Genomic DNA, 57,671 nt, shown 5'->3' on the forward strand with positions numbered 1-57,671 from the left:
AGTCCGGGCCCCGGTGGGCCTTCCCCGCGTGGTGGGTGACGCGGACCCCGATCACCCCCTCGGCGGGCGACCGGCACTCCACGGTCAGGAGCGCCGAGTTCAGGGTGTCGCCGCGGGTCGCGACCCGCTTGACGGAGGCGTAGGCGGTGAAGCGGTCGGCTTCGGCGCGCAGATCGCGGACTTCGGTGGCGTACGAGGCGTGGACGCCCTCGCGCATCAACCAGAAGCCGTCGGTGAACTTCATGCGGGTCCTTGGGGGTGGGGTGAGGTGAGGTGAGGGCTGCGCCGAGGGAGGAGGGGCTGCACCAAGGCAGGAGGGGGGCTGCACCGAGCCCCAATAGTTATCCCAGAAAACAAAACGGTGGACCAGTCCCGTAGAAAGCGTTTGCGCGAAGCATTGACGAAACACGAACGCCCCCATAGCTTCATGCCCGTTGCACTTCGTACGTCATATATGAGACGCGATACACGAGATCTGAGAGTGCTCCATGGCCTTCGCCCCCAGCCCCATCCCGTCCCGCACCCAGTACGTCCTGGAAGCGATCAAGCACGACATCCTCACCGGAGGGCTCAGACCCGGCCAGGCGCTCGTGGAGACCGAACTCGCCGCGCGCTTCGGGGTGTCGAAGACCCCGGTGCGCGAGGCGCTCAAGACCCTGGCGGGCAGCGGGCTCGTGGTGATGAGCCAGTACAAGGGCGTCACGGTCCGGATGGTCGACGCGGACATGGCCCGCTCGGTCTACGACGTGCGCCTGCTCCTGGAGCCCGAGGCGGTCCGCCGCGCCGTCGCCTCCGCCGCCCCGCTCGACGCGGCGCACGAGGCGCTGCGCCGGGCCGCCGGGGCCGAGGACCCGGCCGAACGGTCCCTGGCGAACCGGGACTTCCACCGCGCGCTCTATCTGCCCTGCGGCAATCCGCTGCTCGGCCGGATGCTCGACGAGGTCCGCGACCAGGCCGCCCTGGTCTCCACGGTCGCCTGGGCAGCCGTCCCCTCCTGGGAGCGCGAGGCCGCGGAGCACGAGGAGATCCTGCGGCTCGCCGCCGCGGGCGATGCCGCGGGAGCCGGCCTGGCCGTACACGACCACATCGCCTCGTTCGTCGAGCGCGCCTTTCCCCACTCCCGCCTGAACAGCGAGTGAGCACCGAGTGAGCATGGATTTCGAGACCCTGAGGGCCGCCCTCGCCGATGTGGTGGCCATCCCCGTCACCCCGTTCGCCGAGGACGGTTCGGTCGACACCGCCGCGCACCGGACGCTGCTGCGCCGGCTGCTCGACGGCGGCGTACGCACCCTCACGCCGAACGGCAACACCGGCGAGTTCTACGCCCTCACCCCCGAGGAGCGCCGCTCCCTCACCGAGGCGACCGTCGAGGAGGCCGGGGACCGCGCCGTGATCCTGGTCGGCGTCGGCCACGACGTGCCGACGGCCGTCGAGGCCGCCCGGCACGCCCGCGCCACCGGGGCCCACATGCTGATGGTGCACCAGCCCGTGCACCCGTACGTCTCCGAGAGCGGCTGGGTCGACTACCACCGGGCCATCGCCGAGGCCGTGCCGGAGCTCGGTGTCGTCCCGTACCTCCGCAACCCGCTCCTCAGCGGTGCCCGGCTCGCCGAACTCGGCGCCGCCTGCCCCAACGTGATCGGCGTGAAGTACGCCGTCCCGGACGCCTCCCGGTTCGCCGGCTTCGCCCGGGACGCGGGCCTCGACCGCTTCGTGTGGGTGGCGGGGCTCGCCGAGCCCTACGCCCCCTCCTACTTCGCGAGCGGCGCGACCGGCTTCACCTCCGGTCTCGTCAACGTCTCCCCCGCGCTCTCCCTGGAGATGCTGCACGCGCTGCGGGCCGGCGACTACCCGACCGCGATGAAGGTCTGGGAGCGGATCCGCCGCTTCGAGGAGCTGCGCGCGGCGAACGGCAGCGCCGACAACGTGACGGTGGTCAAGGAGGCCCTCGCCTCCCTCGGCCTGTGCCGCCGCGACATCCGCCCGCCGAGCCGGGAACTCCCGGAGAGCGAGCGGGCCGAGGTCGCGACGATAGCCGCCGGGTGGCCGATGTGACGAGGAAGCACGAGGAGCTGCGCAGTCACCAGTGGTACGGGACGGACGGGCTGCGCTCGTTCAGCCACCGCGCCCGCACCCGCCAGCTCGGCTATCTGCCCGAGGAGCACCTCGGCAAGCCGGTCATCGCGATCCTCAACACCTGGTCCGACATCAACCCCTGCCACGTCCATCTCCGCGACCGCGCGCAGGCGGTGAAGCGGGGGGTGTGGCAGGCGGGCGGCTTCCCGCTGGAGTTCCCGGTCTCCACCCTCTCGGAGACCTTCCAGAAGCCGACGCCGATGCTCTACCGCAATCTTCTCGCCCTGGAGACGGAGGAGTTGCTCCGCTCGTACCCGGTGGACGGGGCGGTCCTGATGGGCGGCTGCGACAAGACGACGCCGGCGCTGCTGATGGGCGCGGCCTCCGTCGACCTGCCGACCGTCTTCGTCCCGGCCGGTCCGATGCTGCCCGGCCACTGGCGCGGCGAGACCCTCGGCTCCGGTACGGACATGTGGAAGTACTGGGACGAGAAGCGGGCCGGACGGATCGGCGACTGCGAGATGGCCGAGCTGGAGAGCGGCCTGGCCCGCTCGCCCGGCCACTGCATGACCATGGGGACGGCCTCCACGCTCACCGCCGCCGCGGAGACCCTGGGCGTGACCGTGCCGGGCGCCTCCTCGGTGCCGGCGGTGGACTCGGGCCACGACCGGATGGCCGCGGCCTCGGGGCTGCGGATCGTGGAGCTCGTACGGGAGGACCTGCGGCTGTCACGGCTGCTGACCCGGGAGGCGTACGAGGACGCCGTCGCCGCCGTCCTGGCGCTCGGCGGCTCGACCAACGCGGTGATCCATCTGATCGCGATGGCCGGGCGCTCCGGGGTGAAGCTCACGCTCGACGACTTCGACCGGATCGCGCGGACCGTCCCGGTCCTCGCGAACCTCCGGCCGGGCGGCCGGTACCTCATGGAGGACTTCCACTTCGCGGGCGGGATGCCGGGCTTCCTCTCGCGGCTCACCGACGTGCTGCACCTGGACCGGCCGACGGTCTCGCACGCCACCCTGCGCGAGCAGCTCGCCGGCGCCCTCGTCCACGACGACGACGTGATCCGGGACCGGTCTAGGCCGCTGGCGGCCGAGGGCGGGGTCGCGGTGCTGCGGGGCAACCTCTGCCCGGACGGCGCGGTCATCAAGCACATCGCGGCCGATCCGCGGCTGCTGAAGCACACCGGTCCCGCGGTCGTCTTCGACGACTACCGGACCATGCAGCGGACCATCGACGACCCGGCGCTCGGCATCACCGCCGACCACGTCCTCATGCTGCGCGGCGCGGGCCCCAAGGGCGGTCCGGGCATGCCGGAGTACGGGATGCTGCCGATCCCCGCGTACCTCCTGGAGCAGGGGGTGAAGGACATGGTCCGGATCTCCGACGCCCGGATGAGCGGGACGAGTTACGGGGCCTGTGTGCTGCACGTGGCGCCCGAGTCCCATGTCGGCGGACCCCTTGCCCTGGTCCGTACGGGCGATACGATCACCCTCGACGTCGCGGCACGCTCCCTCCACCTGCACGTCACGGACGAGGAGCTGGACCGCCGCAGGGCCGAGTGGACCCCTCCTCCGGCCCGGTACGAGCGCGGCTACGGCGCGCTCTACATGGAGCAGATCTCCCAGGCCGACACCGGCTGCGACTTCGCGTTCCTGGCCAGGCCGGGAACCACCCCCGATCCGTACGCGGGCTGAGCCCGCCCGCGGGGGCCAACCGTCCGCAGCACCGCCCGAAGCACCGTCCGAAACCCACCCGAAACCCGCCCTCGCCCCACCTGTCCGAAATCTCGAACGTCGTTCGCGAAGCGCTTCACCGAGAACGGAGCCGCCGTCATGGCCTCAGCTGTGACCTCACCGCCCCAGGCCGAAACGGCACGGAGGCGCCGCCGCACGGGAGCGGCCCCCCGCCGACTGCCGTATCTCCTGATCGCCCCCGCCGGACTGCTGATGCTGGGCTTCATCGCCTACCCGGTGCTCAGCGTCTTCTACTACAGCCTCCAGCACTACAACCCCACCAAGCCCTGGCGGAACGGCTTCGCCGGCCTGGACAACTTCACCCGGATCTTCACCGACGACCCGCACTTCTGGGGGACTTTGTCCTTCAGCCTGAAGTGGGTCGTGGTCGAGGTGACCCTCCAGCTGCTCTTCGGCCTCGCCCTCGCCCTGATCGTGAACCAGACCTTCGTGGGCCGTGCCCTGGGCCGGGCCCTCGTCTTCTCGCCATGGGCCGTCTCGGGTGTGCTGACCTCCGCGATCTGGGTGCTGCTGTACAACTCCCAGACCGGCATCACGCGTTACCTCGCGGACCTGGGCCTCGGCGAGTACGGCACGTCCCTGCTCTCCGACACCGCGACCGTCTTCCCCGCGGCGATCGTCGCCGACCTCTGGCGCGGGGTGCCCTTCTTCGCCATCCTCATCCTGGCCGACCTCCAGTCCGTACCGAAGGACCTGTACGAGGCGGCCGAGGTCGACGGGGCGGGCCGGATCCGCCAGTTCCTGCACATCACGCTGCCCCACATCCGGGACGCGATCGTGCTGTCCACACTGCTGCGCGCGGTGTGGGAGTTCAACAACGTCGACCTGCTCTACACGCTGACCGGCGGCGGCCCCGCGGGCGAGACGACCACCCTCCCGCTGTACATCGCCCACACCAGCGTCGACGCCCACAACTTCGGATACGCCTCCGCCCTCACCACGGTGGCGTTCGTGATCCTTCTCTTCTGCTCGATGGTCTATCTGCGCCTGAGCAAGTTCGGAGGCGACGGCAAGTGACAGCCGAGTCCACCCTGACCGCCGCCCCCGCCCCCGGGGCCGCGCAGGCACCCCCGCCCCCCGACCGGACCCCGCCGGCCGCCGGCCGCAAACGCCGCCCGGCCTGGGACGAGGTCCCCCGCTGGCAGATCTACCTGCCCCTCGGGATCTACCTGATCTTCACCCTGGTCCCCTTCTACTGGATCCTGCTGTTCGCGGTGCGGCCGGCCGGTTCCACCTCGCTCCTGCCGTGGCCGATGACCACCCAGCACTTCGAGAAGGTGTGGACGGAGCGCAGCTTCGGCGTCTTCTTCCAGAACAGCCTGCTCATCGGCGTCGCGGTGCTCGTCATGACCACGGTCGTCGCGCTGGCCGGGGGGTACGCACTCGCCCGCTTCGACTTCCGGATCAAGAAGGGCTTCATGCTGGCCCTGCTCTGCTCGCAGTTCGTGCCGGGCGCCCTGCTGCTCGTCCCGCTCTTCCAGATCTTCGCCGAGCTGCGGATGATCAACTCCCTCGGCTCGGTCATCATCGCCGAGACCGTCTTCCAGCTCCCGCTGTCGATGATCCTCATCAGCGGCTTCATCAGGAACGTGCCGTACTCCCTGGAGGAGGCCGCCTGGGTCGACGGCTGCAACCGCTTCAGCGCCTTCCGGATCGTCGTCCTCCCCCTGCTGCGGCCCGGCCTCGTCGCCGTCGGCTCCTTCGCCTTCGTCCACGCCTGGAACCACTTCCTCTTCGCCCTGATGTTCCTGAGCAGCCAGGACAAGCAGACGATCCCGGTCGGTCTCAACACCCTCATGGGCGCCGACAGCGTCGACCTCGGCGCGCTCGCGGCGGGCGGGGTCATCGCCGCCGTCCCCGTCGTCATCGTCTTCGCCTTCATCCAGAAGTGGCTGGTCACCGGCTTCAGCGCCGGGGCGGTGAAGGGATGAGCCGCGAAGCGACGAGCAAGCACGAAACACACAAGGAAGACATGAACATCGTCACCACCCGAGCCCCGTTGCCGGTTGTTCTCGCCGGTGCCCGCGGCCACGGCCGCAGCCACCTCCTCAACATCCGGCGTCTCGAAGAGCGCGGGCTCGTCCGCCTCGCCGGGGTCTGCGAGTTGCGCCCGCTGGACGCGGCCGAGCTCGACGGCATCGGGGACCCGGAGCAGTCCGCCGACTTCGAGGCGCTGCTCGCCTCCACCGGCGCCCGGATCGCCGTGCTCAGCACGCCGATCCAGACCCACACCGACATGACGCTCGCCGCCGCCCGGCACGGCGCGCACATCCTCCTGGAGAAGCCGCCCGCCCCGTCGTTCGCGGAGTTCCGCAGGATGGCCGACGGGGTCGAGGCGGCCGGGGTGGCCTGTCAGATCGGCTTCCAGTCGCTCGGCTCGCACGCGGTGCCCGCGATCCGCCGGATGGTCGAGGAGGGCGCGATCGGCGAGCTTCTGGGTGTCGGCGCCGCCGGTGCCTGGGTCCGTGACGAGGCCTACTTCCGGCGCGCGCCGTGGGCGGGTCACCGGCGGCTCGGCGGCGTCGACGTCGTCGACGGGGCGCTCACCAACCCCCTGGCGCACGCGGTCGCCACGGCGCTCGCGCTGTCCGGCTCCCCCCGGGCCGAGGACGTCGAGCACATCGAGGCGGAGCTGCTCCATGCCCACGCCATCGAGTCCGACGACACGTCCTGCGTACGGGTCCTGACGGCGGCCGGCACCCCGGTGACGGTGGCGGCGACGCTCTGCGCCGAGAAGTCCTCGGAGCCGTACGTCGTCGTCCACGGCAGCCAGGGCCGCATCACCTTCTGGTACCGGCAGGACCGGGTCCTCGTGCAGCGGGCCGGACACGGCCCGGTCGAGACCGAGTACGGGCGGACCGACCTCCTGGAGAACCTCGTCGCCCATGTGACGGACGGCGAGCCACTGTGGGTGCCCCCGGCGGAGACCGGCGCGTTCATGCGGGTCGTCGAGGCGGTCCGTACGGCTCCGGACCCGCGCGGGATACCCGCCGCGCACTGGCACACCGAGCCCGGCGAGAGCGCGCCGCGCCGGGTCGTCGACGGGATCGACACGCTGGTCGACGCGAGCGCCGACGAACTGCGGCTCTTCTCCGAACTCGGCGCCGCCTGGGCGCCGTCGACCCGGGTGGAGGCCCGATGACCACCGAGCCGCCGACCCTCCTGCGCTGCGCGGGCCGCACCGTCGCCCGCTACACCACCCGGCCCCCGCTGGCCCTCGACCACGCGCCCCGGCCGTATCTGCACCCCGTGACGACGCTCGCCGGGCGGGTGGTGACCGAGACCGTGCCCGAGGACCATCCGCACCACCTGGGGGCGGGCGTCGCCGTCGCCGACGTCGCGGGCCACAACTTCTGGGGCGGGCGCACCTTCGTACGCGACCGCGGCTCGGTCGAGCTCGACAACCACGGCGTGCAGCGGCACGACGGGTTCAAGCTGTGCGACCCGGACGGCTTCGTCGAGGAGCTGACCTGGTGGGCGGCGGGCGAGCGGCTCCTTCGCGAGCACCGGACCGTGGCGGCCACCGCCCTCACGGGCTCCGCGTGGGCGCTCGACCTCACCTTCTCCCTCGCCAACGTGTCGGGGCGGGACCTGTCGATCGGCAGCCCCGCCACGAACGGACGGCCGGGCGCGGCGTACGGCGGGTTCTTCTGGCGCGCGCCCAAGGAGGCGGCCGCACCCGTGGTGTTCGGGGCGGACTCCGACGGCGAGGAGTCGGCGCACGGCGCCCGCTCCGACTGGGTGGCGCTCGCGGGCGAGGGCTGGACCCTGGTCTTCGCCGGGGCGACGGAGACGACCCGCCGCGACCCGTGGTTCGTGCGGGCCGCCGAGTACCCGGGCGTGGGTTCGTCCCTCGCCCACGACGGCCGGCTGCCGGTGGCCGCCGGGGAGACGTTCGTCCGGCGGGTGGTCACCGTCGTCGCCGACGGCCGGCTCGACCGGCCCGGCGCCGCCGCCCTGGTCCGCAAGGCGGTGGCCTCGTGAGCGGAGCCCGTACGGCGGCCCCGCCGGCCGCCACCGGCGACCTGGGCGACGGTACGTACCGCAATCCGGTCCTCGCGGCCGACTGGTCGGACCCCGACGTCGTCCGGGTCGGCGAGGACTACTACCTGACGGCGTCCAGCTTCGGCCGCGCCCCCGGGCTTCCGCTGCTGCACTCCCGGGACCTGGTCAACTGGACCCTCGTGGGCCACGCCCTGGAGCGGCTCGAACCGGCCGCCGCGTTCACGGCGCCCCGGCACGACCGCGGGGTCTGGGCGCCTTCCCTGCGCCGGCACGACGGCCGGTTCTGGATCTTCTGGGGCGACCCCGACCACGGCATCTTCCAGGTCAACTCCCCTTCGGTGCGCGGGCCGTGGACCGCTCCGCACCTGGTGAAGTCGGGGCTCGGGCTCATCGACGCCTGTCCGCTGTGGGACGAGGAGTCCGGCGAGGCGTACCTCGTCCACGGGTGGGCGAAATCCCGCGCCGGGTTCAACAACCGGCTCACCGGGCACCGGATGAGCCCCGACGGCACGAAGGTCCTCGACGAGGGCAGGGTCCTCGTGGACGCCGACCTGATCCCGGGCTGGTTCACCCTGGAGGGCCCGAAGCTGTACCGGCACGACGGCTGGTTCTGGATCCTCGCCCCGGCCGGGGGCGTGGCCACCGGCTGGCAGGGCGCCTTCCGGTCACGCTCGTTCCACGGCCCGTACGAGGAGCGGACCGTCCTCGCGCAGGGCGACACCGACGTGAACGGCCCCCACCAGGGCGGCTGGGTGCGCACCCAGCGCGGTGAGGACTGGTTCCTGCACTTCCAGCAGTCGGGCGCGCACGGCCGGCTCGTCCACCTCCAGCCGATGCGCTGGGGCGCGGACGGCTGGCCGGTGCTCGGCGACGGAGGCGCGCCCGTCCGCGTCCACCGCAAGCCGGACCTGCCGGAACAGCCGCCCTCGCGGCCCGCGGTCGACGACACCTTCCCCGGCGGGCGGTTCGGCCGCCAGTGGCAGTGGACCGCCAACCCGGACGAGGGCTGGGCAACCCAGCACGCGGGCGACGGCCTGCGCCTCGGCTGTGTCCGTACGGAGCGGCTCGACGATCTGCGGAGCGTGCCGCACGTCCTCACCCAGCGGCTGCCGGCCGGGGCGTGCACGGTCGAGGTGGGGCTGCGGCTCGACGGCGAGGCGGCCGGGGCCCGCGCGGGGCTCGTGGTCCTCGGCGACGCGTACGCCTGGATCGGTCTGGAACGCGCCCCGGACGGCACGGTCCGGCTGACGCACCGCTTCGCCCCGGCCAACGCCGACCGCGAGCGGGACGCCGCCCACTCCCGGCCGGTGGCCGGGGACCGGGTCCTGCTGCGGATCGACGTCACGGCGGACGCACGCTGCCGGTTCTCGTACTCCTCCGACGACACCGAGGGCCCGGTCCGCCTCGGGCCGGAGTTCGCCGCCACGCCCTGGCGCTGGGTCGGTGCGCTGCTCGGTCTGTTCGCGGGCGCGCCGGAAGGCACGGGACACGCCGGGACGGCCGTGTTCTCCGCGTTCCGCGTCACCGCCTGAACACCACTGACTCCCCCACATCCCCACCCCCTCCCCATCCCCGCAAGACCCCGAGAGAAGAGAGCCGACGATGACCATCTTCCCCGGCGGACGGCGCAGAGCCGCCCTCGCCCTCGCCCTGTCCGGCGTCCTCGCCCTGACCGCCACCGCCTGCGGTGACGACGGCAGCGGCGGAGGCGGCGACAAGGGTACGGAGGGATCGGGCACAGGCAAGATCACCTTCTGGGACAACAACGGCGGCGTCCGCACCGATGTCTGGAAGGAGATCATCGCGGACTTCGAGAAGGCGAACCCGGACATCGACGTCGAGTACGTCGGCGTGGCCTCCAAGGAGGTGCAGTCCAAGTACGACACCGCCATCCAGGGCGGCGGCCTGCCGGACGTCGGCGGTGTCGGCGCGGCCATGCTCGCCGGGATCGCCGCGCAGAACGCCCTGGAGCCGCTGGACGCCCGGGTCGAGGACAGCGCGCTCAAGGGCAAGCTGAACACCGGGATGGTCGACAGCGTCAAGGCCGCCGGCGGCCAGGACAAGCTGTTCACGGTCCCCACCTCCGCCAGCAACGGCGTCCTCTACTACCGCACCGACCTGTTCAAGGCGGCCGGTCTGGCCGAGCCCACCACCTGGTCGGCGTTCTACGCGGCGGCCGAGAAGCTCACCGCCAAGGACAAGAACCGTTTCGGCTACACGATCCGCGGCGGCGCCGGCTCCGTCGCGCAGGCCCTCGACGCGATGTACGGCCAGAGCGGCATCACCGACTTCTGGAACGGCGACAAGACCACCGTCAACGACCCCAAGAACGTGGCGGCCCTGGAGAAGTACGCGGGCCTGTTCAAGAAGACCACCCCGGCGGCCGACGTCAACAACGACTTCACCAAGATGGTCGCCCAGTGGGACAGCGGCGAGATCGGCATGCTGAACCACAACCTGGGCTCGTACCAGGACCATGTGAAGGCGCTCGGCACGGAGAAGTTCCGGGGCATCCCGAACCCGACCCTCGACGACGGCACCCGTGTGCAGGTCTCCAACCCGGTCGACGGCCTCGGCCTCTTCTCGTCGAGCAAGAACAAGGCCGCCGCCTGGAAGTTCATCGAGTTCGCGGCCTCGCACGAGTCCAACAGCAAGTGGAACAAGTCGGCCGGGGCGATCCCCGCCAACACGGAGGCCGCGAAGGACGCGTGGATCCAGGAGGCCGAGCCGACCAAGCTCGCCGCCGACGTCCTCTTCAGCGGCAAGGCCTCGATCGTGCAGCTGCCGTACTACCTGCCCGACTGGAACACCATCTCCAAGGCCGACAACGAGGCCGCCTTCCAGAAGGTCCTGCTCGGGAAGGCCACGGCCAAGGAGTTCCTCGACACCCTCGCCGAGCAGCTGAACGCGGCCCAGGCCGAGTGGAAGCAGCAGAAGCAGTGACCGTCGGCCGACGCGCGGTGGTCACGGCCGGGGCGGGCCTCGCGCTCGCCCTGGCCGGGGCGCCCGCCGCCCGCGCCCAGGGATCCCCCACCCGAGGACACCCTCCCCAAGGACACCCCCGTATGCGCACCGTCTTCCTCGCGGGCGACTCCACGGCCGCCCAGAAGTACGCCGACGCCGCGCCCGAGACCGGCTGGGGCATGGCGCTCCCCTTCTTCCTGCACAAGGGCCTGACCGTCGCCAACCACGCGGTCAACGGACGCAGCACCAAGAGCTTCCTCGACGAGGGCCGGCTCGACGCGATCCTGACGGCGATACGCCCCGGCGACCTGCTCCTGGTCCAGTTCGGCCACAACGACCAGAAGACCGCCGACCCCACCCGCTACACCGAACCGTGGACCACCTACCAGGACAATCTGCGGGTCTTCGTCGAGGGAGCGCGGACCCGGGGCGCCCTCCCGGTGCTCGCCACCTCCGTCGAGCGGCGGAGGTTCGCCGCCGACGGCACGGCCCTGCGCACGCACGGCGCGTACCCGGCGGCCATGCGGGAGACCGCCCTGGAGGCGGACGTCCCGCTGCTCGACGTCGAGGCGCTGTCCCTGGCGCTGTGGCAGCGGCTCGGCCCCGAGGCCACGAAGACGTACTTCAACTGGACCGCGACCGAGCAGGACAACACCCACTTCAACCCGCCGGGCGCGGTCGAGGTGGCCCGGCTCGTCGCCGCCGAGCTGCTCCGCACGCACGTCCTCACGCCGCGCGAGACGCGCCGCCTGGACGACGGCATCGACGAGATACCCACCGACCGGATCACCTGGCCCGTTTCCGAGCCCGTTCTTGAGGAGAGCTGACCGTGAACAGACGCAAGAAGCTGGGAGTCGTGGCCGCCACCGCGCTGGCCCTGACGGTCACCGCGCCCGCCGCCGGCGCCCACTCCGGCCACCGCCCCGCCGCCGACCCGGCGAGGGCGACCCTGCCGGCCGGCGACGGCTGGGCGTCCGAGGGCGCCGGCACCACCGGCGGATCCGCCGCCGACGCCTCCCGGGTCGTCACCGTCACCACCTGGGAGGAGTTCCGGGCCGCGCTCGAAGCGCCTGGCACCGAGCCCCGGATCGTCAAGGTCGTGGGCACGCTGAACGCGACCGCCGACGGCTGCGCCGCGTTCGAGGCCCCCGGCTACGACTTCGCCCGCTACCTCGCCGACTACGACCCGGCGGTCTGGGGGTACGAGAACGGGGTCAGCGGCCCCCAGGAGGAGCTGCGGGCCGCCTCCGCCACGGCACAGGGGCAGGCCATCAAGGTCAAGGTGCCCGCGAACACCACGATCGTGGGCGTCGGGCGGCACGCGGGGATCACCGGCGGCAGCCTCCAGGTCCAGGGCGTCGACAACGTCATCGTCCGGAACCTGACCCTGGAGAGCCCCCTCGACTGCTTCCCGCAGTGGGACCCGACGGACGGCGCGACCGGGGCGTGGAACTCCGAGTACGACAGCCTCGTCGTGTACGGCTCCACCCACGTCTGGATCGACCACAACACCTTCACCGACGGGGCCCACCCGGACAGTTCGCTGCCCTCGTACTACGGGGAGGTCTACCAGCAGCACGACGGCGAGCTGGACGTCGTGCGCGGCGCGGACCTCGTCACGGCCTCCTGGAACGTCTTCACCGACCACGACAAGACCCTGATGATCGGCAACAGCGACAGCGCGGGCGCCACCGACCGGGGCAAGCTGCGCGTCACCCTCCACCACAACCTCTTCGACAAGGTCGTGGAGCGGGCGCCCCGGGTGCGCTTCGGGCAGGTCGACGCGTACAACAACCACTTCGTGGTCGCCGGCCCGTCCTACGTGTACAGCCTGGGCATCGGCCAGGAGTCCCAGCTCGTCGCCGAGAAGAACGCGTTCACGCTCGCCTCCGACGTGCCCGCCGGGCAGATCCTGAAGAAGTGGAAGGACGCGCCGGTCACGACCTCCGGCAACTACGTCAACGGCCGTCCCGTCGACCTGCTCGCCGTCCACAACGAGCAGTTCCCCGGGGAGGCCCTGCGCGCGGACGCGGGCTGGACGCCGGTCCTGCGCACTCGTGTGGACCACCCGCTGGCCGTCCCGGTCCTCGTCGCCCTCCACTCGGGCGCCGGCCGCGCGCGCTGAGCCCCCCGGCAGGAGGCCGGGGGACGCCTCGCCCGGCCTCCCTTCCCTCTCTCCCTGAACGCTCTCCCCGAAGGCTCTCCCCACCCGCTCTGCCCACCCGCTCTCCCCACCAGCGAAGGAGCACCCGCATGCCCTCGCACCACCCCGGCGCCGATGCCCTCGGCCGCCGTACCCTTCTCACCGCAGGTGTCGGCGCTGCTCTTGCCCTATCGCTGCCCGCAGGCACGGCGGCGGCAGCACCGAACGGACCCTTCGGACGCTTCGGTTCGCCGTCCGCCCGGCTCACCGAGCGGACGCTGTACGTGCACCCTGGCGGCCTCGGCGACCACACCACCGTCCAGGCCGCGGTCACCGCCGCGAGCGGCACCGGCTGGACGCTGGTGCTCGCCCCCGGGACGTACCGGGAGACGGTCACGGTGAGTGCCGCCCGTACGGGCATGACCTGGATCGGCGCGAGCGGCGACCCCCGGGACGTGGTCGTCGTGTACGACAACGCGGCCGGCACGCCCCGCCCCGAGGGCGGCACCTACGGCACGAGCGGTTCGGCGACCACGACGGTCCAGGCCGACGGCTTCACCGCCCAGGGGGTCACCTTCGCCAACGACTTCCTCCGCACCGACCTCCCCGGGAACCCCGGCACCCAGGCCGTCGCGCTGAAGGTGCAGGGCGACCGCTCGGCCTTCTTCCACTGCCGCTTCCTCGGCCACCAGGACACCCTGTACGCGGACTCGATGTCCCTGCCGTCCTTCGCCCGCCAGTACTTCGCGCACTGCTACGTCGAGGGTGACGTCGACTTCGCCTTTGGCCGCGCGACGGCGGTGTTCGAGCACTGCCACTTCCGTACGCTGGTCCGCACCGATCTGGCGGGCGCCCCGTACGGCTTCGTGTTCGCCCCGTCGACGGCGGGCGCCAACCCGTACGGCTTCCTGGCCTCCCGCTGCCGGATCACCAGCGAGGCGCCCGACGGCTTCTACAAGCTGGCCAGGCCCTGGGTGCCGAGCTCGGACCTGACCGCCTGGCCGTCGCTCGTGGTCCGGGAGAGCGTCCTCGGATCCGGGATCGACGCCGTCGCCCCGTACGCCAACATGCGCGACGCCCATCCGTGGCAGGCGCAGCGCTTCGCCGAGTACCGCAACACCGGCCGGGGCGCGGCGGTCACCGTCCCGGAGAACCGTCCCCAGCTCGCGGCGGCGCAGGCCGCGACGGCGACCCGGGAGACATATCTCGGCGACTGGCTCCCCCGGAGGCCCTGCTCCTGACGAGGGGCGGCCGGTTCACGGGCGCAGGACGGGAAAGTCCGCCTCCGCCCACAGCGCACGGTCAGCGGTGGGCCGGTCGTCGGCGGGATCGTCGTCGGTGGTCCAGGTGTGGGCCTGAGCGGCGGAGCCGTCGACCGACGGCCATCCCGGGTCTCCGGTGGTGGCGAAGTCGGCCCACGCGCGCACCATGCGGCGCGACAGTCCGTGGTCCGCGGAGGTGGGGGCGCCGCCGATGAGGAAGGCCACGCAGTCGCTGTCGATGTTGCCGAAGGCGAAGGGGACGTCCGCGCAGTGCCACGCCCGTACGACCCCGTCCGGGCCGGTGCGCCGACGGTCGAAGCGCGACAGGAACGCCCGGCCGCCGGCGCGGGCGTGCACCTCGGCGAGTCGGTTGCTGTACTCCCCGAACAGGAGGTCGCCGAAGACGGCGAGGTAGACGTCGAGCACCGGGGCCTGGGGCATCGTGGCGCGATATCCGGCCACCAGGCTGTCGGGGAGTCCGAAGTCCTCGGCGAAGCGGGCCAGTTGCTCCTCGGTGGTGACCTTCGCACTGCTGCCGACGGCGTCGAGCAGCCAGTACTCCTCCGTGGTGTGGCAGACCAGCAGGTCCACGCCCCGGGCCGCACCGGCGGCCAGCCCGGTGAGGGGGTCGGTGGGCAGGACGTCGCCGTCGAGGACGGGGGCGTAGAGCGAGGGGTCGTAGTGGCGGGACCCGGAGGCGGGGTCCCGCCGGTAGTCGTCGACGACCTGGTCGGAGGCGATGACCAGGGCCTGCGGGGTCGCGGAGGCGAGGCCTTCCGCCGTGGCGGGGCAGCCCGCCGCCGCGGCGACCTCACGGGTGGTCCCGGCGGCGATGTCGAGGGTGTAGTGCGGGCTGGCCGCGCTGTGCGCGATGGCGCGGTGGAAGAGGCCGCGGGCGCGGTCCATCACCATCAGGCAGGCGACGGAAGCGGCGCCGGAGGACTGGCCGGCGACCGTGACGTTCCCGGGATCGCCGCCGAACGCGGCGATGTTCTCACGGACCCAGCGCAAGGCAGCGACCTGGTCGAGCAGGCCCCGGTTGTCCGGGTGGGGCGTCGCTCCGGTGGCGGCGGGGACGTGGCCGAACCCCTCGAAACCGACTCGGTAGTTGAGCGTGACCACGACCAGACCGGCACGGGCGAGCGCGGTGCCGTCGAAGTCGGGCTGGGCCGAGGATCCGAAGGTGTAGGCACCGCCGTGGATCCAGACCAGGACGGGCAGACGACCGCCGTCCGGGACCGGGGTCCAGATGTTGACGGTGAGGATGTCCTCGTCGCCGGGCGACCACACGGGCGAGCCGGGCAGCTCCGCCGACTGCGGGGCGACGGGGCCGAACTCCGTGCAGTCCCGCACTCCGGACCACGCGGGAGCCGGGAGCGGCTCCCGGAAGCGGTTGGCGCCGAACGGCGGGGCGGCGTAAGGGATGCCGAGCACGGCGACGACCTCGGCGGAGGCCCGGAAGCCCCGCACCGCACCGTGAGACGTATCGAAGATGACCATGGTCGCAGCTTGGCATCAGGGGCCTCGGCGGCACCAACACCAAGATCATGACGATTCACACACCCTTGATGTCAATGAGAGTCGGCACCGCCTCAGGGCACCTGCGGTCAGGGCAGCAGGTCGACGCAGTCGATCGCGGTGCCCGGGCTCAGGAAGCCCGTGCCGGAGGAGCCGCTGACGACGTTCAGCCGGAGCACGTTGTACTGGCTCGGGTCGGTCTTCCAGGCGCTCGCGGGGACGACGTACGTGAAGGTGTGGTTGTTGCCGCGGTACGAGCCGTTGGTGAGGGAGCGGGTCGCGGGCTGCGTCGGCGGCGAAGGGATCGCGGAGACCCAGTCGTTGACGGTGACCTGGGGCCGTCCGTTGAGGAAGGCCGTGGTGACGCCGATCCGGAGGGTGTGCGCGGCGGCGGCCTGGGCGGCGGTGAGCCTGAAGTACACGAGGACGCCGTCGTTCACACCCTTCCAGAGGTAGCAGGGGAAGGAGGCGGCGACGTCGTCACCGCCTCCGCCGAGCACGACGTTCCCCGTCCAGGACGCGGCCCGTACGTCGGCGGGGTGGGCGTACGTCATGAGGGCGGCGTTCTTGAACGCGCCGGGCGTGCCGTCCCAGTCGCCGATCCGCCAGAGGGCGGGGGCGGTGGCCGGGTCGTTGGTGAGGGTGAGGGTGTGGAGGGCGGTGGCGGCGCCGGCCGTGACGGTCACCGTGCCGGTGTGGACGGCCAGTTCGCCCTTGTAGACGGTGAGGGTGTACGTGCCGGGGAGCATCCCCCGGCAGGAGAAGGCGCCGGTGCCGGCGGTGGCGCGGGTCCAGTACTGGGCGTCGGCGTTGGCGAAGCCGACGGTGTACGGGTGGTCCGCGTCCATGCCCGCGAGGCCGACGCCCGCGACCCGGCCGCGGCCCGCCGCGCCGACCCAGCCGGGGATGCCGAGGCCGTCGACCCAGGACGTGTCGTGGTGCGCGGCGAAGAGCGCCGGGGCGGGCGTCCCGCCGTCGGTGAAGGCGAGCAGATAGGGGCCCTGGAGGCCGAAGCGCATCGCCTCCGTCTGGGACTGGTTGTAGTGGAGGATCTCGTACAGGCCGACGCCGAGTTCGTTGGAGTGGCGGAGGAGCGAGCGGTAGAACGGGCCGCCCGAGGCCTTCTCGTGGTTGGAGCGGATCATCCAGAGGCCGACCGAGCCGGTGGTGTAGCCGATGTGGTCGTAGTCCATGACGCGGACGCCGGAGTAGTGCTTGGAGCGGGTGTGACCGTCGGCGCGCTGCCAGACGTCCCCGGCCTCGATGACGGTGTCCGCGCCCTCGACCCAGGAGTCGGGGCCCTCGTTCGGGAAGATCCCGGGCTTGAGGCGGGCGATGAAGCGGGTGGCGGTGAAGGACGTGTCGGCCTTGTCGGTCCACAGGTAGACGTTGTTGAGGCCGGAGCGGGCCGCGATGTAGTGGCGGAGCGTGCCGTGGACGACGGTGACGAGGACGGTGGAGCCGGTCCGGGCGAGGGTGACGGTGGAGGCGCCGAGGCCGGACTCGACGTGCGAGTGCTTGCCGCCGTACCCCTCGTACTCCGTGCCCTTGTAGACGAGGGACGTGAGGTCGCCGGTCGCCTTCGCGACCTTGAACACGAGTCCGGCGCCGGTGTCGACGACGTACTGCGTGCCGTCGTCGCTCCAGCCGAATCCGGCCGCGGCGGCGGTGCCGGGCGCGAGGCCCGCGGAGGCGGCGGCGGCCGTGCCGGCGACGGCGGCGCCGAGGAGGGTGCGGCGGCGGAGCGGGGGCGGGGCGGGGGTGGTGTCGGCGACATCTGTGGCGTCTGTGGCGTCGTACGAGCGCATCGGCGTGCGGCTCCTTCGGTACGGGGGGGGGACGGGGCGGCTCCCGGTTGTCCGTAGGTCGCCGCCGGCCGCGGAAGGGTTGCCCCCGTACGGGGCGGAACGTCAGATGTCAGCCGAGCCGCGCCGTCCTGCTCACCGGCAGGCGGGCGCAGCGGCGGCAAGCCCGGGCGGTGGTCGCCACGACCGCGTGCGAGGCGGCCGTGAGGGCTCCCGCGAAGGCGAGCAGCGGCCAGTTCGTGGCGAGGGCCGAGGCGACGGCGAGCGCGAGTGTCGTGACGGCCATGGCGATGCCGGCGGTGGTCCCGGTCCAGGCGACGAAGAGCGGCAGCCGGGGCGGGGTGGGTAGCCGGCGGGCGAGGGTGCCGGTGACGGCCAGGGCCGCGGCGGAGAGCAGCGTGGCGGCGATCGCGACACCGGCCAGGTGCGCGGCGAGCAGCTGAGCGCCGGCCTGGTCGGGGGCGGAGGTCCCGGCCAGGTACCAGCAGGCGATGAGGAAGGGGGCGGTGAGCGCGACGGCCCTGGCGGTGTGCCGGGCCTGGGCGAGGGTCAGCTCGCGCTGGCAGCTCGGTACGAGCTCCTCGACGGTCCCGAACTCCCGCACCGCCGCGCGGATCGCGTCCGGATACGGGCTGCCCTGCTCGGCATGGGAGTCCGCGGTGTCGGCGAGTCCGCCGCGGATCTCCTCGATCAGCCGGGTCTTGGCGCGGGCCGGGCCGTGCAGGGCTGCGGTCAGCTCGGCGACGTACCCGTCCAGGGGATCGGCCGTGGGGGCGGTCACGTGGCGAGCCCGGGCTGCGGGGTGGTCGGGTTCAGGACCGAGCCGATCGCGGCGGTGAACTCGCTCCACGCCGTCCGCTCGCCCGCCAGGGTCTGCCGGCCCGCCTCGGTGAGCTCGTAGGCGCGCCGGCGCCGCTCGCCGGACGACTGCCAGCTGCTGCTCAGGAGTCCGAGCCGCTCCAGCCGCTGCAGCGCCGGATAGATCGTGCCCGTACGCAGTTCGAGCACGCCGCCGCTGCGGTGCTGGACCGCGGCGATGATCGCGTACCCGTGCAGCGGGCCCTGTTCGAGCACCGCGAGCAGCAGTCCGTCCAGGTGTCCTCGTACCGCATCCGCCTTCATAAGTAGGCAGCCTACCCAAAAGATCGGTAGGCAGTGTATGTATTGGCAGCCAACATATTGGCAGTCGATGGACCGAGTACTGACGCGGAGGCATGCGCCGTGACCGAATTCCTGTTGTCCGTCCACGTCCTGGTGGCGATCGTCACCGTCGGATCGATCACCGTGGCCGCCTCGATGTTCCCCCGCGTCGCGCTCCGGGCCTGCGGCGGCGGGAAGCAGGACGCCCCGTCCGAAGGGAACGAGGAGACAGGCGGGGCCGGGGGGACCGGGACGGCCGTGGTGCTCCACCGCGTCTGCGCCGGGTACGCCGTCGCCGGTGTCGTCGTCCCCGTCTTCGGGATCGCGACCGGCGCCCAGCTCGGCGTCCTGACCGATGCCTGGCTGATCGTGTCGCTCGTGCTGACCACGATCGCCGCGGCCCTTCTCGGCCTGGCCGTCCTGCCCGGCCAGCGGCGCCTGCTCGCCCTGGCGGAGGGCGCGGCCTCCGAGGCGGAGGCGCGACCCGTGGCGTCCCGGCTGACCATGCTCACCGGGGTGTTCAACGTCCTCTGGGCGGTCGTCGTCGTCCTGATGATCGTCCGCCCCGGCTCGACGACGGGCGCGTGACGCCCGGCGGCGGACGTCATCCGAGGGCCCGCAGGCGCCGCTTCCCGTACGCGAGGCGCAGGAGGAACGCCGGGCCACCCGGCGCACCGGCCGCCCGACCCCAGGGCCCCGGGTAACCGTCCACCCGGATACCCTGGCCGGTCACTTCGCGCGGGCCGCCGCTCCGAAGCCGCCCCGGAGGGTGGCCCGGCCGCCGCCGTCGCCGCCCGTCAGGACGACGGTGTACGTGTCGGCCGAGGCGTCCCGTACCCCCTCGGCGTGGTTGTACTGGACCGCGAAGACGTGGCGGCCCGGCGGGACCGTACGGCCCGGTCTGAGGGTCCACCGGTAGACCAGGGCGCCCGGCTCCTCGGTGACCGTGACGGTGAAGTCCTCGGCGGGGCGCGTGCGCCAGTGGCCCGTGCTCACGACGCCGGCCGTGCGGGCGACCCGCACGTCGACGACGAGGCCCGACACCGGCGTCTCCGTCGTCACGGCGAGATCGGCCTGCGCCCACCAGCGGTTGCTGCCGGGGTCCATGGTGCCGGCCGCCGCGGCCACCGGCCCCGGCGCGGGCAGCTCCGACGCGGGTGCGGCCGGGCCCCGGTCCAGCGTGGTCACGGCGAGTCCGCCGACGCCGACCACCCCGGCGACGGCCACCGCGACGGCCGCGGCCACCGGCCAGCGCCTGCCGGTCCACGGGACGGCCGCGCGGGCGCGCCGGGACGCCTGCGGCGGCGCGGCGAGGCCGCGTTCCACCCGGGCGAGCATGCGGGCGTGGTCCGGCTGGTGGGCGAGCCCGGCCTCCCGCAGCTCGCGGCGCAGCTGTTCCTCGTGCATCAACGCCTCCCCGCGACGAGTTCGGTGGCGGCCCGATCGCCCAGGAGGCGCTGGAGCTCGGCCATCCCCTTGGCGGTCTGGCTCTTGACCGTACCGACCGAGATCCCCAGGGCGAGTGCGGTGTCGCGCTCGGAGAGGTCGAAGGCGTGGCGCAGCACGACGCAGGCGCGCTTGCGGAAGGGCAGGGCGCGCAGCGCCGTCCGGACGTCGACGACGGCCGGGACGTCGGGGTCCTCGACGTGGTCGGGGCGCCGGTCCCAGAAGGCGGCGATCCGGCGCCGCTCGCGCACGGTGCCCCGGATGCGGGTGCGGACGAGGTTGGCGACGACGCCCCGGGCGTAGGCGGCGGGGTGGTCGGCGGCGCGGACCCGGTCCCAGCGGTGCCAGAGGGCCAGCATGGCATCGGCGGCGAGGTCGTCGGCGGCGTCGGTCTCGCCGGTCAGCAGGTGCGCGAGGCGGGCGAGTTCGGCGTAGTGACGCGCGAAGAAGGCCCGGAACTCCGTCGCGCTGTCGTCGGCCTCAGCGTCCACCGCGACCACGACGGCCCTCGGTGGATGCGCCGGCCGCCGTGGCTGCGGCGGGCTCTGCGGGTTCGGCGTCGGTGGATGCGGTGGACATGGCGGGGTCCTCGGATCCACCGGACACCCCGGACACCCCGGCCGGCACGGCGCCTGCCGCCGGACCCGGACCCGTACCCACCCGACCGGCGCCCGCCGCTCGGCCCGTGCTCGCGCGCTCGGTCAGGCGGGGCGCGATCAGTTCCGTACCGCGTGCGGGCTCTCCCCCGAGGCGGGCGACGAGCCGTTCCACGGCGAGTCGCCCCATCTCCTGGGCGGGTACGGAGACGGCGGTGAGCGGGACCGAGGCGTGGACAGCCACCTGGTCGGGGCAGATGGCGACGACGGAGACGTCCTCGGGGACCGCACGCCCCTGGTGGCGCAGCACCGCGAGCAGCGGTTCGACGGCGGCCTCGTTCTGGACGACGAGGGCCGTGGTCCCGGGGCGTTCCTCGAAGACGCGGGTCACGGCGGCGGCGACGGCCGCGTAGGTGCCCTCGACCGGCCGGTGGAGCAGGCCGACGCCGTACGCGTCGGCGGCGGCGCGCAGCCCGGTGAGCGTACGCGCGGCGAAGCCGGTGCCCCGCGCGTAGACGGCGGGCGGCTCGCCGAGGACGGCGATCCGGGTGTGGCCTAGGCCCGCGAGGTGCTGGACGCAGCGCGCTCCGGCCGCCGCGAAGTCGAGGTCGACGCAGTCGAGCCCGGCCGAGTCGGCGGCATCGGCGGCATCGCCCGACGCAGAGGTCGCGGCGGTCTCGGCCGGGAGGCCGATGAGGACCGCGGGCCGTTCGGCCGCCAGGAGGCAGGGCAGCCGGGGGTCGTCGAGCTCGACGTCCATGACGATCATGGCGTCGGCGATGGCGCTGCCCTCCACCCGGCGGACGGCCTCGGGGCCCTCCTCGCCGGTGAGCAGCAGCACGTCGTAGCCGTGGGAGCGGGCCGTCGTGGTGACGGCCATCGCGATCTCCATCATCACCGGCACGTAGAGCCCGGTGCGGAGCGGCATCATCAGGGCGAGGATGTCGGTCCGGCTGCTGGCGAGCGCGCGGGCGCCGGCGTGCGGCCGGTAGCCGAGGGCGTCGATGCTGTGCTGGATCCGCTCGCGCGTGGGGGCGGATATGGAGCGTTTGCCGCTGAGCACGTAGCTAACGGTGCTGGCCGACACCCCGGCGTGGCGGGCGACATCGGCGAGGGTGACCACGTACGCGCTCCTGGGCAGTCTCGATGTGGACCCCGACCCTAAGCGGCCGCTCGTCGAGCTGTCCAGGTCTGGGTGGAAGAGTCCAAGGGTCCGGCGGTCGCGCGGGGTTGTGCGCGGACCACCGGCGCGGTGGGATGAACTCCGAGCAGAAAGGGCTTTCTGCACCACTGGGCTCTCCTTCCCCTCCCTCACTCCGTCAGGAGGACCATGTCCGCCCTGCCTTGGTACGAAGACGTCTCCCCCGGCCGCGGCACGCTGCCGCCCCGCGCCTGGTACGCCGCTTCCGACGCCGCCACCCTGTCCCTGAACGGTTCCTGGGGCTTCCGCCTCTCCCCCACCGCCGGCACCGAGGACGACTCCTTCGCCGCCCCCGGCTTCGACGCGAGCGCCTGGGGCGCGATCACGGTCCCGGGCCACTGGGTGCTCCAGGGCAAGGAGCGGGAGTACGGCGGACCCGCCTACACCAACGTCCAGTACCCCTTCCCCGTCGACCCGCCCCGCGTCCCCACCGAGAACCCGACCGGAGACCATCTGCGCCGCTTCGACCTGCCCGACGCCTGGCCGGCGGACGGCGGGACCGTCCTCCGCTTCGACGGGGTCGAGTCCTGCGCCCGGGTCTGGCTCAACGGCACGGAGCTCGGCGAGTTCAAGGGTTCGCGCCTGGCCCACGAGTTTGCCGTGGGACACCTCCTGAAGGCACGGGACAACGTCCTCGCGCTCCGCGTCCACCAGTGGTCCTCCGGCTCCTATCTGGAGGACCAGGACCAGTGGTGGCTGCCGGGCGTCTTCCGTGACGTCACCCTGCTGCACCGGCCGGAGGGCGCCCCCGGCGACTTCTTCACACACGCCTCGTACGACCACACCACCGGCGCGGGCACCCTGCGCGTCGCGTGCGACGTGCCCGGCCGGGTCACCGTGCCCGAGCTCGGACTCGACCTCGCCACCGGGGAGTCGGCGACGCTGCCGGTCGAGCCGTGGAGCGCCGAGACGCCCCGGCTGTACGAGGGCGAGCTGGCGGCCGGCGGCGAGCGGATCCCGCTGCGGATCGGCTTCCGGACCGTCGCCGTCGAGAACGGGGTGATGACGGTGAACGGCCGCCGGATCCTCTTCCGCGGGGTGAACCGGCACGAGTTCCACCCGGAGCACGGCCGGACCCTGGACCTCGCGACCATGCGCGAGGACGTGGAGCTGATGAAGCGGCACAACATCAACGCCGTCCGCACCTCCCACTACCCGCCGCACCCGGCCTTCCTCGACCTCTGCGACACGTACGGGCTGTGGGTGATCGACGAGGGCGACCTGGAGACCCACGGATTCGAGGACCTCGCCTGGCGGGGCAACCCGGTCGACGACGAGCGCTGGACCCCGGCCCTGCTGGACCGGGCGGCCCGGCTCGTCGAGCGGGACAAGAACCACCCCTCGGTGGTCATCTGGTCGCTCGGCAACGAATGCGGCACCGGCGCCGGCCTCACCGCCATGGCCCGGTGGATCCGCGACCGCGACCCCTCCCGGCTCGTCCACTACGAGGGCGACCGCTCCTGCGCGGACACCGACGTCTACTCGCGGATGTACCCGCCGCACGCCGAGGTCGACGCGATCGGCCGCCGGGCCGACGAGGGCCCGGAGGCCAGGCGCCGACTCCCCTTCATCCTCTGCGAGTACGCGCACGCCATGGGCAACGGACCCGGCGGACTCTCCGAGTACCAGCGGCTGTTCGAGACGTACGAGCGCTGCCAGGGCGGCTTCGTCTGGGAGTGGATCGACCACGGCCTCGTCCACCCGGTGTACGGCCACGGCTACGGCGGCGACTTCGGAGAAGAGGTGCACGACGGGAACTTCGTCTGCGACGGGCTGCTCTTCCCCGACCGGACGCCGTCGCCGGGGCTCCTGGAGTACAAGAAGGTGATCGAGCCGGTCGGGATCGCGCCCGACGCTCCGGGCTCGGTCCTGGTGACCAACGGCCACGACGTCGCCGATCTCACGCATCTCGCCTTCACCTGGTCCTTCCTGGCCGACGGCGAGACCCTCGCCACCGGTCCGCTCGACGTCCCGCCGCTCGCCGCCAAAGAGAGCGCGCGGGTGACGCTGCCGACCGCGCCCGCGCATCCGGCGGGAGCGGAAACCCTGTGGACCGTACGGGCGTTGCTCGCGCACGACGCGGCCTGGGCGCCCGCCGGGCACGAGGTGGCCTGGGGCCAGATCCCGGCATCCGCCCCGACCCCCGCGCCTCGCGGGGCGACCGGCGCGCGGCCCGTCCGCACGGCCGGCCGGATCACCCTCGGCCCCGCGGTCTTCGACGCCCGCACCGGCGAACCCCTCACCCTCGGCTCCCTCCCCGTCACCGGTCTGCGCCTCGACGTCTGGCGGGCACCGACGGACAACGACGAGGGCGCGCCCTGGCAGCCCGACGAGCGCCACGGACCGCTCTGGCGCGATCTCGGCCTGCACCGGATGCGCCACCGCATCGACGAAGTCGCCCTGGACGACGACTCCTTGACCGTGCGGACGCGGGTGGCGCCCGCCGCCCGGGACATCGGCCTGCGCACGACGTACCGCTGGACCTCGGACGGCACCGCGCTGCGGCTCGGCGTCGAGGCCGTCCCCGAGGGCGAGTGGCGGGTCCCGCTCCCCCGGCTCGGCGTCCGGCTCGGCCTGCCGGCCGCCCTGGACCGGGCCGTCTGGTACGGCGCCGGGCCCGGCGAGGCGTACCCCGACACCCGGGCCGCCGCTCGGCTCGGCCGCTGGGAGGCCGCGGTGGACGCCCTCCGGACCCCGTACCTGCGACCGCAGGAGAACGGGGCCCGGATCGACACCCGATGGCTGGAGCTGACCTCCGTGAGCGGGAGGGAGGGCGTACGGGTGGAAGGCCAGCCGGCCTTCTCGTTCACGGCCCGCCCCTGGACCACCGAGCAGCTGGACGCCGCCGCCCACCGCACCGATCTGGTGCCGGGCGACACGCTCTGGCTGCACCTGGACCACGCCCAGCACGGCATCGGTTCCCAGTCCTGCGGACCGGGTGTCCTGCCCGCGCACCGGCTGGACGCGGCCCCGGCCGCGTTCGCCCTGACGTTCACGCCGGTGGACGTCGTCTAGTGGATGTCGTCTGGTGAACGTCGTCTAACGGAGCAGCCGGTCCGGGACGATGTCCCGGGCCCGCAGCTCCTCGGCGACGAGGGCCGCGTACTCCGTGGCCCCGCGCACCGAGGTGTGGGTGTTGTCCCGCTTCTCGGTCGTCAGGTAGAGCGCCTTGGAGGCCTCGGGCCCCAGCTGTTCGACCCGCGCCTTCGTGAGGGCGGTGAGGTCAATCAGCGGGGTGCCGAGGGCGGCCGCGAGGGCGCGGATCTCGGCCGGGTGGTCCACGCCGAGGCCGTTGACGAGCAGGGCGGTGCCGTTGTCCAGGGTGCCGTCGGTGTTGAACCAGCGGCGGACGATCGGGGTGACGAGGACGGGTTCGCCGCCCCGGGCCCGGACCCGCTCGACGAGGCTCGTCAGGTTGGCACGGTAGGTGGCCGCGTCCGTCTGCTTGTCGTTGTGGGCGAGCTGGATCAGGACGGGATCTCCGGGACGGAGCGCGGCCTCGACCGTGTCGAAGAGCGCCGGGTTCGCCAGGAAGGTGACGGTGCTCTCGCCGGAGTCGGCGTGGTTGGCGACCGCGATCCCGCGCGTGAGGTGGGCGGGGAGCTGCTGTCCCCAGCCGGTGTACGGGTCGCCCGGCTGGTCGCAGACGGTCGAGTCCCCGACGAGGAAGAGCCGGCGGGCTGCCGGGGCGGGGGTCACCCGAAGCCCGGTGACGCGGGGCGCGGAGCCGCCGAGGACCAGGTCGAGGCCGGGGCTGCCGGTCGGTCCCGTGGGCTCGCCCTCCGGGTCGCGGACGTCCACGGTGAACGAGCGCCGGACGGTCTCCCCAGCCCCGGTGGCGGTCTCGGCGAGCAGGGCGCGCCTGGTCTCGCCGGTGACGGCGGTGGAGCCGGCCTCGTCCCCGCCGAGGGTGACGGTGACGTGGTACATGCCGGGGGCGACGTCGAAGTGGCAGGCGAGGCCGCCGGCGGTGGCGGCGCAGTGGTCGAGGCCCTGGCCGTACGGGCCGTCGGCGTGGGCGGCGGGGGCCGCGGCGAGCGACCCGAGGAGGGTCGCGGCGGCGGCGAGAAGCGCGGTCCTTCGCATGGTCCTGTTCCTCTCGTTCCTCTCGGTTCTCACGTCGGTGCTCACGCGGGGAGGTGGTCGCCGACCAGGGCGAGGTTCTGGATGGCGGCCAGGCCGTACAGGGCGGTCGTGTTGGTGCTGATCCACAGGTGCTCGTAGCCGGGTTCGAGGGCGGCGGCGCCCTGGACGGGGGTCTTGTCCCAGACCATGGCCGCCGTGTAGCCGTCGCTCTTGTCGAACCTGGCCCAGGCGCGCTGGGCGAGCGCCGTGTCGTTCAACTGGGCTGCGGCGTAGGCGTCCTGGCGCGAGTGGCCCTGGAAGAGGAGGAGGGTGCCGAAGTTCTTGCCGTAGCGGGCGGCCTGTTCGGTCTTGGAGGCGTTGAAGTAGCGGCAGTAGTCGAGCCAGGCCGCCTTGAACTGCGGCATGTCGACGAGGTCGATGAGTTCGGCGCACATCTCGACCAGACCGAACATGGCCGAGAGGTGGGAGACGCCGACGACGGGTTCGGTGGCGACGGCGAAGCGGCCGGTGTCGAGGTCGTAGAGGCCGGTGCCCTGGACGAAGCCGTTCGGCTGGGCGGCGATGGTCTCCATGGTGGAGCGCAGCCGGGCCTCGGCCTTCGCCGCCTTGGGGCCGCCGCGCTCCCACTCGGTGAGCCAGGCGGCGGCGAGGCCGCTCCAGTCGGTGCCGAAGCCGATGGAGAGGGCGTGACGGTCCGGCGTGTACGGCTCGGTGCGGATCTTGCGGATGGGGTCGAGGACGAGGAAGGTCTCGTCGGAGTCGACCAGGTCGTGCATGAGGTCGCCGACGCGTTCGTCGGCGGTGAGGAAGTAGTAGGGACGCCGGTAGACGGCGGTGGAGATGCGCTGCTGCTTGGCGCTGTCGGCGAAGTGCTGGACGCCGTGGCGGGTGCCGAGTCCGGCCCAGGTGCCGAGGTGGTAGACGTCGACCTCGCCGGTGTGGCGGGTCATGGCCTCGGCGAAGCGGAAGACGTCGGAGCGGCCGGAGCGCAGGTAGGCGTACCAGAGCCACAGGTCGGGCGAGAGCTCGGAATTGTCCCAGGCGTAGCCGCCGACGTCGTACCGCCACTGGTGCCGGTCCTCGTCGTAGGTGTGCATGATGTCGCCGTAGTCCCAGAAGCCGTACCAACGGCGCTGTTCCACCTGGTCCTTGTAGTAGGTGAAGAGGTAGTCGAGGTGGTCCTCGATCTTCGCCTTCGCGGGGGTGGACCGGTCGACGGGCGAGAAGAGTCCGCCGAACACCCGGGCGCGGACGAGGTCTTCGGGGCCGACGGCGAGCTGCGGCGGGGTGCGGACGGCGGCGGCCTGGGCGACGAGCGTGTCGGCTGTCGGGGTGGCGGCGTTGGCCCAGAACATCAGCTCGCTGGTGCGGGCGATGCCGTAGGGGGTGCCGAAGCCGGGCTCGTGGTCCTCGTAGGTGATGTTGAGGCCTTCGAGCTGCTCGGGGAACGTGTCCTGGCCCATGCCGTCGTGGTAGAAGCGCAGGTCCATGGGCTGGGCCTCGGGCGACCACAGCCAGAGGGTGACCTCGGCCTCGTCGCCGGCGGCTCCCCGGATGTCGAGCTGGGCGGGGTGCTTCTGCCAGAAGTCCCGCAGCCCGAAGGAGAGTCCGCCGCTCACACCGCCGACGTAGCCGAAGCCGCTCGCGCGGCGGCCGCCGCCGGCCGGGATCCAGCCGTGACCGGGCTTGGTGCGCTTGCGCAGGGCGAAGCCGTCGGCGGAGAGCTGGGCGAGGGTGTAGTCGCCCCAGGTGGGGACGTACTGCATGCGGGTGGTGACCCGCTGGTCCCAGGTGGCGGGGTCGGGCAGCTTCTCGCCCTTGACCTGGGCGGTGCGGACGGCCGCGCCGGGGTCGCGGCGCAGACCGGTGATGCCCTGGACGGCCTCGGTGAGGAAGCCCGCGCCCTCGCCGGCGATCCGGACGTGCCGGTCGTAGGGGGCGTCGCGCATCGGGACGGTGAAGCGGACGCCGAGGCCGCGGATGAAGTCCTTGGCCTGGTCGCCGTCGTAGGTGATGGTGTGGACCATGCGGAAGGACTCGGAGCCCGCGTAGAAGTAGAGGCGTACGGAGAACGGCAGCCAACTTCGGCTGCCCTTGCGGTGCTTGCCGTCGATGCGGACCACGGCCCGGACGGGGCCGCGCTGTTCGACGGTGACATCGGAGATCTCTCCGTCGAACCGCTCCCATTTGGCGTTGCCCTGGTCTCCGTCGTCGAGGTCGCTCTGCCGGAGCAGGACGAGCCGGCCGTCGGTGGCGATCTTCACTCCGCCGCGGGTGACGGACTCGACGAGCTTCCCGCCGTCCTTCCGGATCACGGCCTGGACGGTGCCGGTGTCGACGGTGATCCGGCGGCCGGTCTCGGTGACGGAGACGGCCGTCGCGGCGGTGGCGGGGGCCCCGGGGGCGAGGGTGAAGCGCTCGGCTCCGGCGGCCTCGGGTCCGACGGCGTGCGCGGTCCACTTGAGGGAGCCGTCGGGCCAGCGGGCGGTGGTCCAGGTCTGTACGGGGACGTTGGCGCCGTCGGCGGTGGTCAGCGCGAAGGCCTGGTCGCCGGGGTGGACGCCCTGGGGCCAGGCGGCGCCGAAGGTCGAGCCCGCGGCGGCCCCGAGCCCACCGGGCTCCAGCCAGGTGACGGTGGAGGGCCGGTCGGCCGCCGGGGTCTCGGCGGGCGCGGCGGCCTGGGCGTCCCCACGCCCGAGGACCCAGCTGAACTGTGCGGCGGCACCGGCGACGGCGGCGGCCTTGAGGAGGGAGCGGCGAGGTATCGCGGACATCGGAATCCCTTCATGCGCATGAGGAAGAGCGCTGTCGCGGCGGAGCGCGCGGACAGCGGGGAGGAAGAGAAGAAGAAGACGGGGGCACGTGCCCCGGCGAGTACCCGCTCGCCGGAGCCGTGGCCCGGCGGTTACGCGGCCGCCGGAGCCGATGCGACTACGCGGTCGCCGCAGCCGTGGCCCTGCGCTCGACCGCCAGCGCGGCGGCGACCATGATGCCGAGCGCGGGCACGGCGAGGGGGGCCGAGAACCAGGCCGAGGCCGCGATCACGGCGAAGCCGCAGACGACGAGCAGGGAACCGGCCGGGTCCCGCAGGGTCCGGCGGCCCGCCGGGGCGAGGAGCTCGCGCCAGCGGGCGCCCGGGTGCCAGACCGCGCACGCCCGCAGCAGGGCGACGGCGAGCCCGAGGGCCACGAGGACGCCGGCGGCGCCGACGAGCCGGGCGCCGGGCAGCACCCCCGCCCGTACGACGGCGAGGTCCGCCCACAGCAGGGCGAGGGTCACCCAGACGGCGACGCCCACGAGCCAGCCCCGGCGGACGGCGGCGCGCAGGTCGGCGGCGAAGAACCGCAGACCGGCCTCCTCGTCGCCCGTCCAGCGCCGCAGGTGGGCCGCGCCCGCCGCGAGCGCCGCCGGCAGGGTGACCAGCGGGAGCGCGGCGACGGCGATCCACACCCCCACGAGGAGGCACTCCGCGAAGATCCCGAAGCGGGCCAGGAAGCGTGCTCTCATCTCGCCTGCCCCCCTCAGCCCTTGAGGCCCGAGGTGGCCATGCCGTCGATGAGGTACCGCTGGAAGGCGAGGAAGAAGGCGACCACCGGAAGCAGTGCCACGAGCGACATCGCGATCATCCCGCCGTAGTTGGCGACGCCGTCCTGGTCGACGAACATCTTCAGGCCCAGCGAGACCGTGTACTTCTCGGGTTCGTTGAGGTAGATCAGCGGACCCATGAAGTCGTTCCACGCGTTGATGAACGTGAAGATCGCGCTGGTGATGAGGGCCGGCCGGCAGAGCGGCAGCACGATCGACCAGTACGTCCGCAGGTGCCCGCAGCCGTCGAGGCGGGCGGCCTCGTCGAGTTCCTTCGGCAGCCCGCGCATGAACTGGAGCATGAGGAAGACGAAGAAGGCGTCCGTGGCCAGGTACTTGCCGAGCAGCAACGGCGTGTAGGTGTTGATCAGTTCGAGCTTCTGGAAGAGCACGTACTGCGGGATGAGCAGCACGTGGTACGGCAGGAGCAGCGTGCCGATCATCAGGGTGAAGAGCAGTCCGCGCCCGGCGAAACCGATCTTGGCGAAGGCGTACGCGGAGAGCGAGCTGGAGATCAGCACGCCCACCACCGAACCGACGGCCAGGAAGAGGGAGTTGCCGAAGAAGGTGGAGATGGGGATGTCGGCGATGCCGTCGGCGAGCCGCCGGTAGTTGTCGATGACGGGGTCGGCGGGGAAGAGCGTCAGGCTGCCGACGATCTCGTCGTTCGGCTTGAACGAGCCGCCGATCACCCACACCACGGGGTAGAGGATGACCGCGAGCACGGCCAGCGCCCCGAGGTGCCAGGCGACGGAGCCGCCTCTGCCGGTGCGTGCGAGGCTCATCGGGCCCTTGCCGGTGCGTGCGAGGCTCATCGGGCCCCCTCCTCGTAGTGCACCCAGCGCCGCTGGGACCAGAACAGCACCGCCGTGACCAGGCCGACGGCGAGCAGCAGCATCCAGGCCATCGCCGAGGCGAGACCCATCCGGCTGTTCTCGAAGCCCTGGATGTAGAGGTAGCAGGTGTAGACGAGCGTGCCGTCGGCCGGCCCGCAGGCGTTGCCCTGGCTGCCGATGATGTAGGCGGAGCCGAAGATCTGGAAGGAGTGGATGGTCTCCAGGAGCACGTTGAAGAAGAGGACCGGGGAGATCATCGGCAGGGTGATGTGCCAGAACCGCCGCCAGGGGCTCGCGCCGTCGACCTGGGCCGCCTCGTACAACTCCCGTGGTACCTGCTTGAGTCCGGCCAGGAAGATGACCATCGGGGCGCCGAACTGCCAGACGGTCAGGGCGACCAGGGCGTAGATGATGCGGTCGGGGTCGCCGATCCAGCCACCGGCGTCCATGCCGAAGACCTGCTGCGCGCGGTCGACGGCGGCGCCGTCGGAGAAGATCGCGCGCCAGACGATGGCGATGGCGACACTGGCCCCGATGAGCGAGGGCGCGTAGAACGCGGCCCGGTAGAAGCCCTGCCCGCGCCGGCTCTGGTTGAGCAGCAGGGCGACGCCGAGCGCGGCGGCGAGTTTCAGCGGGGTGCCGATCACCACGTACCAGCCGGTGATCTCGACCGAGGTGCGCCAGCGGGGGTCGCCGAACATCTCGGTGAAGTTGTCGAGGCCGATCCACCGGGGGGCGTCGAAGAGGTTGTAGTCGGTGAAGGCGAAGTAGAGGGAGGCCACCATGGGCCCCGCGGTGAGCAGGAGGAAGCCCGCGATCCAGGGGGACATGAAGAGGTAGCCCGCGAGGTTCTCGCGGCGGGCCCGGCGGGGGCGGGCGGCGCGGCCCGCCGCCCGGGGCGGGCGCCCGCCGCCGGACGGGGAGTCCGCGGGTGCGGGCCCCTCGTCCGGGCGGGTCGCCCGCGCGGGGTGCGGCGCGGGAGTCGGTGCGGAGGTCACGGCGGCGTCCATCAGGAGGAGAGCGCCGTCTTCGCCTCGGTGAAGTACTGCTTCACCGCGTCCCCGACCGGCCGCTCGCCCAGGGACATCTCCTCGGCGAGCCGCATGAAGGCGGCCTCGCAGACGTCGGCGCCGGCCGGGTGCGGGGTGATCGGCTCCAGGACGCGGGACTCGACGAGCTGCTTCTCGTAGGCGGCGATCTGCTTGCCGACCTCGTCGGTCGGCACGTACGCCTGGTACTGGGCTTCGGTGGCCGGGACGCCCCGGTCGTATCCCATGATCTTCCCGACCTCGGGGTCGTGGACCATGAAGTCGATGAACTGGGCGGCCTCCTTGGGGTGCTTGGTGCGCTTGGAGGCGCTGAGCATGAGGGAACCGAGGTACTGACCGGTCTTGCGACCGTCGGTGGTGGGGATGGGGGCGAGGCCGTACCGGCTCTTGCCCTCGGAGGTGTAGCGGACGGCGAAGTTGTCCCAGGTGAACTCGCAGCCGGCGAGTTCGGCGGTGACCGCCGACTTGGGCTTGGCCGGGATGGTCTTCTTCGGATCGGCGTAGACGCCGGACTTCACCCGCTCGAACGCCTTGGTCCACCAGTCCGTCAGGTCCGCCTCGGTGAAGCCGAGGCCGGAGGTGGTGAAGAACGCCTTGCCGTGCTGGCGCAGGTAGAGGTCGTACAGGTACATGATCCCGTACGGTCCCGCGTCGCCGGCCCTGCCCTGAGTCTCCTGGATCCGGGCGAGGGCCGCGTGGTACTCGTCCCAGGTCCAGCCCGGCTTCGGGGTGACCCCGGCCTTGGTGAAGACGGCCTGGTCGACGACGAGGGCCATCGAGTTGCTGCCGACGGGGACGCCGAGGAGCTTGCCGTCGACCTCGCCGAACTTCTCCAGGCCGGCGCGGAAGCCGTCGAGGCGGAGGTTCCCCGCCCCGGCCTGCTCGCGCAGGTCGAGGAGGACGTTCTTCGCGTCGTACTTGCGCAGGAAGCCGATGGCGTTCTGGAAGACGTCCGGTGCGTTGCCGCCCGAGGCCTGGGTGTTGAACTTCTTCCAGAAGTCGGCGTAGGGCTGGAAGTCGGTCTTGATCTTGATCTTCGGGAACTTCTTCTCGAAGAGCGCGATCGACTGGTTGATCCGCTTGGCCCGGTCTTCCGAGCCCCACCAGCTGTACCGAATGGTGACCGTGCCGTCTCCGGAGCCCGAGCCGGAACCGCAGCCCGCCGCGGTCAGGCCGAGAGCCGCAAGAGAGCCGCCGGCGACCTTCAGCATGCTCCGACGGTCAACAGTGCCTTGAGTACGCACAGTTCGTCCTCCGCGCGTTAATGGAACGTTTCAGGAAAGCGCTTGCTGGGCCAAAGTAGGGTCGTCCGCCAGCCACGTCAACGCTTCGGACCGGATCTTTCGAAGCGCTTCGAAGGACGTGACAGGTGGACCCCTGTGAAAGGATTCAATATCGGGCCGGTCAGACAGGCCGGTCAGGCCAGCCTGATGACGTTCCAGGACATCGGCTCCAGGACCGCCCGCAACAGCCCGCCGTCGAGCGTCGAGCCGCCCACCGTCGAACCCTCCACCGGGTGCGGCACGACCCGCTCCGGCTCGTCGAGTGTGTTGCGGGCCTCCGGATCCGCGTCGGCGAGCGCGCTGTGCTCGACGACCCGGTCGAGACCGAGGCCGCGCAGGGTCACCTCCAGCGGCAGGGGCGTGTCCCGGTCGCGGTTGACGGCGAAGACGGTCACGGTGCCGTCCTCGGCGCGCACGGCCGTGGCGTGCAGCAGCGGCACCTCCCCGTACCGCGCCGTGGGATACGCGGGCGAGTCGACCCGCACGTCGAGGACCGTGCCGCGGCCGTGCCGGGAGGCCTGGGCGAAGGGGAAGAAGGTGGTCTGCCGCCAGGCGGGGCCGCCCGGCTCGGTCATGATCGGCGCGATCACGTTGACGAGCTGGGCGAGACAGGCCACCGCGACCCGGTCGGCATGGCGCAGCAGCGTGATCACGAGGGTCCCGAAGACGACCGCGTCGGTGACGGTGTAGACGTCCTCCAGGAGGCGTGGGGCCTCCTGCCAGTCCTCCACCGCGTGCGGGTTGGGCCGGCGCTGGTACCAGACGTTCCACTCGTCGAAGGAGAGCGTCAGCTTCTTCGTGGACTTCAGCCGGGCGCCGACGTGGTCGCAGGTCGCGACGACCTCCTCGATGAAGGCGTCCATCTCGACGGCGGAGGCGAGGAAGGAGTCGCGGTCGCCGTCCACCTCCTCGTAGTAGGCGTGCAGCGAGACGTGGTCGACGACCTCGTACGTCTCCGCGAGGACCGTCGCCTCCCAGGCGGCGAAGGTCGGCAGCCCGCGCGCGGAGCTGCCGCAGGCGACGAGTTCGAGGCCGGGGTCGATGCTCCGCAGGGCGCGCGCGGTCTGGGCGGCGAGCCTGCCGTACTCCTCGGCGGTCTTCTGGCCGGTCTGCCAGGTGCCGTCCATCTCGTTGCCCAGGCACCACAGGCGAATGCCGAAGGGGTCCTTGTCGCCGTGGGCGACGCGACGGTCGGAGAGCTCGGTGCCGCCGGGGTGGTTGGCGTACTCGACGAGGTCCATGGCCTCGGTGATGCCGCGGGTGCCGAGGTTGAGCGCCATCATCGGCTCGGCCTCGGGACCGGCCTTCCGCAGGAAGGTCATGAACTCGCTCAGGCCGAAGCGGTTGGTCTCGGTGGACCGCCAGGCGAGGTCGAGCCGGCGCGGCCGCCGCTCGACCGGGCCGACGCCGTCCTCCCAGCGGTAGCCGGAGACGAAGTTGCCGCCGGGATAGCGGATCGCGGTGACGCCCAGCTCGCGGACGAGCTCCAGGACGTCGGTGCGCAGACCGTCCTCGTCGGCGGCCGGGTGGCCGGGCTCGTGGATGCCGGTGTAGACGCAGCGCCCGAGGTGCTCGACGAAGGAGCCGAAGAGGCGGGGGTCGACGGGGGCGACGGTGAAGTCGGGGTCGAGGGTGAAGCGGGCGGTGCGCTCGGGGTCGGGGGTGGGGCGGGCGGTGCGTTCGGGACGTGACACGCGAATCCCTTTCGTTCGAAATATCGACCACTGGTCGTGTGTCCGAACGAGAAGGTAGGATCCGGGCCTTCGGGCGTCAATGGATGGTGGCGGCGGGCCGGGCCGCGGAAACGTGTGAAGCCCGGGCGGGCCCCTTTCGGGGTCCGCCCGGGCTCGTCGTACGCGAAGCCGGCTCCATGCGGGGCGGGCTGTTACTCGAGCAGCTCCGCGTACGAGCCCATGGCCAGGGCGATGTCCGCCTGGGCCCAGAACCGGTGGTAGGTGAAGACGGGGGCGGCGCCGCCCGCCAGATAGGCCTCGATCTTCGGCCAGGCCGGGTCGTCCTGGTAGAAGGTGCGCATCGAGGCGAAGGTGGAGGTGTTGTTCACCGTGTCGCCGTTCGGCATGACGCCGGTCCAGCCGCTCGGTACGAACACGGGGTCGTCGAAGCGGTTGTAGTCGGCGCGGGTCTCCTCGACGGCGATGCCCAGCGGGTCCTGGTGGTGGTCCCACATGCCGTCGAGCAGGGCCTTGGCGACGCGCTTGGCCTCGGCGTGGCCGGACTTGGCCGCGTAGTACGTCAGGGTCTTGGCGTAGGCGGCGGCCACCCCGACGTCGTTCGTGTAGTCGGCGACGGTGACGTGCAGCCCGGAGTTGGCGCCGGGGTTCGCCGCGTTCCAGGTGTCGGGAGCGCCGGACCACTGGAGGGTGGAGGGGATGCGGTAGGTGCCGTCCGGGTTGATCGTGGTCTTGGACAGCGCCCAGGAGACCCACTTGTCGAGGACGGTCTTCGCCCCGGCGTCACCGGTCTGCTGGTAGTACTCGGCAACCCGCTCCATGGACCAGGCCTGGAAGCCGAACCACTGGTTGGACGCGGGGTCGTGGTAGACGGGCTTCTCGTCGTAGAAGAGGCCGTGGAAGGTGGGGGTGCCGGCCGGCGGGGTGGCGTAGCGGCCCTGCCAGCTGTTGGTGGCGCCGCCCGCGATGGCTCCCTCGTCGGACTGGAGCCAGCGGTAGAACTCCAGCTGCCGGTCGAGGCTGGTCGCCCAGTCCGCCGCGCCCGTCGCCGACTTGGGCTTGAGCGGGGCGTACTCGCTGAGCGCGTAGGCGGCGAGCGGATTCTGGTAGCCCCCGTGGGCGTGGCTGGAGCCGATGCGCCAGGACCAGCCGGCCGAGGTGTCGGTGGCGCCGCCCCAGGCGTAGTACCAGGACATCAGGTAGTGGGCGCTGTCCTTGCCGGTGCCGGCCGGGCAGGCGGTCGGGCCGACGCAGTTCCCGGCCTTCTTGAAGTACTTGTCGAACATCGAGTAGCGCAGATAGTCGCCCATCTTGGCGGCCTTGCCGACGGTCGTGGCGACCTGGGTGCCCTTGCCCTGGCCCTTGGCCCAGAGGTCGGCCCAGTAGGCGGCCTGGACGGCGCGGGCGTCGGCGTCGGGGGCGTTGGTGTACTTCCACTGCTTGGCGTAGGAGGCGTCCCCGGTGAAGAGGTCCAGGTAGCCGTTCTTCCCGCCGTAGGTGAAGTTGTCACAGGTGGGGTGGGTGACGGTCTCCCAGACGGACTCCTGCGGGCCGCGCTGGAAGGTGTTGATGTACGAGGGGCCGGTCGCCGTCGGTCCGGCGGAGCACTTCCCGGGCTCGTTGCCGAAGCCGTAGACGTTGTCGACGTCCTGGAGCCAGTGCATGCCGTAGACGTCGTCGGTGCCGTAGACGCTCTTGAGCTCGGCGGCAATCGGGTCGGAGCCCGAGGTGACGCCGGAGTCGAGCCGGGCCGGGTACTGCGAGGGCAGGTCCCACTCGGGGGCGTAGGTGGCCGGCTTCGAGGCGTTGTAGGAGGAGCCGGTGGGCTGGTCGGCGTGGGTGGGGATCATGAATTTCTCCATGGTCTCCCAGGCGCCGTTGAACTTGGTCCAGTCCCCGGTGATCTTCCCGTACATGGCCTGGAGCCAGATGAGGTAGCTGTACGCCTCCGAGGTCGTCTCGTGCCCGTGGTCGGGGGCCTCGACGATCAGGGTCTCGACGGAGTGGTACGGGATGCCCTCGGGCGAGAAGTAGCCGTTGGCCGGGTTGGTGATCTTCCCGTGGAGGTCGAGGAAGCGGGCGTCGTACGTGGAGTCGGCGGCCAGCTGGGCGACGGTGACCTCGGCCTTGGCGTGGCCGGGTGCGGTCGCGGTGAAGACGGCGGAGCCGGTGCCGGTGGCCGCGGCGGCGACGGTCACCTTCTGGGCGGTGTTCCAGTTCGCCGGGGTGAAGGTGAGGGCGGCCGGGGTCGCGGTGAGGTTGGTGTTGCCGGAGGTACGGGCGACGCTCACCGTGACGTTCGCGGTGGGGGCGGTGGAAAGCTTCAGGTCAAAAGTGCCGGTGGCGCCCTGGCGGACCCCGAGCTGGGCCGGGGAGGCGACCAGCGCGGGCCCCGCGGCGACGGTGACGCCGACGGGAGCGGACTCGGCGGAGGCACCGAGGCTGTCGTAGGCCTTGGCGTAGAGGGAGTGGGACCCGGCGGCGAGGCCGGCCGCGCTGAAGGCGAACGGCGCCGTCGTGTCCGTACCGAGGAGGGTGGTGTCGCTGTAGAACTCCACCTTGCCGACGGTGGCGCCGTCGGCGGCGGCGGCCGTGGCGGCGAGCGGCACCGCGTCGCCCTCGGTGAAGACGGCGCCCGCGGTGGGGCTGGTCAGGACGGCGACCGGCGGCTGGTGGGCGCCGGTGCAGGAGGTGCCGTTGACCGCGAAACCGGTCGGGGCGGCGTTGGTCCCGCTGTAGGTGAACTGGGCGCCGGTGGTGGTGGCGGCGCCCGCGGCGAGGGCGCCGTTCCAGGACGCGTTGGTCACCGTGACGTTCTTGCCGGACTGGGACCAGGTGCCGCTCCAGCCGTTGGTGAGCTTCTGGTCACCTGCGTAGGAGTAGGTCAGCGTCCAGCCGTCGAGTGCTTCGGCCGCCCGGTTGGTGAGCGTGAGTTCGGCGGTGAAGCCCGAACCCCAGTCGTTGGTCTTGTAGTCGACGCTGCACTGCACGGCGGCGGCCTGGGCGGTGGAGACGGCGCCGACGGCCATGAGGCCGAGGGGGAGGGAGAAGGCTGCGGCCAGCGCGGTCAGCGGCCGGCGTGGTCGTAGTCGCGTCATACGGGTGGTTCTCCTCGCGGCTCGGGAGGATGGGGGTGCGAAGAGCTGATGAGCGAAGAGCAGAAGAGCCCGTGGGGACAAGCCCTGAACCAGTGGGAGCGCTCCCACTGTGCAGTTGGGCCGCATCGGCGTCAAGGTCTGCGAAGAGTCGAAGGCGGATGACGGGGAAATTTACTCAACCCCTCTTTTGCTTGGCGGCTGTTGACGCTACGGTCTGCCCGACCAGTGGGAGCGAATCCGTCCAGTCGGCACATCGTCAGTGGTGTGCCCTCGCTGTGAGGACTCGCTCATGCGACATCCCCCACGTCTTTCCGCGCTGCTCGCAGGAGCAGCGCTCACGATGGCGAGCACCGCGCTCGCCGTCACGGGTACGGCCTCAGGAGCCGCGGCCGCACCCGTCTGCACCGTGGAGTACTCGGTCGTCGGCCAGTGGGCCGGCGGCTACCAGGGTGCCGTCACCGTCACCAACAACAGCGCCGCGCTGAGCGGTTGGAGCCTCGGCTTCGACTTCCCGGCCGGCCAGGTCGTCAGCCAGGGCTGGGGCGGCAAGTGGTCCCAGTCCGGGGCCTCCGTCACGGTCGTGAACGAGAGCTGGAACGGGGCGCTCGGCACGGGCGCCAAGGTGACGGGCGGCTTCATCGCCTCCTGGACGGGCGCCAACACCGCGCCCACCGCCTTCACGCTCAACGGCACGCCGTGTGACACGGGCGCGCCGCCGACACCGACACCCACGCCGACGGCCACGACGCCGACGCCGACTCCCACCACCCCGACGACACCACCGACGACACCACCGACGACTCCCCCGACCTCACCGCCGCCGACTCCGGTCACCGGCGCGCCCGAACTGGGCGTCACCGGGAACAAGTTCACCGACCAGAACGGCGCCGTCCGCCGCCTCCTCGGCGTCAACCGCTCCGGCGGCGAGTTCATGTGCGTCCAGGGCCACGGCATCTGGGACGGTCCGGTCGACGACGCCTCCGTGAAGGCCATCGCCGACTGGAAGGCCAACACGGTCCGCATCCCCCTCAACGAGGAGTGCTGGCTCGGCCTGGACAACATCAAGCCCGAGTATCGGGGCACGAACTACATCAACGCGGTCAAGGACCTGGTGACCAAGGTCCTCGCCCACGGGATGACCCCGGTCGTCGAACTGCACTGGACGTACGGCCAGTACACGGGCAACTCGGCGGGCTGCTCCGACGTGCACGCCTCCTGCCAGAAGCCGATGCCGGGCGCCCAGTACACCCCGGCGTTCTGGACCTCGGTGGCGAACACCTTCAAGAACGACAAGCGGGTCGTCTTCGACCTGTTCAACGAGCCCTATCCGGACCGGGCGACCTCCACCGCGACCCAGGCATGGTCCTGCTGGCGCGACGGCGGCACCTGCCCCGGCATCGGCTACGAGGTCGCCGGCATGCAGGACCTGCTGGACGCGGTCCGCGCCACGGGGGCGAAGAACCTGGTTCTCGTCCCGGGCATCGCGTACTCCAACGACCTGAGCCAGTGGCTCACGTACAAACCCACGGATCCGGCGGGCAATCTGGCCGCCGCCTGGCACGTCTACAACTTCAACACCTGCGCCGACGAGACGTGCTGGAACAACACCCTCGCCCCGGTAGCCGCCGAGGTTCCTCTCCTCGCGGGCGAGATCGGTGAGAACACCTGCGGACACGCGTTCATCGACCGCGTCATGAAGTGGTTCGACGACCGCGGCCTCTCGTACCTGGGCTGGACCTGGAACACCTGGAACTGCAACTCCGGTCCGGCACTGATCAGTTCGTACGACGGCACCCCCACCGCATTCGGCATCGGGCTGCGCGATCACCTGCGCGCTCTCACCCCCTGACCTCCCATGGCATCCCTGGGACACTCCCCGAAAGGAATCCCCACCCGCATGAGCCGCACCAGAAGCACCAGCCGCACCGCCCTCCTGGCGGCCCTCGGCCTCATCACGGCCACCGGCGCGACCGCCACCGTGCTGAGCACCGCCACCGCCGGCGCCGCCGCCCCCGGCTGCAAGGTCGACTACCAGGTCACCAACCAGTGGAACACCGGCTTCGGCAGCAACGTGACCGTCACCAACACCGGTGATCCGGTGGCCTCCTGGACGCTCGAATGGTCCTACGCCGGCAACCAGCAGGTCACGCAGGGCTGGAACGCCACCATCACCCAGTCCGGCGCCGCCGTCACCGCCAAGAGCCTCTCCTACAACGGGACGCTCGCCACGGGCGGTTCGACCTCCTTCGGCTTCAACGGCTCGTACAGCGGCACGAACGCCGTACCGGCCACCTTCAAGCTCAACGGCGTCGTCTGCAACGGCGCCACCGAGCCGACCACGCCTCCCACCACCCCGCCCACCACTCCCCCGACCACCCCGCCGACCACACCTCCCACCACACCGCCGCCGGCCGGGACCAAGGCCGACAACCCGTACGCCGGCGCCAAGGTGTACGTGAACCCCGAGTGGGCCGCGAAGGCCGCCGCCGAGCCGGGCGGCACCAGGATCTCCGGCCAGCCCACCGGCGTCTGGCTGGACCGGATCGCCGCCATCAACGGGTCGAGCACCTCGATGGGCCTGCGCGCCCACCTCGACAAGGCCCTGGAGCAGAAGGGCTCCGGCGAGCTCGTCGTCCAGCTGGTCGTCTACAACCTGCCCGGCCGCGACTGCGCCGCGCTCGCCTCCAACGGCGAGCTGGGCCCGACGGAGATCGGCCGCTACAAGACCGAGTACATCGACCCGATCGCCGCGATCCTCGCCGACCCGAAGTACGCGGGCCTGCGGATCGTCACCACGGTCGAGATCGACTCGCTGCCCAACCTGGTCACCAACGTCTCCGGGCGCCCGACGGCCACCGCCAACTGCGACGTCATGAAGGCCAACGGCAACTACATCACCGGTGTCGGCTACGCCCTGAACAAGCTGGGCTCGATCGGCAACGTCTACAACTACGTCGACGCCGGCCACCACGGCTGGCTGGGCTGGGACGACAACTTCGGCCCCTCCGCCGAATTGTTCAAGCAGGCCGCCACGGCCGAGGGCTCCACGGTCTCCAAGGTGCACGGCTTCATCGTCAACACCGCCAACTACAGCGCGCTGAAGGAGGACCACTTCACCATCAACGACAGTGTCAACGGCACCTCCGTGCGCCAGTCGAAGTGGGTCGACTGGAACCGCTACACCGACGAGCTGTCCTACGCCCAGGCCATGCGCGCCAAGCTGGTCTCGATCGGCTTCGACAGCAGCCTCGGCATGCTGATCGACACCTCCCGCAACGGCTGGGGCGGCACCGCGCGGCCGACCGGCCCGGGCGCGACGACCAGCGTCGACACGTACGTCAATGGCGGCCGCTACGACCGTCGCATCCACCTCGGCAACTGGTGCAACCAGGCCGGTGCGGGACTCGGCGAGCGGCCCCAGGCGGCGCCCGCCGCGGGCATCGACGCGTACGTCTGGATGAAGCCCCCGGGCGAGTCCGACGGCGCCAGCAAGGAGATCCCGAACAACGAGGGCAAGGGCTTCGACCGGATGTGCGACCCGACGTACACGGGCAACGCCCGTAACGGGAACAGCATGTCGGGCTCGCTGCCGGACGCCCCGATCTCGGGCCAGTGGTTCTCGGCCCAGTTCCAGGAGCTCATGAAGAACGCCCACCCGGCGTTGTAAGCCCCTGGGACCGGAAGCCGGCCGGACGGGCCCGAACACCCCGTCCGGCCTTTCCGCTTCCGCGCGCCGACGGAAGGGCCGTCAGCAGGATCCCCGTACCACCAGCTCCGTGGGCAGGACCCGCTTCGGGGCGTTCTCCGGGCCGCCGGCGATGTCCTGGAGGAGCATGCGGGCCATGGTGCGGCCCATCTCCTCGATGGGCTGCCTGACGCTCGTGAGCGGCGGGTCCATGAGCCGGGCCACCGGGGAGTCGTCGACGCCGACGAGGGCCACGTCCTCCGGGACGCGCCGACCCGCCTCGCGCAGGACGCTCCGCGCACCCGCCGCCATCACGTCGGAGGCGGCGAAGACGGCGTCCAGGTCCGGCCTGCGGTCGAGCAGCAGCCGCATGGCCCGCCGGCCGCCCTCCTCGGTGAAGTCGCCGGCGGTGACGAGGGCCTCGTCCGGGGCGTGGCCGGCCTCGGCGAGCCCGGCGCGGTAGCCGCCGAGCCGGGCGCGGGCCACGTACATGTCGAGCGGCCCGGTGACGGTCGCGATCCGGCTCCGTCCGCTGCCGACGAGGTGGGCGACGGCCGCACGCCCGGCCCCGATGTTGTCGGAGTCGACGTACGGCACGGCCTCGGCCTCCGAGCGCCGCCCGTTCATGACGACCGGGAGCCCGAGCTCGCGAATGCGGTCGGGCAGCGGGTCGTCGCCGTGGACGGAGGCGAGCAGCACGCCGTCGACGCGCTGGGCGGCGAGGTACTGCTCGAAGCGCTGCCGCTCCTGCTCGCTTCGGACGAGGGTGAGCAGCAACTGCTTGTCGGCGTCGGCCAGTTCGGCGCTGACACCACGGATGAGGTCGAGGAAGTAGGGCTCGGCGAAGAGTCGGGCCTCGACCTCGGGGATGACGAGCGCGATCGCGTCGGTGCGGCTGCCGGCGAGGGCGCGGGCGGCCTGGTTGGGTACGTAGCCGAGTTCAGTGACGGCACGGACGACGGCCGTTCTGGCCTGTTCGCTGACCCGGGGAGAGCCGTTGATCACCCGGGAGACCGTTCCCCGGCCGACCCCGGCCCTGGCCGCGACCTGCTCCAGGGTCGGTCTGCCGCTCTGCCGTCCGTTCACAACCGCCGAACTCCCCTCGTAGGACATCGTGCTGCTCACCCACGCCACAAGGGGGATGGGAGCGCTCCCACACTAGTCCACGCATCGCGCTCCACGCCACGAGCATGCGTTCAGGAGATGACGGCCCCACCCCCGCGCGGCCCCGGCGAAACCCCCGGAAAACCTTCCGGTAACGAATCCGCGTTCATGTCTTGACACCCGCACCCGCCAGGCAGCAACCTTCCGGCAACGACGTGGGAGCGCTCCCATCCGGGGCGCACACAGCCTGTACCAGGTCCTGGCGGGCAGCCGCCGAGCCGCGATCAGCCGGCCGGACCTCCTGGCGCACAACGAGCACCACCTTGGACGAGGAGAGTGGAATGCGCACTTCCAGCAGCAGACGCGGACGCCGGGCGGCGATCGCGGCGGTCGCCGTCGTCGTGACCGGTACGACCCTGCTCACCGGTTGCGGCAGCGACAGCGACGACGGCAGCGGCGGCGACGCCCAGGGCGGCGGCAAGATCACGCTGCGGGTCGGGACCTTCGGTTCCTTCGGCTACGACGACAAGACCGGCGCCAAGCTCTACGCCGAGTACGAGAAGTCCCACCCGAACATCAAGATCGAGGAGACGAACGTCTCCGACGGCCAGAAGTACTGGGACACGCTGAAGCTGCGCCTCGCACAGAACAACGGCCTCGCCGACGTCCAGGCCGTCGAGGTCGGCTACATCGCCGAGGCGACCGGCGAGACCATGGCGGACAAGTGGGTCGACCTGAGCAAGGAGGGTGGCGCGGACATCGGCGCCTTCCTGGACTGGAAGGTCAAGCAGGCGACGACGGCGAGCGGCAGCGTCATCGGTCTCGGCACCGACATCGGCCCCATGGCCATCTGCTACAACAAGGAGCTCTTCGCCAAGGCCAAGCTGCCGACCGAGCGCGATGCCGTCGCCAAGCTGTGGGCCGGCGACTGGGCGAAGTTCATCGAGACCGGGAACACGTACAAGAAGAGCGCGCCCGCCGGCACCGCCTTCCACGACTCGGCGAGCGGCCTCTTCAACGCCGTGATCTCCAGCGACCCCGTCCAGTACGCCGACGCGAGCGGCAAGCTGGACTGGGAGAACAGCCCCGGTGTGAAGAAGGCCTGGGAGACCGCCGTCGCGGCGAGCAAGGGCGGACTCACCGCCAAGCTGCGCCAGTTCGACGAGAAGGGCACCTGGAACGCCGCCTTCAAGAACTCCAAGTTCGCCACGGTCGCCTGCCCGAGCTGGATGACCGGCATCATCAAGGACCAGGCGGGCCCCGCCAACCAGGGCAAGTGGGACATCGCCGCGCCGCCGGTCGCCGGCAACTGGGGCGGCGCCTTCCTCGCCGTGCCGAAGTCCGGCAAGCACACCAAGGAGGCGGCCGAGCTCGCCGCCTGGCTGACGGCCCCGGAGCAGCACGCCAAGGTCTTCGCGGTCAACGGCAACATCCCCTCGTCCAAGGACACGCTCACCTCGTCGGCCGTCCAGGACGCGAAGCTTCCGTACTTCGGCGACACCCCGGTCGGCAAGATCTTCTCCTCCGCCGCCGCCGGGATCACGCCCGCCGTCATCAGCCGCTGGGACGGCCAGGTGAAGACCTTCCTCACCGACAACGGCATCCTCGACATCGAGCAGCGCGGCACCGACCCGGCCAAGGCCTGGGAGAACGTCAAGAAGCTGGTCGACGACAAGATCGACCAGTAGCGGGGGCCGCGTGCCGGTCCGCACCACCGCACGCATCGACCCTGGAAGGACGCCCCCGTGGCCACCTCCGTTCGGGCGAAGCCGGACGGCTCGCAGCCGCCCGCCGCACCGCCCTCCTCCCCCGGCCCGCGCGGCCGCCGCCGCTCCTCCTCTTCCGGCGGCCGGCGCAGCACGCTCTACCGCTGGGACATCAAGGCGATCCCGTACGTCTTCATCGCCCCCTTCTTCCTCACCTTCGCCGCCTTCGGCCTCTTCCCGCTGATCTACACGGGCTGGCTCTCGCTCAACCGGGTCGAGCTCGGCGGTGACCCGCAGTGGAAGGGCCTGGAGAACTACACCGACCTGGCGACCAGCGAGTTCTTCTGGAACGCGCTCGCCAACACCTTCACCATCGGGGTCATCTCGACGGTCCCCCAGCTGCTCATGGCCCTGGGCCTGGCGCACCTGCTCAACTACAAGCTCCGCGGCCGCGGCTTCTTCCGGATCGCGATCCTCGCCCCGTACGCCACGTCGATCGCGGCGGCGACGCTGGTCTTCGCCCAGCTGTTCAACACCGACTACGGGATGATCAACTCCGTCCTCGACTGGTTCGGTGTCGGACCCGTCCAGTGGGAGTCGTCCAAGTGGCCGGCGCAGATCGCCATCTCGGTGATCGTCACCTGGCGCTGGACCGGCTACAACGCCCTGATCTACCTGGCCGCCATGCAGGCCGTGCCCCAGGACCTGTACGAGGCCGCCTCCCTCGACGGGGCGTCGCGCTGGCGGCAGTTCATCAGCGTCACCATCCCGTCGATCCGGCCGACGATCCTCTTCACCGTCGTCGTCTCCACCATCGGCGCCACCCAGCTCTTCGGCGAGCCGATGCTCTACGGCGGCAGCGTCGGCATCAGCGGCGGCAGCGGCAACCAGTTCCAGACGCTGAGCCTGCTGATGTACGAGAAGGGGTGGGTGAACAACGCGCTGGGCCAGGCCTCCGCCATCGCCTGGATCATGCTGCTGCTCCTTCTGCTCGTCGGCGGCGTCCAGGCGCTCGTCTCCCGTCACAACCGCAAGAAGCTGGGAGGCTGACCCCATGGCCCGCACGCTCGACACGACCATCGAGGCCAAGGCCTCGCGTCGCCTCCCGGAGCCTCCCCGCCCGGGGCGCCGATTCCGCCAGACGGCCGGCCGCCAGCACCACGCCGGACCCCTGACCTACGTCCTGCTGGCCGTGGCCGCCGTGGTCTCGCTCTTCCCGCTGTACTGGAACCTGGTCGCCGCCTCCCACAGCGGCGAGCGCGTGGTCCAGGCCCCGGCACCGCTGCTGCCAGGACCCCGCCTCCTGGACAACCTCAGCTTCGCCTGGAACCAGGTCCACATGGGCGAGGCGCTGGTCAACACCACGGTGGTCGCCGGTCTGGTGGCCGCGTCCACCGTCGTCTTCTCCACGCTCGCCGGCTTCGCCTTCGCCAAGCTGCCGTTCCGGGGGCGCGGCATGCTGCTCTCGCTCGTGGTCGCCACGATGACGATCCCGCCGCAGCTCAGCGTCATCCCGCTGTACCAGATCATCACCGACCTCGGCTGGTTCGACCAGCTCCAGTCGGTCGTCCTGCCCTCGCTCGTCGCCGCCTTCGGCGTGTTCTTCATGCGCCAGTTCCTCGTCGAGGCCCTGCCCATCGAGCTCGTGGAGGCGGCCCGGATGGACGGGGCGCACAGCCTGCGGGTGATCTGGCACGTGGTCTTCCCGGTGGCCCGGCCCGCGATGGCCGTGCTCGGCATGCTCGTCTTCGTCCAGGCGTGGAACGACTTCTTCTGGCCGTTCATCGCCCTCACCCAGGACGGCAACCCCACCCTCCAGGTGGCCCTCGCCGGCCTGGGAGCGGGAAACCACACAGTGGACCACGCCGTCGTCCTGACGGGCGCCCTCATATCCACCGTGCCGTTGCTGCTCGTCTTCGCCTTCCTCGGCAAGCACATCGTGGGCGGCATCACGGCCGGCGCCGTCAAGAGCTGAGCGGTTCAAAGAGCCGAGCCGCCGCGCCCGCTTCGCCCCGCACTCACCGAACGTACCGACCCCGTACCCGCGTTGGGAGCCCTCTCCTATGACCGCGTCCGAAACCCGGCCGCTCACCGCCACCCGCTCGTTCCCGTCCGACTTCCTCTGGGGCGCCGCCACGGCCGCGTACCAGATCGAAGGGGCGGCAGCGGAGGACGGCCGCACACCGTCCATCTGGGACACCTTCTCGCACACTCCCGGCAAGGTCTTCGAGGGCCACACCGGTGACGTGGCCGTCGACCACTACCACCGGTTCCGCGAGGACGTCGGCATCATGTCCGAACTGGGCCTGAACGCCTACCGGTTCTCCGTCTCCTGGTCCCGCGTCCAGCCCACCGGACGGGGTCCCGCCGTCCAGAAGGGCCTGGACTTCTACCGGGCGCTCGTCGACGAGCTGCTCGCCGCCGGGATCGCACCGGCCCTGACGCTCTACCACTGGGACCTGCCCCAGGAGTTGGAGGACGCCGGGGGCTGGCCGGAGCGGGCGACCGCCGAGCGGTTCGCCGAGTACGCCGGGATCGTCGCCGACGCCCTCGGCGACCGGGTCACCCGGTGGACCACGCTCAACGAACCCTGGTGCAGCGCCTTCCTGGGGTACGGCTCCGGGGTCCACGCCCCCGGCCGCACCGACCCGGTCGACTCCCTGCGGGCCGCCCACCACCTCAACCTGGGGCACGGCCTCGCCGTCCAGGCCCTGCGGTCCGCGCTCCCGGCCGACCGGCAGATCGCGGTCTCCCTCAACCTCCACGAGGTGCGCCCCCTGACGGAATCCGTCGAGGACCGGGACGCGGCCCGCCGTATCGACGCCGTCGGCAACCGGATCTGGCTGGGGCCGATGCTGGACGGCGCCTATCCCGAGGACCTGCTCGCCGACACCGCGCACCTCACCGACTGGTCCTTCGTCCGGGACGGCGACACGGCCGCGGCGCACCAGCCGCTGGACCTCCTGGCGATCAACTACTACACGCCGACGCTGGTTTCGCACGTACCGGAGGGTGCGGAGAAGCCGCAGGACGACGGTCACGGCAACAGCGAGCACTCGCCGTGGCCGGGCGCGGACTCCGTCGCCTTCCACCGCGCGCCGGGCGAGCGGACGGCGATGGGCTGGCCGGTAGACGCGAGCGCGCTGTACGACCTGCTGAGCCGGGTCTCCGCCGCGTACCCGGACCTTCCGCTGGTGATCAGTGAGAACGGCGCCGCGTACGAGGACGAGGTCGACGAGGACGGCGCGGTGCACGACCCGGAGCGCGCCGCCTACGTGCACGCGCACCTGGAGGCCGTGCACCGCGCGCTCGCGGACGGGGTGGACGTGCGCGGCTACTTCCTCTGGTCGCTGCTCGACAACTTCGAGTGGGCGTACGGCTACGCGAAGCGGTTCGGCGCGGTCCGCGTCGACTACGACACGCTGGAGCGCACCCCGAAGTCCAGCGCCCGCTGGTACGGCCGGGTGGCCCGGTCGGGCGAACTGCACGCCCCGTACAGCGACTGAGACGGGAGCACGGGCGGGCCGTACCGGATCACCGGTACGGCCCGCCCGGCCGTTCGCCGCCTGCGTCGGCTACCTCTGCGGCATGTCCTTGACGAACACGATTCCGTCGCTGTCCGCCAAGTGGGCCGGGTCGAAGGGGGCGTAGCCGAACCAGGGGGATTCGCGCGGTGCGGGCCGCTCGTCGCCGAGGGCGGCCGCCAGGCGCGGGGCGTCGATGACGCAGCGGTCCTCGGGGAGCGCGTACAGGAGGCCTTCGAGGGTGTCCGGCGGGGGTGTGTCGACTCCCTGGTGCCGGATGGTGCCGAGGGCCGTGGCCACGAAGGCGTATTCCTCTCCGAGCCGGTCGCTCACCAGCGCACCGGCACCCCACCACTCCAGGCGCTTCCCTCCCATGCGGACCGAGCTCTTCTTCCGCTGGAGATGGGTGTTGTGGGCGTGGACGAACACCGGGCCCCGGGCGGCGACGGCGAGGAGGTTGTCCGCCATTATCTGGTCCCGCAGGCCCGCCAGCCGGCTCCAGCGGGCCGGTGAGGCGTCGGCGATCCAGTGGTGGTAGCGCAGCAGGCCGACGGCGGTGCGCCCGTGGAGGCACGCCCGGTCCCACTCCTCCGACGAGGATGCCGCGCTGAGATGGGGTCGCTGCGCGTCCAGAAGCGCCGTCAGATCGTCGGCGAGCAGCCGGAGTTCACGGGCCTCGGCGGACTGCCCCACGGATCGGGCCGGGTCCATCATCGCGGCGGGATCGGTCCACCGGTCGTCGGTGCCGAGCAGCCGGTCGAGCGTGTCCGCGGTACAGGGGAACAGGTCCGCGTCGAGCCGGGCCGCGAGATGGGCGTGGAGCGCAGTGAGGGCCTGTCGGGGGCTCGCGGCGGCGGCGATCTCCAGTGGCCCGTCGAAACCGGCGAAGCGGAGGTGCTCGGACGCGGGCCGGCCGTCGTTGTGGGCGCGCATCCAGCGCACGAGCTCGCGGTTGGCCGCGGACGCGCCCCAGCCGTGGCTGAATCCGTGCTCCATGACCTCGTCGAGGGTGCCCGTGCCCGAGGTCACGTAGTCGTCCACGAGCAGACCCGCCAGGCAGTCGCTCTCGATCGCGATCGTCCGGTAGCCCTCCTGCTCGACGAGCTGCCGGAAGAGTTCGTTGCGCAGGTCGAGGAGGGCGTCCTCGCCGTGGGTGGGCTCGCCCAGGGCGAGCATCCGGGGCCGGGTCGGGAGCAGCCGCATGACGGCGGCGGCCTCGACGGCATGGGCGGTGTCCTTGATGTCTGTCGCCATGCCTTCAACGCTATCGTTGAAGCACCGGTGAAGACTTTTCCTCGATATCGTCGGGTTCATGGGGAGAAACCTTCAAAGCCGGGAGCGGCTGAGGCCGGTCGACCTGGCGCGCGGGCACGGTCTGTCCACGCAGGCGGTCAGGAACTACGAGGAGGCCGGGATCCTTCCGGCCGCCGCTCGCACACCTCACGGCTACCGCACCTACACCGCGCTGCACGCGGGGGCCCTCCGCGCGTTCCTCGCCCTGGTGCCCGGCCACGGCCACCGGACGGCGGCGGCGATCATGCGGGCCGTGAACGAGGGCGCGGTCGACGAGGGGTTCCGTCTCATCGACGAGAGCCACGCCCAGCTCCTCGACGACCGACGGACCCTTCAGGCCGTGGAACGTGCCCTCCGCGACCTGGAGCCCGGCCCGGCGCCCGATCCCGGCACCGCGCCCGAGCCCCAGCCCGGCACCGCGCCCGAGGCCGGCGGCACGTTCATCGGGCCGCTGGCGGGGAAGCTCGGCATCCGGCCCGCGACGCTGCGTACGTGGGAGCGCGCCGGGCTGCTGCACCCGCGCCGCGACCCGCTGACCGGCTACCGCGTCTACGACGAGGCGGACGTACGGGACGCGCGTCTTGCCCACCAGCTCAGACGGGGCGGTTACCTCCTGGAGCAGATCGCCCCGGTGATCGCGCAGGTACGGGCGGCCGGCGGGCCGGGGCCGCTGGAGGCCGCGCTGGGCGACTGGCAGGGCCGGCTGTCCGCCCGCGGGCGGGCGATGCTGACCGGGGCGGCGGAGCTGGAGGCGTACCTCCGCGCGCGGGGATGAGACGTCGGTCGTGTCGCGGTGGTGTCGACGATTCGTCACGCGCGGGCCGGTGTGTGGTCCCTGGCGCGTCACTCTCCGTACCTATGCTGTGCGTTCATGAATGACGGACGATCGACCGCGCCTCGGTCCCGGCGCCCCGGACGCGTCGCTTACGGCTCGGCGGCGCTCGCCGCCGTTCTCGTGCTGGCCTCTCCCTCCGCCCTCTTCGCCGAGCCGGTGGAACATCCCGCGGGGAAGGCGGCGGCCCCGGCGGCGCCGACCGTGATCGCCCATCGGGGTGCCTCCTCCGCCGCCCCCGAGAACACCCTGGTCTCCGACGAGGTCGCCCGGCGGGGCGGCGCGAAGTGGATCGAGAACGACGTCCAGCCCAGCAGCGACGGCGTGCCGTACGTCCTGCACGACGCCACCGTCGACCGGACGACCGACGGCACGGGCCGGATCCGCTCCCTCACCGCCGCCCGGCTCGACGAGCTGGACGCCGGCTCGTGGTTCGCCCCCGCCTACGCCGGGGCCCGGATCCCGACCCTGGCCGCCCAGCTGGCGGACCTGCGCGAGCGCGGCGGCTACCTCCTCCTGGAGATCAAGGGCCGCCACAGCCACGCCGAGGTGGCCCGGATCGTCCAGGACGTCCGGGAGCAGTCCATGAGCAGCCGGGTCTTCGTGCAGAGCTTCGACATCCCGACGCTCGAACTCACCCGCGAGCTCGCACCCGAGCTGCCGCTCGGGCTGCTGCGCTCCACTCTCGACGCGGATCCGGTCGGCCTCGCCGAGGACCTGGGCCTCACGGCGTACAACGTCTCGGACACCGCGCTCGCCACCCGCCCCCAGGTCGTCCGTGACCTGCACGACGCGGGCGTGGCCGTGAACGTCTGGACGGTCGACAAGCCCGCCCGCTGGAAGGTGCTGGCCGCCCTCGGTGTGGACGGGATCATCACCAACCGGCCGGCGGAACTCACCGGATGGCTCGCCGCGAGGACCCCTACGGGGTGACCTTCATGTCGTCGACGAAGGCCCTCACCACGATCGCGTTGGTGGAGACGACGGTCCCGGGCTTGATCAGCCCGCCGTCGCCTCCCGCGCCCTCGACCTGGACCGTGCGTTCCCCCAGGAAGGTGAAGGTCTTGCTGTCGAAGATCCACTCGGTGCGCTGGCCGCCGGTCTCGTCGAGTCGCGCGATCGCGACGCCCTTGCGGCCGATGGCATCGGTCGCGCTGTCCACCATGACCACACCGGGGATCTTCGCGGCGGCCCGGTAGAGCGCGGCGCTGAGCCGGGGCGACGGCCAGCTCTCGATGAGCAGGTCACCGATGGTGGTGAAGGCCTGCTGGTCGGGGCCGTTGCCCTGGCCCTCGGTCTCCTCGTAGATCTTCCGCAGCAGCGCGTCGGGGTCGGTGGGGAGCGCGGCGAGGTAGTCGTGCGAGGGCGCGCCGAGGTGCGGCTTCGGGACGTTGCCCTGCTCGTCGAGACCCGACAGGGTGATGCCCTCGGGGCCGGTGCCGCCGTCGATCAGCCAGCCGTCGCGGCCGTCGGGGGAACGCCAGGACTGCCGGGTCTGCAGGGGGTCGCTGACGAGGCTGCGCACGTCGCCGTCGGTCCTGACGTGCGTGTTCGCGCCCCGGGTCTCGATGTAGACGTACTGGCCGGCGCGGCCCTGCGGGGCGTTCGCCTCGGCCGCGGCGAGGGAGATGCGGTCCAGGAGCTGGGGAGCTCCCTTCGCGTCGACGGCACCGATCCGGGTGGTGAGGGCGGGGCCGGTGGCGCGGTCGTCCCGGGTGCCGGACGGGTCTCCCGGCGTGAGGACGAGGACGCCGACGGCGAGGGCGCCGGCGAGCGCGGTCGCGGCGGGCAGGAGGAACACCTTCCGGAGGAAGGGGTTGCGCTTGCCCGGGGCGCTCGCGGTGGCGGTCGCGGTGGCGAGGCGGTCGTCGTGGATCTGGCTCATCAGGTGCTCCTTGTGGAACTGGTGACGGCCCGGAGGAAGCTCGCGCTCCTCGATCACCGGAAGGTCACCGGCCTCGTGCCGGGGTGCCGTGTCGGGCTGGGTCGGGTCGAGGTTCATCGGGTTCCCTCCTGTGCGGGCCGGACCGCGTTCATGCGATCACCTGTTGTCTGTCGGATGCGGGGAGCGGGTTCCCGGATTTCCCGAACTTCTCGAACTTCTCGAACTGCCCGGATCTCCCGGGCGAGTTCTTCCTCGGCTCCCGTACGGAGCTTGGCGCGGGCGCGCGAGAGCCGGGAGCGGACGGTGCCGACCGGGACGCCGAGGGCGGCGGCGACCTCGGTGTAGGCGAGGCCTTCCCAGAGACAGAGGACGAGGACCTCGCGTTCGGTGCGGCGGAGCGTGCCGAGCGCCCGCAGGGTGGCCGCGATGCGGCGCCGGTCGTCGAGCCGGCCCGCCACCTCGGAGGCGTGGTCGGGCATCGCGGCGTCGGCGGCGCCGGCCGCGGCGTACGCGGAGGCCGCCCGGCGGTAGCGCCGGTTGCCCCGGCAGTGGTTGCGGGCGACGTTGGTGGCGACGCCCAGGAGCCAGGGCCGGAGCGATCCCCCTTCGGGGTCGACCTTCTGGCGCAGCCGCCAGGCCTCCAGGTAGGTCGCCGCCATCACGTCCTCGGCGACCGACCAGTCGCCGGTCAGCCGGAAGGCGTGGTTGTAGACGCTCCGGGCGTGGGAGTCGAAGAGTTCGGCGAAGGCCGAGGGGTCCCCGGCCCGGATCCGTGCGCGCGTGTCGGTGTTCACGACTGTCGTCTGTCCGGCTCACGGGACGGGTTCCCGTGAGCCGGGTCACATTCGATGCGTGGTCCGGTCGCGCAGTTCCGCGAGGAGGTCGGGGTTGACGACGTTCAGGATCGTCGCGATGCGCTCGGCGTCGACGTCAGCCCACAGGATGTCCCGCGCGCCGCGGTACTTGGCGGCGAGCCGCTCGCGCCGCTCGGGAGGCAGCTCCGCGGCGCGGTCCGGGCGGCTGTTGTGCGCGTTGTCGGCGATCTTGACGAGGGTCGCGTCGTGGTCCTCGGCGATGAGGTGGAGCTTTGCCTCGTAGGACAGGTCCGGCCGGTTGGTGACGGCTTCGACGACGGCGACGACCCGGCCGGGGACGCCGGCGGCCCTGAGCCGCTCGGCGGTCCACGGGGTGTCCTCGATGATGTCGTGCAGGAGCCCGGCCATCACCAGCTCCTCGCCGAAGGGTTCGAGTCCCGCGGCGACGGCCCGGACGTGTTCGACGTACGGCACGCCGATCAGGTCGACCTGCCCGGCGTGTGCCTGCGCGACGAGTGCGTCGACCTCCGCGAGCGTGCTCATCGCTCGCCCATGAACAGCTTCGGGAGCTGCAGGGTGCGGTTCTGGTCGCCCGGGCGTGCCTGGGGGCCGTTGGCCCACTCCATGCTGACCACGGGGGCCTTGCCGCTGCCCGCGTCGACGACGGCTCCCGCGAACCGCTCGCCGGAGGTCGTGGTCGCCCGCAGCTTGTCGGCCGTGCGGGCGGCGCCCTGGGGTGAGGTGGTCAGCGCGCAGAGCCGCTCGCGTGACGTGCCGTCGGCCTGGGCGGTGGCCCCGATGGCGTACAGGATGACGTCCGGCGACCGGCTCTTCTGCTCCTCGCCGTAGAAGGTCGCGTAGTACGTGCTGTCGCCGACGCAGTGGGCTACGGCCTGGTAGGAGGGGTCGTCCGCGACCGATGCCTTCGGCGCGGCGAGCGCGGGCGGGGGCGTGTCCGGCGACAGGGACAGGGAGCGTACGGTCGCCGAGACGGCGACCTGGTCGCCGTTCCGGCCCTTCAGGAGCGCGCCGTCGTCGTTGGCGCTCTCGGCGAACCCGAGTCTCTGCAGGCCGTCGGTGACGGCGTTCACGTCGAAGCGGCCGGTGAGGCGCCAGCGGTCGGAGCCGATCTGGAGCGAGGTGTCGACGTCGTTCTCGTCGAAGCCGTGCGTCTCCTTGAGGGGGCTGTTCTCGTAGCCCGCCTGCGCCAGCTCGGGGATTCCGTACGTGGCGAGACCGCCGTACAGCTCCTTGTCCTGCTCCACCAGCCGTCGGGTCGCGGTCACGTCCGTGTAGGTGAGGATCTGGCCCGCGTCCTGCTCGGGCGCGGTGCCGAGCGCGGCGGTGAGCCCGACGGCCGACCCGCCGGCCGCGTCCTCGGAGTCGCCGCCGCAGGCGGCTGCTCCGGCGCCCAGGACGCCGACGAGCGCCGTCGCGGCGAACCCTCGCAGGACTCTTCGCCCGTTCCCCGTCATTCACAGCCTCCGATGTCGGCTCCAGCGATCCGGGTGGTAAGGATCGCCACAGCAGGGTAGTGGGTCCGCCGGACGGCCCGTCCGGGGGCCGTCCGGCGGTACGAGGGAAGGGAAACGGCGTGCGGGAACACGGTGCGGAGCAGCGGGCCTTGTCGGCGGCGGAGCTGTTCGACGATCTGGGGATCGACTACGAGCGGGCCTTCGCTCACCTTCCGGCACAGCTGGAGGCGGTCGGGTGGCTCACCGGCCGACTGGGCGCGGGGGCCCGCGTCCTGGACGTCGGCAGCGGCACCGGCCGGCCGGTCGCCGATCTGCTGGCCCGGGCCGGCTGCGACGTCACGGGGATCGACGTGTCCCGGACGATGGTCGAGCTGGCCCGCGACCAGGTGCCGGGAGCCCGGTTCGAGCAGTGCGGCGTCAACGACTTCGAGGCGCCCGAGGGCAGCTTCGACGCCGTGTGCGCGTTCTTTCCGCTGCTCGTGATGGAGCGGTCGGAGGTGTCCGCCGCGCTGAAGCGGATGGCCGGCTGGCTGGCCCCCGGCGGCTACCTCGTGTCGGCGACCGTCCCGGCGGACGTCGAGGACGTGGAGATCGTCTGGATGGGACGCCGGGTCAGGGTCTCCAGTTTCTCGGCCGAGGAGTACGTGCGCCAGATCCGCGAGGAGTGCGGCCTCGACGTCCTCCACCACGCCGTCTCCGTCTTCCAGCCGGACGACGAGCAGGCGGGCCCGGAGGAGCACGTCTTCTGCTACGCCCGCCGGGCGAAGGAACTGCCCGGCGGGTGATCCCGGTTCCGGCGCGCGGCGCCGGAACCGGGGGGATGTCACTCGTCCCAGGGCGGCTCGAAGTCGTCCATGTCGGCGGGCGGCTCGTCCAGGTCGAAGGGCGGCCCGTCGTCGTACGGCGTCTGACGGGCGGCCGCCGCCCGAGGCGCCGGGGCGGGGGCGGCGGCGGTGACAGCAGAGCTCGCGGGGGCGGTCGCGGCCGCCGGGGCGGGGGCCCCGCATTCCGCCAGGGTGGCGAGGACGCCCTCGGCGTACTTGGTGAGCTTGGCCTCGCCGACTCCGCCGACGGTGCCCAGCTCCGCGACCGTGGTGGGGAACAGGGTCGCGATCTCGCGCAGCGTCGCGTCGTGGAAGACGACGTACGCCGGGACGCCCTGCTCGCGGGCCGTCGCCGCCCGCCAGGCGCGCAGGGCCTCGAAGACCGGCACGGCGGCGGCCGGCAGGTCCACCGGCACGCGGGCGCCCTTGCCGGAGCGCGCCCCGGACTCCTTGCGGGCGGGACCGGCGGGTGCCTTCTCCTTCCGCATCGGGACGGTGCGCCGGCCGCCCAGCACCTCGCCGCTGTTCTCCGTCAGGACGAGCGTGCCGTAGTCGCCCTCCACCGTCAGCAGGCCCTGTGCGAGGAGCTGCCGGACGACGCCGCGCCACTCCGCGGTCCCCAGCTCCGACCCGACGCCGAACACCGAGAGGCCGTCGTGGTCGAACTGGATGACCTTGGCCGTCTTCTTGCCCTGCAGGATGTCGATGATCTGCCCCGCGCCGAACTTCTGGCGCCGCTCCTTGGCCAGCCGCCACACCGTGGACAGCAGCTTCTGCGCCGCGACCGTCCCGTCCCAGGACTCGGCCGGGGTCAGGCAGGTGTCGCAGTTGCCGCACGGCTCGCCCTTCTGCCCGAAGTAGGCGAGGAGCCGTACGCGGCGGCAGTCGACCGTCTCGCAGAGCGCGAGCATGGCGTCCAGGTGCATGCCCAGGGACCTGCGGTGTGCCTCGTCGCCCTCGGAGCCGTCGATGAGCTTGCGCTGCTGGACGACGTCCTGGAGGCCGTACGCCAGCCAGGCCGTGGCCGGCTCGCCGTCACGGCCGGCGCGGCCGGTCTCCTGGTAGTAGCCCTCGACCGACTTCGGCAGGTCGAGGTGGGCCACGAAGCGCACGTCCGGCTTGTCGATGCCCATGCCGAAGGCGATCGTCGCGACCACCACGACCCCGTCCTCGCGGAGGAAGCGGGACTGGTTCGCGGCACGCGCGCGGGCGTCCATGCCCGCGTGGTACGGCACGGCGTCGATGCCCTGCTCCACGAGGGCCGCCGCGGTCTTCTCCACCGACGCCCGGGAGAGGCAGTAGACGACGCCGGCGTCCCCGTCGTGCTCGGTCCTGATCAGTTCGAGGAGCTGCTTGACCGGGTTGTTCTTCGGCACGATGCGGTACTGGATGTTCGGCCGGTCGAAGCCGGCGACGAAGTGCCGGGCGTCCTCCAGTCCCAGGCGCGCCGCGATCTCGGCGTGGGTGGCCTCGGTGGCCGTCGCGGTCAGCGCGATCCGCGGCACCTTGGGCCAGCGCTCGTGGAGCATCGAGAGCGCCAGGTAGTCGGGCCGGAAGTCGTGACCCCACTGGGCGACGCAGTGTGCCTCGTCGATCGCGAAGAGCGACACCGTGCCCCGGTCGAGCAGCCGCTGCGTGCCCTCGGTCCGCAGCCGCTCGGGGGCCAGGTAGAGCAGGTCCAGCTCGTCCGCGAGGAACGCCTGCTCGACGGCCTGCCGCTCGTACGTGTCCTGCGTCGAGTTCAGGAATCCGGCCCGCACACCGAGGGCCCTGAGCGCGTCCACCTGGTCCTGCATCAGCGCGATGAGCGGCGAGATCACGACGCCCGTGCCGTCTCTGACCAGCGCCGGGATCTGGTAGCAGAGCGACTTTCCGCCGCCGGTCGGCATCAGGACGAGCGCGTCGCCGCCGCCGACGACCTGCTCGATGATCTCCTGCTGCACCCCGCGGAAGGAGCTGTAGCCGAAGACGCGGTGGAGCACCTCTGAGGCGTCGGAGAGCTGGGCGGATTCGTCGGAAAGGACCATTCGTGAAGCCTAGCGGCCGCCGCCGACACCCTGGGACCGTCCGCCGGAACCTGTGGACAACCACCCTCGGCGCCGGTCTCGCGGGCGGGCGATTCGACGGCGCCGTCCATCCGGCCGTAACCCCTCGGTCACCCCTGCCTGCGAGGCTCACGCCCGAACGAAAGTTGTCTGTACAACTTGGAGACCTTCATGGTGTCACTCGCCTCCGCCTCCCCCCTGTGGCTGCGCGACAACTGCCCCTGCGGGGATTGCCGCGACCCCCGCAACGGCCAGAAGCTGTTCCAGATCACCGAGCTCCCCGACGCACTCGTCGTGGACGCCGTCCACGACGCCCGCACCCCCGACGGCGCCCCCGCACGCGAGGTCGTCTGGGCCCCCGACGGACACCGGTCCGTCTATCCCGAGACCTGGCTGGGCGACCACCTCCCCGGCTCCGCCGCCCCCGGCGACGGCCGCACCGAGGACGACAAGGAGCTGTGGGCCGCGAGCCGCTTCGACGGCGGGCTCCCCGAGGCCGACTGGGACGCCTACCGCGCCGACCCGGCCGTCCGGGCCGCCGCCCTCGACTCCGTCCTGCGCCTCGGCTTCGTCCTGCTGCGCGGGGTCCCCGGCCACGACCGCCGGGTCCTCGACGTGGCGCGGACCTTCGGATACGTCCGCGAGACGAACTACGGCGAGCTCTTCGAGGTACGGGTCGAGGCCGACCCCAACAACCTCGCCTTCACGGGCGCCCGCATCACCCCGCACACCGACAACCCCTACCGCGATCCCGTCCCCACCCTCCAGTTGCTCCACTGCCTCGTCAACGCCGCCCAGGGCGGCGACTCGGGCCTCGTCGACGGCTTCCACGCGGCGGCCGTGCTGCGCGCCGAGGCACCGGAGGCGTACGAGATCCTCACCCGCGTCCCCGTCCCCTTCGCGTTCGCCGACGAGCGCACCGAGCTCCGTGCCCACCGCCCG

Annotated in this window: 46 protein-coding genes and 1 pseudogene (2 of these 47 running past the window's edge); 24 read left to right on the top strand and 23 right to left on the bottom strand. The window is 72.0% G+C overall.

Annotated elements, in window-relative coordinates; all coding sequences use genetic code 11:
* Positions 1-244, bottom strand: the 5' end (the start) of a protein-coding gene (gene yicI / locus OG357_RS04820; RefSeq protein ID WP_329619937.1) for an alpha-xylosidase. It extends 2,006 nt beyond the left edge of the window; 244 of the gene's 2,250 nt are visible here — the first part of the coding sequence; it begins with the start codon at positions 242-244; the stop codon falls past the left edge of the window.
* A 244-nt stretch (positions 245-488) separates the two neighbouring features.
* On the opposite strand from yicI, the gene OG357_RS04825 reads away from it, so the two are divergent.
* From OG357_RS04825 to OG357_RS04880, 12 genes are all read left to right on the top strand, one after another.
* Positions 489-1,139 (top strand): GntR family transcriptional regulator, encoded by a 651-nt coding sequence (locus OG357_RS04825; RefSeq protein ID WP_329619938.1) that lies wholly within the window; start codon positions 489-491, stop codon positions 1,137-1,139.
* A gap of 13 nt (positions 1,140-1,152) precedes the next feature.
* Positions 1,153-2,055 carry a dihydrodipicolinate synthase family protein gene (locus OG357_RS04830; protein ID WP_329619939.1) on the top strand — a complete coding sequence of 301 codons (903 nt, stop codon included), beginning with the start codon at positions 1,153-1,155 and terminating at the stop codon, positions 2,053-2,055.
* Complete coding sequence (gene araD, locus OG357_RS04835) at positions 2,052-3,773, top strand: L-arabinonate dehydratase (protein ID WP_329619940.1); 1,722 nt, start codon at positions 2,052-2,054, stop codon at positions 3,771-3,773. Before OG357_RS04830 ends, araD begins: the two co-directional genes overlap by 4 nt.
* Before the next feature lie 138 nt (positions 3,774-3,911).
* Positions 3,912-4,850 carry a carbohydrate ABC transporter permease gene (locus OG357_RS04840; protein ID WP_329619941.1) on the top strand — a complete coding sequence of 313 codons (939 nt, stop codon included), beginning with the start codon at positions 3,912-3,914 and terminating at the stop codon, positions 4,848-4,850.
* 14 nt (positions 4,851-4,864) lie between these two features.
* A complete protein-coding gene (locus OG357_RS04845; protein ID WP_329625487.1) occupies positions 4,865-5,764 on the top strand; it encodes a carbohydrate ABC transporter permease in 900 nt (299 codons plus the stop codon).
* Between the two features lie 41 nt (positions 5,765-5,805).
* A complete protein-coding gene (locus tag OG357_RS04850) occupies positions 5,806-6,975 on the top strand; it encodes a Gfo/Idh/MocA family protein (protein WP_329619942.1) in 1,170 nt (389 codons plus the stop codon).
* Positions 6,972-7,817: a PmoA family protein gene (locus tag OG357_RS04855; RefSeq protein ID WP_329619943.1), complete on the top strand. Its 846-nt coding sequence runs from the start codon at positions 6,972-6,974 to the stop codon at positions 7,815-7,817. Before OG357_RS04850 ends, OG357_RS04855 begins: the two co-directional genes overlap by 4 nt.
* Positions 7,814-9,370, top strand: coding sequence for a glycoside hydrolase family 43 protein (locus OG357_RS04860; protein WP_329619944.1), 1,557 nt, complete (start codon positions 7,814-7,816; stop codon positions 9,368-9,370). The genes OG357_RS04855 and OG357_RS04860 overlap by 4 nt, the downstream gene beginning before the upstream one ends.
* A gap of 70 nt (positions 9,371-9,440) precedes the next feature.
* Entirely contained in the window at positions 9,441-10,781 is a 1,341-nt protein-coding gene (locus tag OG357_RS04865) for an ABC transporter substrate-binding protein (protein ID WP_329619945.1), read from the top strand.
* Entirely contained in the window at positions 10,778-11,629 is an 852-nt protein-coding gene (locus OG357_RS04870) for a rhamnogalacturonan acetylesterase (protein WP_329619946.1), read from the top strand. The genes OG357_RS04865 and OG357_RS04870 overlap by 4 nt, the downstream gene beginning before the upstream one ends.
* 2 nt (positions 11,630-11,631) lie before the next feature.
* Positions 11,632-12,927, top strand: a complete 1,296-nt coding sequence (locus OG357_RS04875) for a pectate lyase family protein (RefSeq protein WP_329619947.1) — start codon at positions 11,632-11,634, stop codon at positions 12,925-12,927.
* Between the two features lie 128 nt (positions 12,928-13,055).
* On the top strand, positions 13,056-14,186 hold the full coding sequence (locus tag OG357_RS04880; RefSeq protein ID WP_329619948.1) for a pectinesterase family protein: 1,131 nt from the start codon (positions 13,056-13,058) through the stop codon (positions 14,184-14,186).
* Between the two features lie 15 nt (positions 14,187-14,201).
* Here OG357_RS04880 and OG357_RS04885 read toward each other — a convergent pair whose 3' ends face one another.
* The 4 genes from OG357_RS04885 to OG357_RS04900 form a co-directional block, all read right to left on the bottom strand.
* Positions 14,202-15,707, bottom strand: a complete 1,506-nt coding sequence (locus OG357_RS04885) for a carboxylesterase/lipase family protein (RefSeq protein ID WP_329619949.1) — start codon at positions 15,705-15,707, stop codon at positions 14,202-14,204.
* Between the two features lie 107 nt (positions 15,708-15,814).
* Complete coding sequence (locus OG357_RS04890; protein WP_329619950.1) at positions 15,815-17,533, bottom strand: rhamnogalacturonan lyase B N-terminal domain-containing protein; 1,719 nt, start codon at positions 17,531-17,533, stop codon at positions 15,815-15,817.
* 109 nt (positions 17,534-17,642) lie between these two features.
* Positions 17,643-18,311, bottom strand: coding sequence for a permease prefix domain 1-containing protein (locus OG357_RS04895; protein WP_329619951.1), 669 nt, complete (start codon positions 18,309-18,311; stop codon positions 17,643-17,645).
* Positions 18,308-18,652, bottom strand: coding sequence for a PadR family transcriptional regulator (locus OG357_RS04900; RefSeq protein WP_329619952.1), 345 nt, complete (start codon positions 18,650-18,652; stop codon positions 18,308-18,310). The genes OG357_RS04895 and OG357_RS04900 overlap by 4 nt, the downstream gene beginning before the upstream one ends.
* A gap of 99 nt (positions 18,653-18,751) precedes the next feature.
* Between OG357_RS04900 and OG357_RS04905 the strand changes: the two genes are divergently transcribed.
* The gene (locus tag OG357_RS04905) at positions 18,752-19,258 is read left to right on the top strand and encodes a hypothetical protein (RefSeq protein ID WP_329619953.1); all 507 of its coding nucleotides are present in this window, start codon (positions 18,752-18,754) and stop codon (positions 19,256-19,258) included.
* Between the two features lie 141 nt (positions 19,259-19,399).
* Here the strand turns inward: OG357_RS04905 and OG357_RS04910 are convergent, their stop codons facing one another.
* The 3 genes and pseudogenes from OG357_RS04910 to OG357_RS04920 all read right to left on the bottom strand — a co-directional run.
* Entirely contained in the window at positions 19,400-20,077 is a 678-nt protein-coding gene (locus OG357_RS04910; protein ID WP_329619954.1) for a hypothetical protein, read from the bottom strand.
* Complete coding sequence (locus OG357_RS04915) at positions 20,077-20,616, bottom strand: SigE family RNA polymerase sigma factor (RefSeq protein WP_329619955.1); 540 nt, start codon at positions 20,614-20,616, stop codon at positions 20,077-20,079. The genes OG357_RS04910 and OG357_RS04915 overlap by 1 nt, the downstream gene beginning before the upstream one ends.
* A gap of 175 nt (positions 20,617-20,791) precedes the next feature.
* Positions 20,792-21,835 (bottom strand): annotated as a pseudogene (locus OG357_RS04920) (LacI family DNA-binding transcriptional regulator); the annotation flags it as partial.
* Positions 21,836-22,042: 207 nt separating this feature from the next.
* Between OG357_RS04920 and OG357_RS04925 the strand changes: the two are divergent.
* Positions 22,043-24,928, top strand: a complete 2,886-nt coding sequence (locus tag OG357_RS04925) for a glycoside hydrolase family 2 TIM barrel-domain containing protein (RefSeq protein ID WP_329619956.1) — start codon at positions 22,043-22,045, stop codon at positions 24,926-24,928.
* A gap of 24 nt (positions 24,929-24,952) precedes the next feature.
* Here the strand turns inward: OG357_RS04925 and OG357_RS04930 are convergent, their stop codons facing one another.
* From OG357_RS04930 to OG357_RS04965, 8 genes are all read right to left on the bottom strand, one after another.
* Positions 24,953-25,999, bottom strand: coding sequence for a rhamnogalacturonan acetylesterase (locus OG357_RS04930; RefSeq protein ID WP_329619957.1), 1,047 nt, complete (start codon positions 25,997-25,999; stop codon positions 24,953-24,955).
* Positions 26,000-26,040: 41 nt separating this feature from the next.
* Positions 26,041-28,773, bottom strand: a complete 2,733-nt coding sequence (locus OG357_RS04935; protein WP_329619958.1) for an exo-rhamnogalacturonan lyase family protein — start codon at positions 28,771-28,773, stop codon at positions 26,041-26,043.
* Positions 28,774-28,930: 157 nt separating this feature from the next.
* A complete protein-coding gene (locus tag OG357_RS04940; RefSeq protein WP_329619959.1) occupies positions 28,931-29,506 on the bottom strand; it encodes a hypothetical protein in 576 nt (191 codons plus the stop codon).
* A 14-nt stretch (positions 29,507-29,520) separates the two neighbouring features.
* Complete coding sequence (locus OG357_RS04945) at positions 29,521-30,399, bottom strand: carbohydrate ABC transporter permease (protein WP_329619960.1); 879 nt, start codon at positions 30,397-30,399, stop codon at positions 29,521-29,523.
* Positions 30,396-31,430, bottom strand: a complete 1,035-nt coding sequence (locus OG357_RS04950) for a carbohydrate ABC transporter permease (RefSeq protein WP_443066625.1) — start codon at positions 31,428-31,430, stop codon at positions 30,396-30,398. The genes OG357_RS04945 and OG357_RS04950 overlap by 4 nt, the downstream gene beginning before the upstream one ends.
* Complete coding sequence (locus OG357_RS04955) at positions 31,430-32,680, bottom strand: ABC transporter substrate-binding protein (protein ID WP_329619962.1); 1,251 nt, start codon at positions 32,678-32,680, stop codon at positions 31,430-31,432. The genes OG357_RS04950 and OG357_RS04955 overlap by 1 nt, the downstream gene beginning before the upstream one ends.
* Positions 32,681-32,886: 206 nt before the next feature.
* Positions 32,887-34,446: an arabinosylfuranosidase ArfA gene (gene arfA, locus OG357_RS04960; RefSeq protein ID WP_329619963.1), complete on the bottom strand. Its 1,560-nt coding sequence runs from the start codon at positions 34,444-34,446 to the stop codon at positions 32,887-32,889.
* Between the two features lie 191 nt (positions 34,447-34,637).
* Entirely contained in the window at positions 34,638-37,541 is a 2,904-nt protein-coding gene (locus OG357_RS04965) for a glycoside hydrolase family 48 protein (RefSeq protein ID WP_329619964.1), read from the bottom strand.
* A gap of 289 nt (positions 37,542-37,830) precedes the next feature.
* Here OG357_RS04965 and OG357_RS04970 point away from each other — a divergent pair, with 289 nt between their 5' ends.
* Together OG357_RS04970 and OG357_RS04975 are read left to right on the top strand one after the other, a co-directional pair.
* Complete coding sequence (locus OG357_RS04970; RefSeq protein ID WP_329619965.1) at positions 37,831-39,390, top strand: cellulase family glycosylhydrolase; 1,560 nt, start codon at positions 37,831-37,833, stop codon at positions 39,388-39,390.
* Between the two features lie 48 nt (positions 39,391-39,438).
* Complete coding sequence (locus tag OG357_RS04975) at positions 39,439-41,208, top strand: glycoside hydrolase family 6 protein (protein WP_329619966.1); 1,770 nt, start codon at positions 39,439-39,441, stop codon at positions 41,206-41,208.
* 81 nt (positions 41,209-41,289) lie between these two features.
* On the opposite strand, the gene OG357_RS04980 is transcribed toward OG357_RS04975, so the two are convergent.
* A complete protein-coding gene (locus tag OG357_RS04980) occupies positions 41,290-42,339 on the bottom strand; it encodes a LacI family DNA-binding transcriptional regulator (RefSeq protein ID WP_329625488.1) in 1,050 nt (349 codons plus the stop codon).
* Positions 42,340-42,671: 332 nt separating this feature from the next.
* On the opposite strand from OG357_RS04980, the gene OG357_RS04985 reads away from it, so the two are divergent.
* From OG357_RS04985 to OG357_RS05000, 4 genes are all read left to right on the top strand, one after another.
* Positions 42,672-44,018 carry an ABC transporter substrate-binding protein gene (locus OG357_RS04985; protein WP_329619967.1) on the top strand — a complete coding sequence of 449 codons (1,347 nt, stop codon included), beginning with the start codon at positions 42,672-42,674 and terminating at the stop codon, positions 44,016-44,018.
* A 57-nt stretch (positions 44,019-44,075) separates the two neighbouring features.
* Positions 44,076-45,086 (top strand): carbohydrate ABC transporter permease, encoded by a 1,011-nt coding sequence (locus OG357_RS04990; RefSeq protein WP_329619968.1) that lies wholly within the window; start codon positions 44,076-44,078, stop codon positions 45,084-45,086.
* 4 nt (positions 45,087-45,090) lie between these two features.
* A complete protein-coding gene (locus OG357_RS04995) occupies positions 45,091-46,011 on the top strand; it encodes a carbohydrate ABC transporter permease (RefSeq protein ID WP_329619969.1) in 921 nt (306 codons plus the stop codon).
* 88 nt (positions 46,012-46,099) lie between these two features.
* Entirely contained in the window at positions 46,100-47,542 is a 1,443-nt protein-coding gene (locus OG357_RS05000) for a GH1 family beta-glucosidase (protein WP_329619970.1), read from the top strand.
* A 69-nt stretch (positions 47,543-47,611) separates the two neighbouring features.
* Here OG357_RS05000 and OG357_RS05005 read toward each other — a convergent pair whose 3' ends face one another.
* The gene (locus tag OG357_RS05005) at positions 47,612-48,814 is read right to left on the bottom strand and encodes an erythromycin esterase family protein (RefSeq protein ID WP_329619971.1); all 1,203 of its coding nucleotides are present in this window, start codon (positions 48,812-48,814) and stop codon (positions 47,612-47,614) included.
* Between the two features lie 58 nt (positions 48,815-48,872).
* On the opposite strand from OG357_RS05005, the gene OG357_RS05010 reads away from it, so the two are divergent.
* Together OG357_RS05010 and OG357_RS05015 are read left to right on the top strand one after the other, a co-directional pair.
* On the top strand, positions 48,873-49,628 hold the full coding sequence (locus OG357_RS05010; RefSeq protein ID WP_329619972.1) for a TioE family transcriptional regulator: 756 nt from the start codon (positions 48,873-48,875) through the stop codon (positions 49,626-49,628).
* A 96-nt stretch (positions 49,629-49,724) separates the two neighbouring features.
* Positions 49,725-50,618: a glycerophosphodiester phosphodiesterase gene (locus OG357_RS05015; protein ID WP_329619973.1), complete on the top strand. Its 894-nt coding sequence runs from the start codon at positions 49,725-49,727 to the stop codon at positions 50,616-50,618.
* Here OG357_RS05015 and OG357_RS05020 read toward each other — a convergent pair.
* Genes OG357_RS05020 through OG357_RS05035 form a run of 4 tightly spaced genes read right to left on the bottom strand, consistent with a single transcriptional unit; the run spans position 50,608 to position 53,860 of the window.
* The gene (locus OG357_RS05020; protein ID WP_329619974.1) at positions 50,608-51,687 is read right to left on the bottom strand and encodes a CU044_5270 family protein; all 1,080 of its coding nucleotides are present in this window, start codon (positions 51,685-51,687) and stop codon (positions 50,608-50,610) included. The genes OG357_RS05015 and OG357_RS05020 overlap by 11 nt on opposite strands.
* Positions 51,684-52,364: an RNA polymerase sigma factor gene (locus OG357_RS05025; protein WP_329619975.1), complete on the bottom strand. Its 681-nt coding sequence runs from the start codon at positions 52,362-52,364 to the stop codon at positions 51,684-51,686. Before OG357_RS05025 ends, OG357_RS05020 begins: the two co-directional genes overlap by 4 nt.
* A 45-nt stretch (positions 52,365-52,409) precedes the next feature.
* Entirely contained in the window at positions 52,410-52,928 is a 519-nt protein-coding gene (locus OG357_RS05030; RefSeq protein ID WP_329619976.1) for an HD domain-containing protein, read from the bottom strand.
* Complete coding sequence (locus OG357_RS05035) at positions 52,925-53,860, bottom strand: hypothetical protein (RefSeq protein ID WP_329619977.1); 936 nt, start codon at positions 53,858-53,860, stop codon at positions 52,925-52,927. The genes OG357_RS05030 and OG357_RS05035 overlap by 4 nt, the downstream gene beginning before the upstream one ends.
* 119 nt (positions 53,861-53,979) lie before the next feature.
* Between OG357_RS05035 and OG357_RS05040 the strand changes: the two genes are divergently transcribed.
* Entirely contained in the window at positions 53,980-54,645 is a 666-nt protein-coding gene (locus OG357_RS05040; protein ID WP_329619978.1) for a class I SAM-dependent methyltransferase, read from the top strand.
* Between the two features lie 38 nt (positions 54,646-54,683).
* On the opposite strand, the gene recQ is transcribed toward OG357_RS05040, so the two are convergent.
* Positions 54,684-56,711, bottom strand: a complete 2,028-nt coding sequence (recQ, locus tag OG357_RS05045) for a DNA helicase RecQ (protein ID WP_329619979.1) — start codon at positions 56,709-56,711, stop codon at positions 54,684-54,686.
* A gap of 189 nt (positions 56,712-56,900) precedes the next feature.
* Here recQ and tmpA point away from each other — a divergent pair, with 189 nt between their 5' ends.
* Positions 56,901-57,671, top strand: partial view of a 2-trimethylaminoethylphosphonate dioxygenase gene (gene tmpA / locus OG357_RS05050; protein ID WP_329619980.1) — the 5' portion only. 324 nt of this gene lie beyond the right edge of the window; 771 of the gene's 1,095 nt are visible here — the first part of the coding sequence; its start codon is at positions 56,901-56,903; the stop codon falls past the right edge of the window.

This window comes from Streptomyces sp. NBC_01255, assembly GCF_036226445.1.
Lineage (GTDB): Bacteria > Actinomycetota > Actinomycetes > Streptomycetales > Streptomycetaceae > Streptomyces.

Coding starts and splice junctions, on each gene's coding strand:
- OG357_RS04825 (WP_329619938.1), top strand. CDS start 489: ATGGCCTTCGCCCCCAGCCCCATCCCGTCCCGCACCCAGTACGTCCTG.
- OG357_RS04830 (WP_329619939.1), top strand. CDS start 1,153: ATGGATTTCGAGACCCTGAGGGCCGCCCTCGCCGATGTGGTGGCCATC.
- OG357_RS04840 (WP_329619941.1), top strand. CDS start 3,912: ATGGCCTCAGCTGTGACCTCACCGCCCCAGGCCGAAACGGCACGGAGG.
- OG357_RS04850 (WP_329619942.1), top strand. CDS start 5,806: ATGAACATCGTCACCACCCGAGCCCCGTTGCCGGTTGTTCTCGCCGGT.
- OG357_RS04855 (WP_329619943.1), top strand. CDS start 6,972: ATGACCACCGAGCCGCCGACCCTCCTGCGCTGCGCGGGCCGCACCGTC.
- OG357_RS04865 (WP_329619945.1), top strand. CDS start 9,441: ATGACCATCTTCCCCGGCGGACGGCGCAGAGCCGCCCTCGCCCTCGCC.
- OG357_RS04880 (WP_329619948.1), top strand. CDS start 13,056: ATGCCCTCGCACCACCCCGGCGCCGATGCCCTCGGCCGCCGTACCCTT.
- OG357_RS04885 (WP_329619949.1), bottom strand. CDS start 15,707: ATGGTCATCTTCGATACGTCTCACGGTGCGGTGCGGGGCTTCCGGGCC.
- OG357_RS04890 (WP_329619950.1), bottom strand. CDS start 17,533: ATGCGCTCGTACGACGCCACAGACGCCACAGATGTCGCCGACACCACC.
- OG357_RS04900 (WP_329619952.1), bottom strand. CDS start 18,652: ATGAAGGCGGATGCGGTACGAGGACACCTGGACGGACTGCTGCTCGCG.
- OG357_RS04910 (WP_329619954.1), bottom strand. CDS start 20,077: ATGCACGAGGAACAGCTGCGCCGCGAGCTGCGGGAGGCCGGGCTCGCC.
- OG357_RS04925 (WP_329619956.1), top strand. CDS start 22,043: ATGTCCGCCCTGCCTTGGTACGAAGACGTCTCCCCCGGCCGCGGCACG.
- OG357_RS04930 (WP_329619957.1), bottom strand. CDS start 25,999: ATGCGAAGGACCGCGCTTCTCGCCGCCGCCGCGACCCTCCTCGGGTCG.
- OG357_RS04935 (WP_329619958.1), bottom strand. CDS start 28,773: ATGTCCGCGATACCTCGCCGCTCCCTCCTCAAGGCCGCCGCCGTCGCC.
- OG357_RS04940 (WP_329619959.1), bottom strand. CDS start 29,506: ATGAGAGCACGCTTCCTGGCCCGCTTCGGGATCTTCGCGGAGTGCCTC.
- OG357_RS04945 (WP_329619960.1), bottom strand. CDS start 30,399: ATGAGCCTCGCACGCACCGGCAAGGGCCCGATGAGCCTCGCACGCACC.
- OG357_RS04950 (WP_443066625.1), bottom strand. CDS start 31,430: ATGGACGCCGCCGTGACCTCCGCACCGACTCCCGCGCCGCACCCCGCG.
- OG357_RS04955 (WP_329619962.1), bottom strand. CDS start 32,680: ATGCTGAAGGTCGCCGGCGGCTCTCTTGCGGCTCTCGGCCTGACCGCG.
- OG357_RS04965 (WP_329619964.1), bottom strand. CDS start 37,541: ATGACGCGACTACGACCACGCCGGCCGCTGACCGCGCTGGCCGCAGCC.
- OG357_RS04970 (WP_329619965.1), top strand. CDS start 37,831: ATGCGACATCCCCCACGTCTTTCCGCGCTGCTCGCAGGAGCAGCGCTC.
- OG357_RS04975 (WP_329619966.1), top strand. CDS start 39,439: ATGAGCCGCACCAGAAGCACCAGCCGCACCGCCCTCCTGGCGGCCCTC.
- OG357_RS04980 (WP_329625488.1), bottom strand. CDS start 42,339: ATGTCCTACGAGGGGAGTTCGGCGGTTGTGAACGGACGGCAGAGCGGC.
- OG357_RS04985 (WP_329619967.1), top strand. CDS start 42,672: ATGCGCACTTCCAGCAGCAGACGCGGACGCCGGGCGGCGATCGCGGCG.
- OG357_RS04995 (WP_329619969.1), top strand. CDS start 45,091: ATGGCCCGCACGCTCGACACGACCATCGAGGCCAAGGCCTCGCGTCGC.
- OG357_RS05000 (WP_329619970.1), top strand. CDS start 46,100: ATGACCGCGTCCGAAACCCGGCCGCTCACCGCCACCCGCTCGTTCCCG.
- OG357_RS05005 (WP_329619971.1), bottom strand. CDS start 48,814: ATGGCGACAGACATCAAGGACACCGCCCATGCCGTCGAGGCCGCCGCC.
- OG357_RS05010 (WP_329619972.1), top strand. CDS start 48,873: ATGGGGAGAAACCTTCAAAGCCGGGAGCGGCTGAGGCCGGTCGACCTG.
- OG357_RS05015 (WP_329619973.1), top strand. CDS start 49,725: ATGAATGACGGACGATCGACCGCGCCTCGGTCCCGGCGCCCCGGACGC.
- OG357_RS05020 (WP_329619974.1), bottom strand. CDS start 51,687: ATGAACCTCGACCCGACCCAGCCCGACACGGCACCCCGGCACGAGGCC.
- OG357_RS05030 (WP_329619976.1), bottom strand. CDS start 52,928: ATGAGCACGCTCGCGGAGGTCGACGCACTCGTCGCGCAGGCACACGCC.
- OG357_RS05035 (WP_329619977.1), bottom strand. CDS start 53,860: ATGACGGGGAACGGGCGAAGAGTCCTGCGAGGGTTCGCCGCGACGGCG.
- recQ (WP_329619979.1), bottom strand. CDS start 56,711: ATGGTCCTTTCCGACGAATCCGCCCAGCTCTCCGACGCCTCAGAGGTG.